This window comes from Gemmatimonadota bacterium (genome assembly GCA_009841265.1).
In the GTDB taxonomy this organism is placed as follows: Bacteria; JAAXHH01; JAAXHH01; order JAAXHH01; family JAAXHH01; genus JAAXHH01.
The window spans coordinates 922,743-980,413 of record VXMB01000009.1 but is presented as its reverse complement, the minus strand read 5'-3'; the positions used below and the strand labels follow the sequence as shown (position 1 = coordinate 980,413).

Sequence of the window (57,671 nt, the reverse complement as noted above, 5' to 3'; positions counted from 1 at the left end):
CCATAGACAACGAAGGTTGCCAGGTCCTGCCGGACTGAGCCATGGGCGCTCTCAAAGACATTCGCGTCATCGACCTGACCCGGGTGCTCGCGGGTCCCTTCACGACCATGACCCTGGGCGACCTGGGCGCCGAGATCATCAAGGTCGAGCCCTTCGGCGGGGACGAGGCGCGGGGATTCGGTCCGTTCAAAGCGGGCGTGAGCGGCTACTTCGAGAATGTCAACCGGGGCAAGCGGAGCATCGCGATCGATCTGAAGCATCCCGACGGCCGCGCACTGCTCCTCGAACTGATCGGGAAGTCGGACGTCCTGGTGGAGAATTTCAGGCCGGGCGTGATGAAGAAACTCGGTCTGGACTACGAAACGTTGCAGACACGGTTCCCCGGATTGATCTACGCGGCCTGTTCCGGGTTCGGGCAGACCGGGCCCTACGCCCGGCGCGGGGCCTACGACATGATCATCCAGGGCATGGGCGGCATCGTCAGCATTACCGGTGAACCGGACCGTCCGCCCGTCCGGGTGGGCGTGTCCATCGGGGATATTGCGGCCGCGCTCTACTCGTGCATCGGCATTCTCACGGCGCTGTTTACCCGGACGCAGACGGGGCGGGGGCAGATGGTGGACATCGGCATGATGGACTGCCAGATCGCCCTGCTCGAGAACGCCATCGCCCGGTACGACATGACAGGCAGTGTACCGGAACCGCTCGGGGCCCGTCATCCGTCCATCACGCCCTTCCAGGCCGTCGAGACGCGGGACGGCTGGATCATGATCGCGGCGGGTAACAACGTCCTCTGGAACCGACTATGCGAAGTCATGGGGCGGGAGGACCTGGCAGGCGACGATCGGTTCAGGGACAACAACCTGCGCACCGAGAACCACGGCGAGCTGCACGAGATATTGACCGGTGTGTTCAGGGAAAGTACTTCGGAAGACTGGCTGCGGCGTCTCGACTCGGCCGAGATCCCCTGCGGTCCCATACAGAACGTGAAGCAGGTCGTGGAAGATCCCCAGATTCTGGCCCGCGAAATGATCGTGAAGATCCTGCATCCCATCGCCGGCCCCTTGCGCGTGGCCGGATCGCCCCTCAAGCTGTCGGAAACCCCACCGGAAGTCACCCGCCACGCCCCCGCCCTGGGGGAACACACCGACCCGATTCTTCAGACGCTGCTCGATGCGTCGGCAGATGATTTGGTACGGTGGCGCGAGGCCGGCGTGATCAAATAAAAAGCCCTCCGGGGGACCGTCCGGCCGCCAGAGGGCTTGTTATTCATACCGTCTTATACTGCTCGTTCAAAGATACCTGCTCAGCCCAATGCCCTCAGCCCAACGCCCCGGCCACGAGGTCGCCGACTTCGCTGGTGCCGTACCCCATCCGGCCGGCGTCCATGCTCTTCATCTTGGTACTTACCACTTCGATAATGGCCCGTTCCACGGCGTCGGCGGCCTGCTCTTCGCCGAGCTGCGCCAGCATCATCTGGCAGGAGGCGATGGCCGCGATGGGATTGATGACGTTCTGGTCCGTGTATTTAGGCGCCGAACCGCCAATGGGCTCGAACATGGCGGTGCCTTCGGGATTGATGTTGCCCCCCGCGGCGATGCCCATGCCGCCCTGGATAATGGCGCCAAGGTCCGTGATGATATCGCCGAACATGTTGGTCGTGACGATAACGTCGAACCACTCGGGGTTCTTAACCATCCACATGCAGGTTGCGTCCACGTGGGCGTAGTCGGCCGTGATGCCCGGATATTCCTCGGCGACTTCGTAGAACACCCGCTCCCAGAGGTCGTGGGCGAAGGTCAGCACGTTGGTCTTGGCGCAGAGGGTCACCTTGTTCTGCTTGTTTCGTGCCTTCGCAGTTTCGAAAGCGTAGCGGACGCACCGCTCCACGCCCTTGCGGGTATTGATGGACTCCTGTACCGCAACCTCGTCCGGTGTGCCCTTCTTGTACACGCCGCCGGCGCCGACGTACAGGTCTTCGGTGTTCTCCCGGACCACGACGAAGTCCACGTCCTCGGGGCCCTTGTCCTTGAGCGGGCATTCGACGCCCGGGTACAGTTTGACCGGGCGCAGGTTGATATAGAGGTCCAGCTCGAACCGGATCGTCAGGAGGATGCCCTTTTCAAGGAGGCCGGGCGGGCAGTCCGGATGTCCGATGGCGCCGAGGTAGATGGCGTCGTAGTCGCCCAGCTCCTGCAGGCCCTCCCGGGGCAGGATCTCTCCCGTCCTCAGGTATCTCTCGCCGCCGAAATCGTATTCCGTGAGTTCATAGTCGAATGAGAACTTCTTCGAGGCCGCGTTGAGCACTTTCAGCCCCTCACGCACGACCTCCGGGCCGGTCCCGTCGCCCGGAATGACCGCGATATTGTACAAGTGTTCCTCCTGCGTATATGAAATGTGGGGTGGATTATTCGACGATCAGCCCGCCGTGCCGCGCAACGAGTTGATTGAGGGAATGCAGGTAGGCCTGGATGCTGGCTTTCACGACGTCGGTATCGGAGGCATGGCTGTTGAAGGACTGGTCGTGGAATCCGACGCTGACCTGGACGTGGTGAGCGCCTTCGCGGCCGTTCGACGAGGTCTGGATATCCTTCACGTAGGTGGGCAGCTTGGTGATCCGGTCGACGGCGTTCAGCGCGGCGAGAATCTGGTTGTCGCCCACGCCCGCCTCTTCAATCGTCTCGCCGCTGACGTGAAGGCGTACGCTCGCATCGGCCTGGCCGGAGTGCGAGGAGGTCACCCTGAAATCTTCCAGCAGGTACTGTTCGGGCACTTCCACCGGGGAGTCGGATACGATCCGGTGGAGGTCTTCGTCCGCCACTTCCTTCTGCCGGTCCGCCACGTTCAGGAAGCGCACGTGTACCTTTTCGAATTCTTCTTTCCGGGTTTCGTCGTACGTGTAGCCCAGCAGCTCGAGCCGGTGCCGCAACGCGTGCCGTCCGGATCGTGCCGTCAGCACGATGTCGCTCTTCTCGATGCCCACGTCCGACGGGCTCATGATTTCGTAGTTCTCCCGGTGCTTCAGGAAGCCGTCCTGGTGAATGCCCGAAGAATGGGCGAAGGCGTTGCTGCCCACGATGGCCTTGTTGCGCTGCACGGGCATGTGCATCAGGTCTCTCACCAGCAGGCTCGTGGAATAGATCTGGGTGGTCTCGATGTCGGTGCGCGCGTCGTAGAAATCCCCGCGCATCTTGACCGCCATGACGATCTCTTCCAGGGAGGCGTTGCCCGCCCGTTCGCCCACGCCGTTTACCGTGCATTCAACCTGGGTCGCACCCGCTTTGATGGCCGCCAGGGAATTGGCCGTCGCCATGCCCAGGTCGTTGTGGCAGTGCACGCTGACCTTGGCCTTTTCGATGTTCGGCACGGTGGCGATGAGCCGGGAGATCAGGTTGCCCCACTGTTCCGGGACGGCGTAGCCCACCGTATCGGGGATGTTCACCACGGTGGCGCCGGCGTCGATGACGGCCTCGACGGTCTCGCACAGGTAGTCGAAATCGCTCCGGGAGGCGTCCTCCGTCGAATACTCGATGTCCTCGCAAAGTTCCTTCGCGAAGAGGACGGCCTGCACGCCCATGTCCATGATCTGCTGGCGGGACTTGCGGAACTTGTGCTTCAGGTGGGTGTCGGACGTGCCCAGGACGATGTGGATCCGGGGCCTTTTCGCGGGTTTGACGGCCTCGGCCACGGCCACGATGTCCGATTCCACGGCCCTTGCGAGGGCCGTAATCACGGGGCCTTCGACCTGCTCGGCGATGTTCTTGACCGCGGCGAAGTCGCCGGGCGAGGACGCGGCGAACCCCGCTTCGATCACGTCGACGCCGAGTTCGGCAAGCTGGTGCGCGACCTGGATCTTCTCGTCCCGGTTCAGCGAGGCGCCGGGGACCTGCTCCCCGTCACGCAACGTGGTGTCGAAGATATCCACTTTTCGCATCGCCGCGTGCTCCTGTAGACTACCGAATTACGCCGACCGTATGCCGACTGGGCGTTCCGACGCCGACCGGGTGGTCGGGACGCTTTACTTCTTCTCTTCGATCCAGCTCATCATGCTGCGCAACTGCCGGCCGACTTCCACGATCTTCTTTTCCGATGCATTGCGTCTGAGCGCGTTCATGACGGGCGCGTTGGCCTGGTTCTCGAGCATCCACTCGCGGGCGAAGGCGCCGGACTGGATTTCGCCGAGAATGCGCTTCATTTCGGCGCGGGTCTCCTCGTTGACGATCCGGGGGCCGCGGGTCAGGTCGCCGAATTCGGCCGTGTTACTGACGGAATAACGCATGCCTTCGATGCCGCCTTCGTACATGAGGTCCACGATGAGCTTCAGTTCGTGCAGGCACTCGAAGTAGGCGACCTCGGGCTGGTACCCCGCCTCGACCAGCGTCTCGAAACCGGCCATGACGAGTTCGGAAGTGCCGCCGCACAGGACGGACTGTTCGCCGAAGAGATCGGTCTCTGTTTCTTCGCGGAAGGTCGTCTCGATGACACCGCCCCGGGTGCCGCCGATGCCCTTGGCATAGGCCAGGCCGATGTCCCGGGCGCGGCCCGTGTGGTCCTGGTGGACCGCCAGCAGGCAGGGCACGCCGCCGCCTTCCTCGAAGACCCGGCGCACGAGGTGGCCCGGTCCCTTGGGCGCGACCATGAAGACGTCCACGTTTTCGGGCGGGACGACCTGGTTGAAATGGATGTTGAACCCGTGGGCGAAGGCCAGGGCGTTGCCCTCCGCCAGGTTCGGCGCAACGAAGTCATTGAAAAGACGGGACTGAAGCTCGTCGTTGACCAGCATCATGATAATGTCGGCCTCGGCGGCCGCCTGCTCCACGGTACGGGGCTCGAATCCGTCCTCAACGGCCTGGTCCCACGAGCCGCCCTTCCGCAATCCCACGATGACGTCCAGTCCGGAATCGCGCAGGGAAAGGGCGTGGGCGTGTCCCTGGCTGCCGTAACCGACAACCGCGATGGTCTTGCCGACCAGTATGCCCAGGTCGGCGTCCTGATCGTAATACAGTCGAGCCATTGGTTCTCCTTCATGCCGTTCCGGCGTTCGGGCCGTTCCGGCGGTAATCTTGTCGCGTACCGTACCTGCGGCCATGCTTGGTCAGGCCAGATCGGCGGTGATCTGCTTGCGTTCCCGCTCCCAGACGGGCTGCGGGGCTTCCGGTGACGGGGTGTCCTTGCTGGTCGATTCGCGGGCCAGCGCCACCCGGCCGGTCCGGGCGATCTCCCGCACGCCGAAGGGCCGCACCATGGTGATGATGGCGTCGATCTTGTCCTCGTTGCCCGTGGCTTCCAGCATGATCGTCTTCTGGTTGATGTCGACGATCTTCGCCTTGAAGATATCGGCGATCTGCACGAGTTCCTGCCGCGTGGCCTGGCTGGCGTTCACCTTGATGAGGGCGAGTTCGCGGTTGATGAAGTTCTCCCCGGTGAGATCAACGACCCGGATCACGTCCACCAGGCGGTTCAACTGCTTGATGATCTGTTCGATGATCATCTCGTCGCCCTGCGTGACGATGGTCATGCGCGCCGTGCCGGGTTCTGCGGCTTCGCCGACGGCGATGCTGTCGATGTTGAAACCCCGGCCGCTGAACAGCCCGGAAATGCGGGCCAGGACCCCGAACCGGTTCTCGACCACCATGGATATGGTATGGCGTGCCATGGTTCAATCCTCTATTCTTCGATCATTTCGTGGGATGCCGCACCCGCGGGGATCATGGGATACACGTTGCCTTCTTCGGCGATCACCATGTCGAGCATCACGGGACGGTCCTTGACCTTGCAGGCCTCGAGCCAGGCGCCTTCCACGTCTTCATCCTTGAAGACCCGGATTCCCACGGCGCCGTAGGCTTCCGCCAGCTTCACGAAGTCCGGGTTGGAGTCACGCAGGTCCACCTCTGAATAACGTTGCGCGTAGAACAGCTCCTGCCACTGGCGCACCATGCCGAGGTAGCCGTTGTTCAGCAGCACGATCTTGATGGGCAGGCCGCAGGCCACAGCCGTGGCCATTTCCTGGATGTTCATCTGGATGCTGCCGTCGCCCGAAAATACGATGACGTCGCGGTCGGGAAAGGCGAACTGGGCGCCGATCGCCGCGGGCAGTCCGAAGCCCATGGTGCCAAGCCCGCCGGAAGTGATCATCGACCGGGGGTTCGAGAAGCCGTACCACTGGGCCGCCCACATCTGGTGCTGGCCGACGTCGGTGACCACGTAAGCCTCGCCCTTCGTGAGCTGCCCGATCCGCTCGATGGCGTACTGGGCACACAGTGGAAACTGATCCGTATCCTTCTCGACAGTCTCCCGGTCTACACCCTCCAGGCCTTCCTCGTGGAGTCCGATCGTGTTGGCGTAGGTCAGCGGGTGGTCGCGTTTCCATTCATCGATCTGCTGGAGCCACTCCTCCGTATCGGCCCGTTCCACCAGGGGAACCAACTGCTGCAGCACCTGCTTCACGTCGCCCACGATGGGAAGGTCCACCCGCACGTTCTTGTTGAGGGACGACGGATCGATGTCGATGTGGATCTTCTTCGAATTGGGCGAAAACTCCTCCAGCTTGCCGGTCACCCGGTCGTCGAAGCGGGCGCCTATGCAGACCAGCAGGTCGCACATCATCACGGCCGTGTTCGCATACCAGGTGCCGTGCATGCCGAGCATCTTGAGCGAAAGGGGATCGTTCTCCGGGTAGGCGCCGAGTCCCATCAGTGTGGTCGTCACCGGTGCGTTGAGCTTGCGGGCCAGCGTGCGGATTTCCTCCGACGCCTCGGAGATGATCGCGCCGCCGCCCACATAGATCACCGGCTTCCTGGCCGAGGTGAGCATCTCCGCCGCCTTGCGGATCTGCTTCGGATGCCCCTCGGTCCGAGGCTTGTATCCGCGGATGTCCGGCCGTTCCGGGTAAGAGAACTCCGCTTCCCCGATCTGGACGTCCTTGGGCACGTCGATCAGGACGGGTCCGGGCCGGCCGGTCGTCGCGATGTGGAACGCCTCGGCGAAAACCTGTGCGATGTCTTCGGTTTCCTTGATCAGGAAATTGTGTTTCGTGATCGGCCGGGTGATGCCCACTGTGTCCGACTCCTGGAAGGCGTCGTTCCCGATCAGGTGCACCGGTACCTGGCCCGTGATCACGATCATCGGGATCGAATCCATGTACGCGGTCGCGATGCCGGTCACCGTATTGGTGGCGCCCGGACCGGAGGAGACGAGGACCACGCCGGGCTTTCCGGTTGCCCGCGCATAGCCGTCGGCCATGTGGGTCGCACCCTGCTCGTGGCGTACGAGGATGTGCCTCAGGTCGGTGGTGCGCTGAATGACGTCATAAGTCGGGATCACCACGCCGCCGGGATACCCGAAGACGATATCGACTCCCTCTTTCTTCAGACACTCTATGACTATTTCAGCACCCGACAGTTTCATCGACCGTCTCCTTATAAAAAGAGATATCCCGCGCAGGACGTGATCTACCGTTCACGAAACCGGCTGGATTTCGTCATGTTCAAAACCCAACTTGTGCCTCGTAAAATACGCCAAGAGCGCCTGTTGTCAAGTTAAAACTCCATAGAAACCCCTTGACGAAAAGCCCCGATTCCCTTATATGTTCTAGGCTTTGCACCGGGGTCGGAATCCCTGTTGATTCGACGTTTTGACCCGGTGCGGAATAAGACGTAAAGCCAGTACGATTACACCGGATTTCAACCGGCAGTTTTGCACAACCCATATCCTGGAGGACCGGGGCAATGGCAAGAACGAGACGGCGCATCAGCCGTCGTGAGATGAAAGAAGACCGTTTCATTCTCTGGCTGTACGAGATGAGCAGCGAGATCGACAGGCACTGGAAGTCGCTCACCGCGGCCGCCGTCCTGGTGATCGCGTGCGTGGCCGGCTGGTATTACTGGACCAATAAGCAGACCGATGACCTGGTGCAGGCGGGCCAGGTATTCGCGCCGGGTCAGACGGCGATGCAGGACAGCCGCTATGAAGATGCCATTCCAATATTCGAGCGGGTCGTGACCGAATACGGCGGTACTTCAGTGGCCCTCGAGGCGACGATCGAGCTGGCCAATGCCTGTTTTCAGACCGGCGATTTCGAAAAGGCGCGCACCTACTACCAGACCTACCTGGACGAATACGGCAGTCGGGACGCGCATTTCTGGCTGGCCGCCCGCTCGGGACTGGCCGCTTGCGACGAAGAGGAAGAGAAGTACGAAGAGGCGGCCAACCAGTATCTCGCCCTGGCGGACGAAGATCCGGAGAGTTATCTCGCCCCCGGTTTTCTCCTGGATGCCGCGCGATGTTTCGGGGCCGCCGACCAGAAGGAACAGGCACGGGCCCTGTACGACCGGGTGGTTGAGAACTACGAATCGACGCCCTATGCCCGGGATGCCCGGATCGCGCTGACCGCGCTCTAGCCTTTTGAAGTCGGAAGCTCACCCGGTCCGGCTCCTGTGCTCACCCATACCGGCTCCTGTGCTCACCTTGCGTTGACCGCGCGCCAACGGAGATCGCGTGAAGGTTACCAACTTTGCCCCCGGACCCACGCCGGTTCCCGACCGGGTCGTCCGGAAGATGTCGGCACCGATCCTCACCCACCGTTCCACCGAATTCAGCGATCTGCTAAGGCAAGTCGCCTCGGGGCTGCAGCACGTTTTCCAGACCGAGAACGATGTCCTCGTGCTCACGGCCTCGGGCAGCGGCGCCATGGAGGCCGCGGTCGTCAACCTGCTTTCGCCGGGAGACCGGGTGCTGGCGATCAGCGGCGGCAAATTCGGCGGCAGGTGGGTCGAACTGTGTGCGATCTACGGCATCGACGCCGTGACGCTCGATGTGGAGTGGGGGACCGCCGCGGATCCCGACAAGGTCGACCGTATCCTGGGTGAACAGGGACCCTTTGAAGCGGTGTTGGCCACCCACAGCGAGACGTCGACGGGCGTGCTCCACGATATCGAGACCCTGGGCAGGATCGTCCGCGGTCACGGCTGCTACCTGGTCGTGGATGCCATCAGCGGCCTGGGCGCCAATGAGCTAAGGACAGACGACTGGCACGTCGACATCGCCCTCACCGGTTCGCAGAAGGCGCTCATGATCCCGCCCGGTCTGGCCTTCATCAGCGTCAGCGAGCGGGCGTGGCAGCGTATCGAAGAAAGCCGCCAGCCATCCTACTATCTGAACCTGAATCGAGCCCGGGATTCATTCACGAAGGGGCTTACGCCCTATACGCCGGCCGTGTCGCTGCTCATGGGACTGGCCGAGTCGCTGGAGATGATGAAGGAACTCGGTCTGGAGGAAATCTACCGGATTCACGAGCGAAACGCCCTGGTGACCCGCGCGGGAGTTGCGGCCCTCGGCCTGAATCTCTTCGCGCGCAGGCCGTCCAACGTGCTGACTTCGGTCGTCATGCCGCCCGGTATCGACGGCTCCGATATGCTGAAGTCGATCAAGCAGGAGTGCGGCGTGACCATCGCCAACGGGATGGATCACTACAGGGGCAAGTACATACGCATCGCCCACCTGGGCTACAACGTGGCCCCTTCGGACATGATCGTCGCCCTTTCGGCGCTCGAGCACGGCCTGAGCCAACACGGGTATGAGTTCGAGTCCGGCGCAGGCGTCTCCGCGGCGGAGCGGGTGATTCGGGAGACGGCGTGAGCGGGCAGGACGCCGGTTCGGTGAGTGGACTGGTCGCCGGGTGCTCAGTTCAGCGGGCAGGCCGCCTTCGGCAGACGCTGCGACCTTTAATCAGTTCGCGCATCTTTACTTATCCAGTTCGCGAATCTCAATGTTGCTGTCGCTGGTCTCCAGCCAGATCCTGGCGCCGCCGCCGTTGAGCATATACGTAGCGCTTATCTCTCGTTCTTCCTCGTCTTCCTCGTAGCGCTCCGCTTCGAAATCGGACCGGATCTTGTATCGCCAGGTGGCTCTGGCGTTGTTCCGTACCTCGATCATCTTTTTCCGCGTTTCGACCGACTTCTTCTGTGCTGCCTGCAAATCCCGTTGTGCTGCCTGCAAATCTCGTTGTAACTCTTGCAGGAGCCGTTGCGCCTCTTCAGCCGACAACTGTACCGCCTCGTTCATGCTTTGCGTCAGCTTTTCGATGATCTCCTGCAACTTTTCTTCGTCGATCTCCGTAACCGACTGATCCATGTTAATTGTCGGTATCTCGGGGATTTCGATGATTATCTGGTCGGCCCCACCTCCAGGAGGAGGGTTCATTTGAAACACTCCACCAAATCTCGATCTCTTATCCACGCGAATCCGCGCTTCGATGGTCGCTTTCGCTTCCGGATCCACGTAGAGTACGATGTCGCCACCGGCCGAAATAAGCGAGCTGCCCTTGGAACCCTCCGGCGTGATTTCAGCCAGGATCTCGCCACCCGCGGTTTTTGCGTCGATCGACCCCGTTACGTTCAGGAGCTCCAGTTCGCCCCCGGCGGTTTTCACCTGCAATTCCCCCTTGGCGTTACGCAGTTCAATGTCGCCGCCGGACGTAGTGATACGGGCGTCCTGCAGAAGTTCGCCAATCTCGATATCGCCTCCGGATGTCCTGATCCGGGATTCTCCGCCTACGTACTCGATGGTGATGTCCCCGCCGGAAGTCTGGGCTTCCAGTTCATTGCCTACGTGCCCGATCCGGATGTCGCCGCCGGAGGTCTGGACGTCCAGGTCGGCCGAGGCCTTCTCGACCCGGATGTCACCGCCAGACGTCTGCAGGTGAACGTCGCCGCCAACCGTGCCCACCCGGATGTCTCCGCCGGACGTGGTCAGCTCCACGTCACCGCCGATATCCCGGAGCGTTACGTCGCCGCCTGAAGTATGGCTTCTCACGTCTCCGCCCAGGTTGCCCACGACTTCGATATCGCCGCCGCCGGTGCGCAGGTCCAGGTCGAAATCCGATGGCAGATCGATCTTGAAACGCAGGCCCCTTCTACGATTCATCGACCACCCTCTGGGGTCGTAATCGACGCGCAGTATGCCCCCTTCGTAGCGTATTCTCAGATCATCCGCGCCGCTCGCCGGGACGCCTTGAACGTTCACGACCGCTTCGTTTTTGCTCCACGTGGAGATCGTGATATCGCCCGCCCGGGTGTTCAGGTCGAGCCGTCCGTCCCTTTCCACCTGGAAAGTCTCCGTCCGGTTCCCCGTAGCCCGGTTCTGATCCTCGGCGAGGGCCAGGGCTTGCTGCGCCAGGGCTTGCTGCGCAAACAACAATACGCCGAACGTACATATCCATAATTTCATGATCGAAACTCCTCGGTCGGCCGCGTCCCGTTACGGCGCGGACAGATTACTCAGCACGGTCCTTGCCTTCGTGCGGATGTAAGCGTTTTCGTCGAGAACCATCCTGGTCCTGAGTACGCTTTCCCACTGCTTGTCGAATGAGGCCGGCACCTGGTCCTGCAGCCGGTTGATCGCGTTTATTCTGAGGGCCGGGTTTTCGTCAAATACCAGCGTGTGAATCATGGCGTCCCTGATTTCCTCGTCGAAGGGATACCGGGACAGCGCGTTGAACGCCTCGCCGCGGACCCCGGCATTCGAGTCGGTTTTCAAGGCCGTGACCAGGGCGTCTCTGATCTCGAGATCCGAATGAAGGCGTTCGGATGCGCTCACGGCGTTCACCGCCCGAAGCCTGACCCCGGGGTTCTGCTCATTCAGGACGGCAAAGGTGAGTACGCGCTGTATCTCCGGATCGTCGACCGGTCCCATGATCTGTACGGGACGGACGGCTTCGAACCGGATTCCCAGCGTGCCGTCGGACATGTCCGAATCCACGAACCGGACATTGGATATGGCCACGTCGTCGTTGTTCAGCAGGTCCATCTGGCCCATACCCGCGGCCGCGAATCCGAGCGTCCGGTCGCCCTGGAAGGCCAGGTAATAACCGGCTGCCAGGCCGATACACAGCAGCAGTGCGCCTCCGAGAACCGTTCTGTATTGTGGGAAAACGCTGATCGTAAGTCCTTGCAGGCCATGCACAAAACGATTCATCCACTCTCCGGGAAACCGGTGTTCCTGACGGCCTGCAGAAATGTTGGACCACAGGTTGCCGCGGGCATCGAGCAAGTCGGTTTCTCCAGGCTTTGCCGGTGCGGCCTGCTCCATGACCACCCGGAATTGATCCAGTTGCGCCCGGTATGCCTGGCATCGATCGCACGATTCAAGATGGGCGTCCAGTCGCTGCTGATCCGCATCCGACAGTTCACCGTACTGGGCAAGTTCCAGCCATTCCTCCCACTTCGCGTGAGATCGGTCCGTATCCTTATTCATATTCGTATGTCCTCGAGTTGAATGCGCAGCCTTCGCGTGGCGTCGAAGAGGTATTTCTTCACGGTGCCTTCGGCGCATTCCATGATGCCTGCGATTTCCCTCAGTTTGAATCCTTCGTGGTGACGCAGCACGAACACGGTCCGCAGCCGGGGAGAAAGGGTGTCGACGGCGGCACGTATCCGTGAGGCGATTTCGTGGTTGATGACGGCCGCGTCCGGCCGGTCGGGGGATAAGAGGGTTACCCCGCGTTTCGTCGAGTCCGGGTCTTCTCCCAGCTCGTCTTCAATCGGTACGAAGCTTCTTTTTCCGCTTCGCGCCCGGTGTGAAAGACAGGCATTGGTGACGATCCGGTACAAGTAGGTCGAAAACCGGCTGCGAAACTCGAATTTCGGCAAGGCTTTATATACCCGCATGAAGACTTCCTGGTAAATGTCCTTGGCATCGTCCATGTCACCCACGAAGGACAGGGCCATGGACAGCACTTTCTCGTCGTATCGGTAGACCAGTTCCTCCAATGCCCTTGCGTCGCCGCCCCTTGCCTTGAGAATCAACCTGCGATCCTCCAGGTCCGCGCGATCCCTTGCCGAATCGATCTTCATGTTTTCTTCCTGATGATCCGGTGCGATTCGGCCGTCGAGTTTGAGGGCAGTTTCCACGTTGTTACCTGACGTCGAGTGCCGTATGCGGGCGCCATCTGTTGTATGAGACCGGCTATGGTCCGGATTGGTTGTATGCGAATGTGTTTTTTATTGGGTAACCGCGGTTATGCGCGGTCGAGCGTGCGCAGTCGAGCGTGCGAAGTATATTCCGTTGAACTCAGTGCGCATTCAGCCACTGCGATATACAGCTTATTATGAATATAACGTACAGGAACGAGGAAAGTCGCAGGAATTACGGATCGGGCATACGGCGGGAATGGCGGAGTAGTGCGAGGGATTTCCGGCTGGTTGGCGTCTGTCGACATGCCGTAATACGCTGCCAAGACCAGCGGCAGGCGTCCCGGCACACCGTAGGGCGAACCAAGGGCGAACCAGGACACTGAAAGACGGCCTGTCGATCCAACTGCCCGTACCGCTCAAAATAGGTGCCTCGGTACGCATCCGGAAAAACCGTTGCGCGCCGCTACAGGCGTTCAGCCGTCCTTCGTGGCGGACGTGCCGGAGGTACCCTGTTTCTCTTCGGAGGGCTCTTTGTTCTGTGCTTTCTTGAACTCGGTGATCCCCTGGCCCAGACCCTTGGCCAGTTCGGGAAGCTTCTTCGCACCGAAAAGGATCATGACGATGACAAGAATGATAATCAGTTCGGTCGTGCCGAAACTACCTAGCATGTAAATCACCTCCTCGCATTGAGAATACCCTTATTGACCCATCTTGTCAAGCGCGAATGAATAGACCCGGACCATGCCGGACCCCGGCGTCACTGTTCAGAATCCTTGCCATGTCGTCTATCCCATGTTTATATAGTTTCTGACGTTTGCAGTCGATCCGGCTGCCGGCCGCACCTGCGTTCAAGGAGGACACGGTGATCGTACGTATCGTTTACTGCGCTGATTGAAGCTACGAACAAGACGCCGCCGGGCTGGCGGTAAAACTGCTGGAGTACTACAAACACGATATCGAACAGCTGCAACTCGTGCCGTCCGGAGGAGGCAAGTTCGAAGTCACTGTGGATGATTCGCTGATCTTCTCCAAGCTGGCGAACGACCGGTTTCCGGAATACGCGGAGGTCAAGGACGCCATCGAGGCATCGATCGCGGGCTGACGCGCATTCATCCGCAACGAGGATTAAGGTTGGTATGAACATCTACGTTTCGCTGGAAGACGAGATCGCCGTGCTTCGCATCGAGGGCAGGTTGTGGGAGGAAGGGGACAGCGTCGAGCTGGACCGGATGATCGACGATACCCTTGCCCGGGGCGGCACGCGGTTCGTTGCCGATCTGACCGGCGTGCCCATCATGAACAGTTCCGGACTGGGTTCGCTGATCGCGGCCATGAAGAAAATACGATCCAGGGACGGGGAGATGGTGCTCACGGGCGTCAACGACCGCCTGGATCAACTGTTCCGGATCACCCGGCTGTATACGGTCTTCAAGACGTATGACGATGTGGACGCCGCCGTGGAAAACATGCTCGCCTGACGATCCACCTGGAGCACGAGGCCGTCATGCCGGACTACCAGCCCCTGGACCTCACCCCGAGCTACAACGCGAACCGCGGCGTTTACGACGCCATTGCAGACCCTCCGCTGGGATCGCAGACGTTTTACGGCCTGCCCTTTCAAATCGGCGACGGCACCGGAAAATCCGACTGCTTCATCGGATTCGGGTCCGAGGTGGGCTGTCCGTCCGAGCCCGTCGAGATTCCGGTCGGCCGGGCCGCGGTCAACGTGGTTTTCGCCCACGCGGTGATCCGTTCGGAGATCGAGGCGGGAGGGCCGATCGCCCTTCCCGTGGCCACGTACCGGTTCGTGTGCGACGACGGACGGGCCGAGTCCGTAACGATCCGTGAACGATTCGAGATCGGCTACATGCCCCTTCCCTGGGGGCAATATCCCTTTCTCTGCGTCCCAGACGAGAAGCCGTCGACCTACAACCGGTCGGGCGGCGACTGGAGCGATGCGGGCCGCCGGCAGACGGAGGCCGAACAGGGATGGCCGCGCGGTTACTATCTCTGGGCCTGGCGCAATCCACATCCCGATCGTGTAATCCGTTCGATTGAGATCACGCCGCAGGGCCCGCCCTTCGTCGTGGCCGCCGTTACGCTCGGCCATGTGGACGAAGATCCCATCTGTCGCTGGGCCGCCCGGGACGTCGAAATCGAACTCAGGAACCATGAAGACGCCGAAAAACCCTTCAACCTCGAAGTCGAGGTCGACCGGGGCTACGCGACCTACGCCTATCCGCTGCCCGAAGAAGTCGACCAGGCCTTCCTGACCGACACGCACCGCGGCTGGGGACAGGCGGACACCAAACGCCCCAGTCCCGCCCACGTGGGCGTGGCCGGCACCCCGTCGGCCACCGTGACCGTAAAACAGGACGGGAAGGCGGTCGGTTCGGCCAACTGGGGCGAGCTGGAAGCCAAAGAGGTCGTCGAGACCTCCTCGGTCCGGTTCGAGGTCATCGATACGGGCCGGAACTGGGTACACACCACGGTGCTGGATGACGAGACGGGCAAGCCGGTCCCGTGCCGCGTCCATTTCCGGTCGGCCCGCGGCGTGCCCTACGCGCCGCACGGCCACCATGCCCACGTGAACTCGAACCTGGATACCTGGCACGTGGACGTAGGCGGCGACGTGCGCCTGGGCCAGATGTCCTACGCCTACATCGACGGCAAATGCCAGGGCTGGCTACCCCGGGGCGAGGTGCACGTGGACGTGGCACGGGGGTTCGAGTACGAGCCGATTCGCGAGCGCGTTCACATCGAGCCCGGGCAGCGCGAACTGACGCTGCGGCTCAAACGGTGGTCCGATCTGAACGCGGAACGGTACTTCAGCGGCGACACCCATGTGCATTTCCTCTCCACCCAGGGCGCGCAGCTCGAAGCCCAGGGGGAAGACCTGAACGTGGTCAACCTGCTGCTCTCCCAGTGGGGAGGCCTTTTCACGAACACCGAGGAATTTACGGGATCGGCGAACGTGGCGCACGACGGAGACACGATCGTGTATGCCTCGCAGGAGAACCGGCAGCACATCCTGGGCCACCTGTCGCTCCTGGGTCTCAAAGAACCGGTCATGCCCTGGTGTTCGGACGGACCCGGCGAGGCGGAACTGGGAGGCAACCTGGAAACGACCCTGTCGTACTGGGCCGACGCCTGCCACGCCCAGGGCGGGACGGTCGTGATCCCCCATATCCCCAATCCCAACTGCGAACCGGCGGTCCTGATCGCCACGGAACGCGCCGACGCCGTGGAGATGCTGGTGCACAGCGAGTACAACCACCTCGAGTATTACCGGTACCTGAATTGCGGGTACAAGCTGCCCCTCGCGGGCGGAACGGACAAGATGTCCAGCGATGTGCCGGTGGGGATCTACCGGACCTACGCCTACATCCCGCCGGACGAGCCCTTTACCTACGACAACTGGTGCAAGGCGCTGCGCGGCGGGAACACCTTCCTGAGCGCCGGACCCATCATCCGTTTGACAGTGAACGGCCAGGCCATCGGCGACACGGTGAATCTGCCCGGCAACGGCGGGACGGTGGAAATCGAGGCGTCGGCGGATTCGACGTTGCCGATCCATACGCTGGAAATTGTGCAGCAGGGCCGGGTGGTCGCCTCTGCGGAAGAACACAAGGGCACCCGCCGGCTGTCGCTCAAGACCAGTCTGAAAATCGAAGGGCACACCTGGCTGGCGGCGCGGTGCGCCGGGCCGAACTACACCAGCATTCCGCACCACGACGGCTGGCGCCGGGGCATCATGGCCCATACGTCGCCGGTTTATGTGGCCTGCGGCGGCCCCTACTGGCTGTTCGACCTGGAAAACGCCCAGTACATGCTGAGCCTGATCGAGGGCGGCCTGTCCTACATCAAGCGCCGCAGCTGGCAGCACAAGCCGGGCACGACCACCCACCATCACGGTGGCGACGACCATGAGGCCTTCCTCGAAGCGCCCTACGTACAGGCGCGTGAAGCCATCCACCGGCGCATGCACGAGCTGAACATCCCGCACTGAGCGTACATTATGCAAGGACCTCGCGTCGACCGGGTCATATTCTGGGTCGCGTTGCCGCTGATCGCAGGCGTGTCGGTACCCCTCGTGCTGTTCCCCGTCGAAGGAGAAGCCCTGCTGAGCGCGGCCTTCGGCTGGCTGACCCGGGTCCTGGGATGGGCCTACCTCTGGTTCACCATCGCTGCCTTCGCGCTCCTCGTCTACTATGCCCTCGGCAAGTACGGAAACGTGCGGTTCGGCGGACCCGACGCCAAACCGGAGTTCTCCCTGATCAGCTGGATCGCCATGATCTTCTGCGCCGGCATCGGCGCCAGTGTACTCTACTGGGGCACCATCGAGTGGGCGTATTACTACATGAACCCGCCCTTCGGTCTCGAACCCCGGTCCGCCGAGGCCACGGAGTGGGCGGCGACCTACGGACTCTTCCACTGGGGATTCACGGCGTGGGCGATCTACTGCATCCCCACCCTGCCCCTCGCCTACCTTTTCTGGAACCGGCGGCGTCCGGTCCTGCGCATGTCGGCGGCCTGCGAAGGCGTGATCGGCGCGGAGGCGGCCCGGAGACTTCCGGGCAAGTTCATCGACATGCTGTTCATGTTCGGCCTGCTCGGCGGAGTCGGGACCTCCATCGGGCTCAGCACGCCCATGATTTCGGCGGGACTGTCGGAGATGCTGGGCGTCGCCAGGGGATACTGGCTGGACGCCTCGGTGGTGATTACGCTGGGAGTGATCTTCGGCGTGAGCGTCTACACCGGGTTGCAGCGCGGAATCCGCATGCTGAGCCGATTCAACCTCTGGCTCACCATCGGCCTGCTCGCCTTCGTCTTCCTGGCGGGGCCGACGCTGTTCATCATCGACACGATTACCAACAGCATCGGCCTGCTGGTGCAGAACTTCGTCAAGATGAGCCTGTACCTGGATCCGGTTGGAAAGTGGGGTTCGCTCATATCGGCAACGGAGGAAGGGAGTCCGGTCCCACAGGCTACCTTCCCGGAGCAGTGGACCGTTTTCTACTGGGCGTGGTGGATCGCCTTCGCGCCGTTCATGGGGCTGTTCGTCGCCCGCATCTCCCGGGGCCGTACGATCCGCGAGCTGATCGGCGCCGAGATCATCGGCGGCGCGATGGGTTGCTGGCTGTTCTTCGCGGTCCTCGGCAATACGAGCCTGTTCTTCCAGCTGGAGGGCTCGCAGGACCTCACCGGCCTGGTTGCCCGCAACATGACGCCGGAAGCGATCATTGCCACGGTGGTCGCCGTGGGTGACCGGGTGATTCCCTTTGCCATACCGCTTCTGCTGGTGTTCGTGACCCTGGCGATCATCTTCGCCGCCACCACACTGGATTCCGCTTCCTACATCCTGGCGTCGGTGGCGACCCGTGAACAGGCCGAAGTGCGGGAACCCGCGCGCTGGCACCGCTGTTTCTGGGCGGTCGTGCTCAGTTCCGTGGCGCTGTCGCTGATGTTCGTGGGGGGGACGGAAAGCCTGCGGGCGGTCCAGTCGGCTTCTCTGATCGTCGCGCTTCCGCTCATCGCCGTGCTGGTCCTGATGACCCTGTCCTTCATCCGGTGGCTTAAGCAGGATCACGGCTCCTGAACGAAAAATGGGCGAGCCTGTGACGGCCCGCCCACCTGACTTCTGACGATTTGAATTCCGCGAAAGATCGAGCTCCCGCGCACGACGTTGCACGCCTACCTGAAACTGTACGTCACACCCAGCTTGATCCGCCTGCCCTTGGGATCATGAGTCAGCGCGTCGAAGGCCAGTTCCTGGTTCACGTAGGGCGGCGCCGCGCCGGTCAGGTTGAACAACGACAGCGTGGCGACCACGCCGGTATCGGGAATCCGCCACTGGAAGTTCATGTCGAAAGTCAGGAACGGATCGATCTGGGTCCAGTCTTCGCCCGAGGGCCCTGTATCGAACCAATAGTCTCCATTCTCGTACGAAGAGATGTAATGAGTCCTGGCGATGGCGCTGTAGTCGCTCCAGTGGTATCCGACGGTCGCGTTCAGCCGCAGCGGAGGTAATGGCGGCGCCAGGGGATTGGTCAGGTTGAGAAATCCGACGGCCTCGTTTTCGGCGACAATCTCCACGCCGTTGTGCATGAGCGGCTCTATGGTATAGTCCAGGGTATAACTGCCGTCCAGATGGGCGTCGACTGCGCCACTGCCTACCACATGGCGTCCACCGATATGCCAGTCGATTCCGGAAGTCTTGAGCCCGGGCCAGTTGATGTGGTTGATCCTGATCCGTTCCATGTCGCCCGGGGCGCAGCTTCCGTCGTTCCGGTTGCCGGGACAGTAGATCCGGTCCTGCACCGCGGCACGGGTCGACGGGTCCACATAGGCCGCGGCCAGCGCGGAGTGGGGAATGACGCCGATGGGATTGTTGAAATCGAAATTCCAGTAGTCCACCGTCACTTCGAAACCGGTATCGTTTTCGATGATGACGCCCAGGTTGTAGGTGAGCGCTTCTTCAGGTTCAAGATCTTCGACGCCGCGGTTTTCGATGGCCTTCCAGGCGCCCGTCGGTCCGACGTAATCCGTGTAGATGACGACATCCGTGTTCAGGTCATCAACCGACGGCGTTCGGAAAGTAGTCTGCACCGTCCCTCGCAGGGCCAGGAAATCATTGACCTGCGCCCGCAGTGAGATCTTCGGGTCCAGGCTGTTCGCGAATCCGTAGTCCTCGAAATGCAATGCGGCCTGACTGTCCAGCCAGTCGTTGGGCTTAAGCGCCAGTTCGGCGAAAACGGCGTGGGTCGTCTGGTTGGCTTCATAGGGATGGATCCCGGACGTAAAGGTGAAAGAACCGGTCTGGATTGCGCAGCTTCTGTCCCCCGGTATGCGGCAGGGATTCTGAGAGAGGTCGCCGGGCGCATTGGGTACGGCGGAGACATCGACACGGCGCAGCTGATACCCCGTGGCGTAGCTGGCGACGCCTTCCTTGATCACGCCGTTCAGTATGGCTTCCATCGACAGCAGGCTGGCCTCGCTGGTCGTGGCGACCCTTTCGTTGATCCAGTCGATCAGCTCTGCGCTGTGCGCCAGGTCTGCCCGGTAATTCGGATTGGCGCTGTCGGTGTAAGGAGCGTCGGGTTGCGCCGAAAACTGGATACCGTTGCTGAATGGGTTGAAGTAGGAGCAATTCCCGGTTCCGGGAGTGACGCCGCTGGGGATCGGCCCGAGGGCGAGGCCGGAGGGCGCGCTCGGGTCCGGTATGACCCCGACACCGCAGTTCGGTCCGCCGAACCCGCGGAAAGCCAGGAATTTCCGATACGCGTATTCCGCTGGCTGGCGCACCGTGCCTTTTGTGTCGGAATACGAAATACCCAGGTCGTAGCTCAAACTGGACTCGCCGATCGGACCCGTGAGGGAGCCTGCCAGGCGGCGGGTGCGCGACTCCCTGCTCTGGACGCGTCCTGGACCGGCGTTTCCTACCAGGCGGCCGAAGAAGTACCAGGGCTGGTCGCCGGTCAGGTCCAGCGTGACCCCGTCTGAATTCGTATAGGTTGGGTTCTGCTCAACGAAGGCAACGCGTCCGGGATGGTCCGCGCCCACCTGCTGTACGCCGTCGTAAAAGGCGATGGGAGGAAAGGAAGGCGTGGTTTCCCATTCGGGTACCCGGGCGTCGTGGTAGAGCGCTTCCAGGTGATAGTCCGTCTCGCCGAACGAGCCGTTCAATTCGGCGAATCCCCGGGTGTGTTGGAGTTTTTCAATGATGCTGTCCCAGGGCTGATAGCGGAACCGGCACGTGCTGGCGCCTACCTGGTACCCGCCCAGACCTGTACAACCTGGATCCACGAATCGAGGCTCCCCGGACAGGATGCTTTCATCCGTCTGCAGTCCGTCGGGTATGATGAACGCGCCGGGATTGCCGTACCAGGACCAGCCCCATCCGTAGTTCGGAAAGGGACGCAGCGCCCAGTCCCGCTCTTCGGCGCGCAGGTTGCCGCGGCGCTTGTGTTCCAGGGAGATTACCAGGTTGGAATCGCCGACTTTACCGCCCCAGATCCCGCCCAGCATGGCGTCTCCGGCCGCGTCGAAATGGTCGTAGGACACATCCAGTTCAAACCCCTCGAAACTGCCGCGCGTGATGAAGTTTGCGACGCCTGCGATCGCATCCGATCCGTAGACGGCCCCTGCGCCTTCCTTGAGGATATCCATCCGTTCGATGGAGATGGACGGGAAGGCGTTCACGTCGACGAACCGGCCCCCCACGAGCCGGCCGGGCACGTAGGTCTGCCGCCGGCCGTTGATCAGCACCAGGCTGCGCGAGGCGCCGAGGCCGCGGAGGTTGATGTTCGCCACGGTCTCCGGGATATCTCCCGACTGCGCGTTGTACCAGCTGTTGGCCTCGCCGATGACGCCACTGCTCGCACTCAGGTTCTTGAAAAGGTCGACCATGGACGGCGATCCCTGTTCGGCCAGCGACGCACGGTCGATGCGGGCAACGGCTTAGGGGAGTTCGATCGGGGATTCCCGGACCGCCGTTCCGGTAACGACAATCGCTTCCGCCTCCAGCACGGGCAGCAGGAAGAGGGAATCCGGCAACGCGTCTTCCTGTTGATCGGCAAGCGCGGCGGAGCCGGGCATCCCGGCCACGCAGAGCCAGCCAAACACCATCAGGGCGAACGAACGTCTGTTCGATGTGTACATGAGAGGCCGCCTATATCTATGAGTTTTTTGTGAATTTTGGTATTTCAAGCGTACGGGAATTGGGCAGAAAGTATATGTAAAAAACTCCGTTATGTCAAGGTATTTACGGATTTATACATACGTTTACGAAATATCACAATACACGGAGTAAATACTTAAATCCGTTAATGGTCCGGTCAACCTCGCCTTCTCAGATGCAGGCACCAGAACAAGGGCGGCAGAGCGTACACGTCGCTGCGCCCCTCCACGTACCGCGTCTGCTGGTCGGCCGGCGAATCGTTGCGGACGACCTCCCATTCGCCACCGTCTTCGAAGTCAGACTCTATGCTGGCCGGGTCGAATGACGTGATCATGGGTTCCCCCAGCTTCCCTACATAGTTCTTCATACTCAGGGCCCGGGGACGTTCGTCCTCCGGAATGCTGTTCGTCTCGGCGAGGTAGTCGAAGACGATCTCCGAACCGGGGCAGGTTATCCCGGCCACTTTATTCAGTGTGTCCTGAATCGCGTCCCGGGTCAGGTAGTACGTCACGCCCAGCCAGTTGAAGAAGGAACGTTTCTCAGGGTCGAATCCATGGTCGGTCAGCCGGTCTGAGAGATCGTCTTTTTCGAAGTCGATGGGGATCAGCCGCAGACTGTCCGGCAACGCCAGCCCGGCGGCCGCGGCCCGTTCCCGTTTCAGGGCGATGGTGGAAGCGAGATCGATTTCGTAGATGGTCACGTCGAGCCGGGGATGACGCAGGGCGAAGGTATCGTAACCGGACCCGAGTATGACGTACTGGCCCACACCGTCTTCGATCGCCGACTGCAGGCAGTCCTCGGTAAAGCGGGCCCTGGTCAGCGGCTGGGTGGTGATCGGCATGAGCCTTCGCAGCACGATTTTGGATACGAAGGCGTCGATCAACCTGTATCCGATGATCCGTTTCCACCGTTTGCTCAGGAACTGGAACGCGAAGGGATCGCGAAAGATGTAGGGCGGGTTGTGCCGGAGGAGGTGCCGGGCGCGGCTTACCGCCACGAGTTCGGCGGTCCGGCTTCCGTGGGTCTGGACCAGGCCCGGGTGCTGATCAGCCATGTCAGGTATCAGTCCGCCCGGTTCAGGTTCCGAAAGCCTCGATGGCGCCTTCCAGTGTATCGTGGACGGCGAAAACGGTCGTCAACTTGGTCATCTGCAGGAGGCTGCTGACGCTGCGCGTCACGCTTGCGAGCTTCAGATCGCCTCCCACCTTCTGCATGCGGGTATAAGCGCGAATGAGCAGTCCCAGCCCCGAACTGTCGATCCAGTACACTTTGCTCAGATCGAAGATGATCTTCCTGGAACCCTGGTCGGCCAGCCGGTTGATGCGTTCGCTCAGGGCGTCGGTGTCCCTTCCCTCGGCCATGCGGCCGCTCAGTTCCAGCACCGTGACGTCCCCGTGTTTGATTTCTCTGACTTTCACAAATTCCTGCCTCTCTCAAGCGGAACCATCTTTACAATACGCTGGCGCTATCGCACGCGAATCAAACGGCTTCAGGAATGATAGACCTAAGTGTGGCGGGGTACTGACACTGATAGGGCGATCCGCAGGCCAGGACCGGAAAGCCGACCGACCGCGGATGCGCTTTCTTCTTCCGGATGCCATCCCGGGGAATGAATCCGGACTTTGTCTTGCTGAAATTCGACTTGAATAATATACTGGCTTTGATGATCTGTCAAGACGATTTTACCGGTGTTTCCAATAAACAGGACGCCGGAACGGGACGCCAACCGAAGTGCTTCAAATGAAGTCCGACAGACGGCCGTACATCCTGCTGAATTACGCCTTGAGCCTGGACGGCAAGTTATCCACGGAGCAACGCGATCCGGTTCGCTTCACGAGCAGAATCGACCGCGGGTTGATGGACGAGATCCGGGCGGACGCCGATGCCGTGCTCATCGGCGCCGGCACGCTCCGCGCGGAAGATCCGCCGGTCAGGATCAAGTCCGCCCGGCGGAGGGATGAACGCAGGCGCTTGGGTAAATCGCCTCATCCGGTCTCGGTGATCCTGTCCCGGTCCATGCGGTTGCCACGCGAAGGAAGATTCTGGAAAGACGACCAGGTCGAACGAATCATCGCGACGACGGAGCAGGCGAAGGACGAACAGGTGCTGCTGTTTCAGGATCTGGCCGAAGTGATCCGGGTGGGCCGGACTACCGTGGATCTCAATGAATTCTGCCGGATGCTGTCCGGCCGCGGCATCGACCGGTTACTCGTCGAAGGCGGAGGCGAGGTCAACATGGCCTTCTGGGAGGCCGGACTGGTGGACGAGGTGTACCTGACCCTCTGTCCCGTCGTGATCGGCGGAAGCACCGCCCCGACGGCGGCGGACGGCCAGGGCTTCGCCAGCGACCGTTTCCGCAGGCTCAGGCTGATCGAGTCCAGGCGGGTCGGCCAGGAGTTGTTCCTGAGATACCGGGCGGTGCGGTCGAAACCGTAGCCCGCGTGGTATTCGGCTGGTCCAAATTACTTAAGCGCGTGCACCTTGATCCGGACGGACCCGTCCTGCACGGTCATGGTGGACTCGGCCAGGTTCAGCGGGACATTGACAGGGCCGCCCTCAGCGCTTTCGGGTTCCAGCGTCACGTCCAGCCTTGAAGGTTTGAGTCCTTCCCAGGTCCCCCAGTAGATGTCGATGAAGAGGCCGATGCCGAGGGTGAGCAGGATGTCGGCGACGATCACCGAGGGCAGCTTGACCTTCTGCAGGACGATCCACTTCGTCTCGTAGCCCGGCTTGGTGATCTCCACCAGGTGGGACTCGTTTCGGGGAAGTTCGATCGTGAACGGGTTCGTGTCCCGGTCGATGCGGTCCGGGATCTTGATCCGGGCGTCCGCTGGGGTCACGTTGATCTCCACTTTCTGGGTGTCGCCCAGAAACACCCGTCCACATCCGGCGGTAAAGACGAGCAGAAGGCATAACGTCAAGCGCCGCATTGATTTCCTCCAATTTTCCTGAGTCCGTATATCATTTCGTCATATGTGTGTTGAAGCACATCACGTCCAGCTCGTGTAGGGCGGCAGCGGCCAGTTCGCTTTCCCGCCAATGGCCAGCGCCTGTTTCCGTTCGTCGGCAGTCAACGGGGGGACGCCGTCCGCTCCCGCGTTTTCTTCCAGCTGCGCCCGGTTTTTGGCGCCGGGTATAACCGAGGTCACGCCTGACGTGTCCAGCACGAACCTGAGCGCCGCCTGCACCATGGTGCGCTTTCCGCCTTCCACAAGGAAGGAAAGCTCCGACAGTTTCTTCAGCGCGGACCGTATCCGGGGGTTGTCGAAACGCTCGTGCCGGCGGTCCTGTGGATCGAGCCCGGACAATGAGTCGTAATACTTACCGGTCAGCGCACCCTGGGCGAGCGGCACGCGGATGAGCGTCCCCAGGTTATGTACTTCCGCGAACTTCAGCCCCGGCTGTCCCACCGGATTAACGATGCTGTAGCCGATCTGGGCCATCGAAAGATCGCCCAGCGCCATCAGAGCCCTCATGACCTCCGTCTCGTAGGTCGAGATGCCGAAGCACCGTATCTTGCCTGCTTCGACCAGCCGTGTCAACGCCTCCACGATCGCCGGCATGCCGGCCTCGTCCGGTTCGCCGTGTAACTGGTAGATGTCGATATAGTCGGTCCGCAGTCTTTCCAGGCTTCCTTCGCAGTTCTTCGCGATGTACCGCTGTAACGGCTCCTCCGGGTCGTCGGACCGAGGCGCGACCTTGGTGGCGACCACGTAGAGGTCCCGCCTGCCCCGGAGCGCCCGGCCGATGATCCTTTCGCTATGGCCGGCGCCGTACCCGTTGGCGGTGTCGAGCAGGTTGATGCCGAGGGATTCCGCGTGTTGTATGGTGGCGATGGACTCCTCGTCGTCGATACCCGACCAGTTCGCTCCGCCGGCCATCCCGGCCATGGGCCAGCAGCCCAGGCCGACGGACGAGACCTCGATCCCGGTTTTTCCCAGTACGCGGTACTCCACTCAGCTAACGTCCCTTCGGCGACAAAGTTTCAATATCGGCCGAGCGTCCTCGCCGCTCAGCGCGGAGACAGCGTGAGACGGTGCCCCGTGAGTGCTTCCACAGCCTCCCTGCTGAACGCCAACTGGAGATAGTCGTCGTTCCCCCAGGTCTCCAGCAGGCTGCCGTAGTAGGGACTTCCGGGCTGGCCCGACTGGCCCGGCGTGATGATGAAGACCGACCGGTCCCAGTCTTCCGTATCCAGGATGTGCCGGAAGCTCACCGACGTGGCGGCGATGGTGCCGAACCCGCCTGACCGTTCCACGGCGGGCAGGGAGTAGGCATCGGACAGGAGATGGGTGAAGGGGCTCTTCTGCAGGCGCCCGTAGCGCCACTCGCCCCAGTCCTCGCCCAGTTCCGACATTAGCCGGTCCACGGTCTTGCGCAGGCCGGCTTCCACGAGCGGCCGGCGTTCGTCGTCCGGTGTCTCCCGGTCGTAGGCGGCGGCTTCGGCCTCGCCCCTCCAGCGGTACCAGACCGCCGCGCCGGCGCTGTCGCGGTATAGGACGCCGTTCCAGTCGGCTACGAGCGCACGGGCCCGTTCGACTTCCGCATCGTCCGACGTCCAGCCCCGAAACGAGGGAATATCCGCCTCGGCCCTCAGCGAATAGGCGTCCAGTTGGATGCGCTTGTGGTCGTCAATGGTGTACTTGCGGTTCGGTTCCAACAGCTGCTTCATGCGCTCGATCCGGGAGTACTCGACCCCTCTCGAGGAGTGGAACATGACCGGCCGTCCAGTATAGTCCGGTGGGTGCGAGTCGTTATTGGCCGTCCCGACCCAGCCGCGCTGGGGATTGTACTCCCGGGGCAGATCTTCCCGGAACCCCTGCCACTCGTACCGCCCGTCGCCGGGAACCGGCAGCCGGCCGTTCCAGCCTTCGCGGTCCGGTGTGAGGGCCGATACCTGGAAGGCGATGTTGCCCTCCACGTCGCCGAAGACCAGGTTATGCGTCGGTACCTTCCAGAACATAGCCCGCTCGAAAAAGTCCTCGGCGCTCTCGGCCTGGGCCATGCGGAAGCATCCCAGGTACGGCGCGGTGCCCGGCTCGTGGGTGATGGAACGCACGGCATAGACCACCCCGTTCTCCGGATCTTCATAAAACACGGGACCGTGGCGGCTGTACTTCAGCACGACTTCCCGGGGCTCTTCGCCCTTCACCGGGATCTCCTCCGTGATGACGCGCAGAGGTTCCCATCCGCCCTGCCACCGGACCATGTCGGGCTGCTCGGAGTGGAGCTCCTCCACGTACACGTCGTTCACGTCGACCCCCGCGAAGGTGTATCCCCACGCGACCCGGTCGTTGTGTCCGGCGGTCACGCCCACGAAGGGCGGCTCGCTGGCCCCGATTACGTTCCAGCCCGGGGCGTTCAGATGGGAATAGTACCGTAGCGAGGGGTTCTCGAGGCGGCGGTGGGGGTCGTTGACCACCATGACCTGGCCCGTGATGGACAGGGCGCCGCTCACGGCCCAGTTGTTACTGCCTATCTCGAGCAGTTGCTCTTCTGTGGGCGCCTCTGCCTGGCGGTCCGGGGGTACCAGGCCCGTATACGGTTCCACGAGTTCGAGTTGCGGCAGGCGGCCGGGTACCAGGGGATCGCCTTCCCCTTTCCGCATTGCGGCTACGATATCCTCGTGGACGATATTTACGTCCAGGCCCTCTGGCACCACGAGATCATCCCAGGGGAGGGGTGCCGCGCGGCGATTGGCCTCCTCGACGCCTAGTTCCGCCACGGACCGGGCCAGCTGGATCTCGTCCCCGGCGTCGTTGCCCGCGCTCGGGAAGAAGAGACCGGTCCAGCGCCGCACCACCGTCTCCTTCGTCCACCGGCCGGGCTGGATGCCCGTCAGCTTGAACTCCACCGGCAGATTGTCAGCGTGCGTGTCGATATAGGCGTTTACGCCGTTCGCATAGGCCGTGAAGATGCGTTCGCCCTCAGCGTGGTAGCTGGTCCACTCCCGGTCGTCGAAGGGACCGCGGTACATCATGAGCCGCGTCCGGGCGTCGTAATCGAAGGCCTCCGGGCCGAAGATCTCCGCGAGGCGGCCTTCCCGCCACCGGCGCCAGAGCTCCATCTGCCACAGCCGGTCCTGGGCCATCACGTAACCCTGGGCGAAGAAGAGGTCATCCGTGTTCTGTGCGTAGATGTGAGGAATGCCGTGCCGGTCCCTGATCACCTCGACGGGCTCCTGCAGTCCATCCAGGGTCAGTTCCCCTTCGATCTGGGAGATGGACCCGCGGGCCAGGGACATGAGCTGTTCGTCTGAATCCACGGTGTCCACCTCCTCGCCGCAGCCCATAGCCAACAGGGGAGTGACAACGAGCGCTACAATGAAATGCATGTAATGGGTATACGGCATAAAGGGCTCCTCCTGCTTACTCGCCGCCGAGTTGCTCAGTGCGTAACTTCATTCCATTAGCATCCTATCATGCGGTCGCCCGGATGTCAAGAAACCGAAGGCCGGCTCAGTCCCGCAACTCCGCCCGGATGCGGTCGGCCAGCTTCATCGTCTCGACGGCTTCGTCCAGGCCCGCCGCAGGCAGCCCAACGGGCCGGTCTTCCTTGATGCAATCGACCAGGAAGCGGGCCTGTTCGGCGGTGCCGCCGGACTCCACTTCGTCGAATACCTCGGTCTTGCCGTCGCGTTGTACCACGGCTTTCCTGACGCCTTCCAGGTAGGCCGAGCAGTCCCGGCCGTGGATTTCGTAGCGCTCCAGCCGGGCATCCGTCGTGAAATTGGCCGTGAGCTGGGTTACGCACCCGTTCTCGAAGCGGATGAGTGCGGCGTACACGTCGACGAAGGGCGAATTCGCCCGGCGGGCGACGGCGTGCAGCTCGGCGATGGGGGAACTGCCGGCCAGGGACCGCGTCAGGTCGATGGCATGGATCGGCGTCTCGTAGATGAAGTTGTCCAGCAGGTGGTCCGGGAAGCCCCGCCTGTGCAAACCGGTCATGCTCTTGTGGAACTCCGCCACGATCTGGGTGATGGGCCCCCGCTCCTCGATAAGGCCGCGCGCCTTGCAGATCAGCGAATGGAAACGGCGGTTCCACCCGACCAGCACCTTCGCGCCGGACGCGTTGGCGGCGTCGCGAAGTCCTTCGGTTTCCGCGCCGGACAGCCCGGGCGGCTTCTCCAGCAACGTGTGGACCCCGGCCTGGATCACCGGCAGCGCGCACCGGCCGTTCAGGTGGGCCGGCGTCGCGATGACCGCCAGGTCCAGTTCCTCTTTCGACAGCATGTCCCCTATATCTTCGTACTTGCGCGGAACGGAGTTCTCGTCGGCCGCCCGGTTGCGCAGTTCCTCCACGGGATCGCACACGGCCACGAACCGCAGGTCGTCGAAGTCCTTCATCGTCTCGAGGTGGCCTCGGCCCCTGCCGCCGCATCCGATCAGGGCGGCATTGAGGACAGTTTTGGGCATTTCTTGTACTCCTGGTAGGCTGCGAGGGGCAGTAATGAAGTGCAAAGATAACTGACGCCGCGGCATTGCGGTGAACTACTTGACGCTTGCAATGTATGGTCATTTCTTTTGCAAGTAAACACACCAATTCGAAGCCAAGTCGTCGCATGCCAGATCTCGAGTTTTTCAAGCAGAACGGATACGTCAACCTCGGCCAGGTATTTACCGGCGAGGAACTGAGTCGATTCATCGACCTGTACGACCGTGACAAGTCGGAGTCGGGCTGCTTCTGGCATCCCATTTCCAATCACGGCCACCAGACCCTCAACTGCGATCCGCTGATCTCCTCTCCGGAAATCGACGGCCTGATCCGCCATCCCGCCCTGATCGGCCCGATAGAGACCATCTTCGAAGGGCCCAGTTGGCTCGGAGAAGCGTGCCTGCGGCACATGGTCCCGCGTGACAGCAATCCGGAGGAGATCTGGCACCGGGACCGTCCGCATGCGACGGACCGGCCCTATAGGTGCGGTTATTTGCAGATGATGCTCTACCTGACCGATGTCCACGAAGGTACGCACTGCTTCTCCATATCGCCGGAACCCTTCGACGGGCCGGTACTCGAGACCCCGGAACAGCTCGCCCGGCGCGGCAAGGTCCACCTGCATGGTCCGGCAGGCACGGTCATCCTGTTCAACCTGTCGGTGCTCCACGCCGCGACGGTACGGATCACTCCGCACGAGCGCAAGACCGTTCAGATTTACTACGGCCATCGCGGCGGCCCCGTGCTTAGCGATTGTACCGTGATTCCCACCAGGCTCTGGCGGGACCATCCGGATCCTGAGGTACGGGCATTCTACGGGATGATGACCGGTCGTACGCAGAAATATGCCGAGGCCTTCGGTTGAATGCTTAAAAGAACATAAGGAGATCGAATGTCGAACAACCGCCCGCAAGTACTCATCGCCTGCGACGAGCGGGTGCGCAACGGTTACCTGCCGCCGGCGGAACTGGCCCGCCTCGAGGCGTTTGCCGACTGGGCGTGGTTCCACAGCGAGGGCGGTGGGATTTACGATACCAGCACGGACCCCGAGACAACGGCGCGGTTGGCGAAGGAGATGGACGGCGTGGACGCCCTCGTCGTCTGCCACGGCGCGCCGAGGATCGACGCCGCGATCCTGGATGCCGCTCCCCGGCTGCGATTCGTCGGTGAACTGGAAGGCGACCGGTTTGCCGCGCGCCTGGACCTGGAAACATTGTGGGCGCGCGACATCCGCACCGTGGATACGACCAACGGATCCACCTATCCCGTGGCCGAATGGGCTCTGGCTCTGACGCTGATCTCCATGCGTAATGCCGGCGCACTTTTCCGCCGAATCGTGGCGGGCAATACGCAGGATCGAGGTCTCATTCAGCCCATGGCGGGCATCCTCACCGGCAAGCGGGTCGGACTCATTGGCGGCGGACACATGGGACGGCGGTTGATGAAGCTGCTGCGCCCCTTCGAGGTCGAGCTTTGGGTGCACGATCCCTACCTGCCGCAGGAACTCCCCGAAGCGCTGGGCTTCCTGCAGACGTCGCTGGAAAACGTGCTTTCGCAGTGTGACGCGATCATCTGCGTGGCGCCCCTCACCCCCCATACACGGGGCATGATCGGACGGCGTGAGCTGGAACTCATTCCATCGGGCGCGGTGTTCGTGAACGTTTCGCGCGGGGCCATCGTCGATTCCGCGGCCCTGATCGAACGCCTCAAGCGCGGGGACATCGCCGCGGGGCTGGACGTTTTCGACCCGGAGCCCATCCCCGAGGACAGCGAAATCATCGGACTGCCGAACGTTTTTCTCACGCCGCACTTCTCTGGTCGCACGGGAGAGGACTATCCGCACTTCTTCCACTACATGGTCGATGAGCTGGAGCGATTCTTTTCCGGCCATCAGACCTGGTTCAACCTGACCCCCCGCTCGAAGTCCAACCGCGAAGGGAACCGATGAAACGCCCCAACCTGCTCTACATTTTCACCGACCAGCAGCGCGCGGATACGCTGGAATGCTATGGAAACCACCAGATCGAAACCCCCGCGCTCAACGCGCTGGCGTCGGAGAGCTTCGTATTCGAAAACGCCTACGTGAGCCAGCCCGTATGCAGCCCGGCCCGGGCTACGATGCTCACTGGACTTTGGCCGCACACAGCGGGCGTTCCGTCCTGCAATGTGCCTTTGGACGCCGACATACCGACCATTGCCGAAATGCTGCCCGAGGGATACGACACGGCCTTCATGGGGAAATGGCACCTGGGGGACGAGATCTTCCCGCAGCACGGCTTCAAGACCTGGGTGGGCACGGAGGATCAATATCGCCGCAGCTACTCGGAAACGGACCGGCTGGCCGAAGTCAGCGACTATCACCACTTCCTGGCCGATAAGGGATACACGCCGGATATCGAGCTTTTGGGACAAAAGGTATTCTCGCGACACTACGCGGCCTCCCTGCCCGAGGAATGCACCAAGGCGTGGTACCTGGGCGAGCGCGCGGCGGACTACATTCGCCGGCGCGGCGACGACCCCTTCGCTCTCTGCGTCAGCTACCTCGAGCCCCATCCACCCCACACCGGTCCGTTGAACGACTACTACGATCCGGACAGCCTGCCCACCGGACCGGCGTTCATGCGGCAGCCACCCGACGACGCGCCGCTGCTCGTCCGATTGATGGCCGCCTTCTACATGCAGTCGGAGAACTACGGGCTGGATCTTCGTAACGAGCCGGGATGGCGGGCGTTGTTAGCCCGCTACTGGGGCAACATCTCCCTGGTGGACCGTTCGGTGGGAAGGATCCTGAAGGCCCTGGACGAGAGCGGAAAGGCCGATGATACCATCGTCGTATTCACGTCCGACCACGGCGAGTTGATGGGCGATCACGGCATCCTGGGCAAGACGCTCATGTACGAGGAGTCCATCAAGGTGCCCATGGTGCTGCGCGCGCCCATGGTGGATCAGCCTCCTCGCCGCGTCGGCGGCCGGTTCAGCCACATCGACCTGGTCCCCACGCTGATGGAGTTGCTTGGCCTCGAGCGGCCGGATCGGTTGCAGGGTCGGAGCCGGGTACCGGTATTGCAAGGGCACGAGAATCTGGACGGCGACGACGTGTTCGTTGAGTGGAGCGGCGCCGACGGCCACGCTCCCGCCGGATTCGGCGAAGCGGAACCGAACCGGAGCATGGTCCACCAGCATCGGACCATCGTGGCCGCGGATGGCTGGAAGCTCAATCTGTATGGGAAGGGACAGGGGGAATTGTACGATCTGAATAGCGATCCTCATGAGTTGGAGAATCTGTATCACCGGAGCGGGCAGGCCGGACGGATTGCGGATCTGTCGGAGCGGATCCGGGCCTGGCAGGAGGAGACGGGGGACGTACCATGAAAACCGGAAAAGTCGCTGTATATACCCAGCCGCAGGCACCGATGGAGATTCGTGAGTATCCCGTACCATCGGTTACAGCGGACGATATGCTCGTAAGGATCCGCATGGCAAATATCTGCGGATCCGATCTGCACATCTGGCGTGGACACGGCCCCAGGATTGAGACCGGTATCCCCCAGGTCCTCGGGCATGAGATGATCGGCACCATCGATGCCATGGGGCGCAACGTCGCCTCGGACAGTGCCGGTAAGACGCTGGCCGAAGGGGACCGCATCGTCTACTCCTATTTCAAACCGTGCCAGCAGTGCTGGACGTGCCTCAACGGCAAGCCGGGATGCCCCGATCGCTACAGAGACTGGATCGGCGTCTCAAGCGACCAACCACCGCACTTCCACGGCGCGTACGGGGAATACTACTACATGAAACGCGGTCACTGGGTCTTCAAGGTACCCGACGATCTCCCGGACGCGATCGTGTCCCCGATCAACTGCGCCCTGTCGGAAGTCATCTATGGCCTCAACCAGATCGGCGTCACCCTGGGCGACACGGTGGTCATTCAGGGGGCGGGCGGCCTTGGGCTCTATGCGACGGCCGTAGCGCGGGAGATGGGGGCGGGCAGGATCATCGTGCTGGACCGGCTTCCGGCGCGCCTCGCGCTCGCCCGGGAATTCGGCGCCGACGACTCACTCAACATCGATGAAATGGACATGAAAGCACGCATTGAGTTCGTGCTGGACCACACGGGCGGGGTCGGCGCCGACCTGGTCGCCGAATTCGTGGGATCGCCCCGCGTGCTCGCCGAAGGCATCGACATGCTCCGGTGGGGCGGCCGCTACCTCTGGATCGGCAACATAAACCTTGGGTTCCCTACGGAGATCGATCCGGGCAACATCGTCCGGTGCAGCAAGGCGATTCGCGGCGTGATCGTGTACGAACCCTGGGTGATCCCGCGCGCCCTCGAGTTTCTTAGTCGCACACGGGACAAGTACCCCTTCCACAAGATCATCTCCGATACCTTCTCATTCACTGATATCAACGAGGCATTCACCTATGCGGGCGCGGGTTCCGCGATCCGGGTCGGCCTGGAATTCGACGCCGAATAACGTTTATAATCCAAGCTGATTAGACAGCTATCCCCGTCGGCGGATTGGACGGTAAGCGCTTTACCTGAACATGCTCGATCTGTCATCGAATGGGACGGATGACTACATTATGGACGACCATCTTCGACTAGGCCATCTACATGTATGAAGACAGATCGCAGACAAATTGAACAGTAGATTTCGATAATCTATGGCGGAAGCATAGATAGGGTGCGGTTGCATCTTAAATGTCAACTTACATGATTCTTAATTACTGTCTTCGTACTCTGTAGTCATCCAAAACAGCAGAAATGCGTGATAACACCTCATCAAATCCTTCGAAACTCACTACATCGGCATTTGGTATAATCACTTCTCTAGCGAAAGTGGTTTTACCGTAGGTGTCTTCCGAACCGTTTTTCTTTGCTGGATCGAACTTTCTACCGTCGAGTTCTATATCTAGCGTGTCTTGATCAAAACAGTCTTCAATGCAAGATTCTGACCGGTTGTTTGTTAATGGAGTTTTGACCAGATATAGGTTTGCATGTAAATGGTAAAACGGTTTTTCTTTTTTATGAGATATCTCTAGTCCGTATTGGTTTTTCACAGTATTAAATACTTCTTTTGCCCCTTTGTCATTATCGATCAATACTACAACCGGATTGGTCAGAAGAGTGTATTTGAATCTATCTAAGTCTTTTCGATAGTTCTTTATGAGGGAGTTGAGTTTACTCACTCCCCCATCTAACTGTAGGACTTCACCCGTATTTCCTGAGTGTTTGATAAAGCTCATTTTATATTGGAATCTACCATTGGTGAACTCGCCAAGTTGAGGTTGGTAAGCCTTAATTTTCTTTATCGCTAGTTTCAGGTAGATTGGATCAGTTACTCCTTCCGTAACAATAGCAGGTTTAACTGAAACATTGAAATAACGATATATCAAGAACGAACGATATAGTTTACGAATTGCATACAATCCTGTCGTTTTCGCGTCCCATGTTCTCTGTGTAGAACGTTCGAATGCTACTGCTGACTGTTGTTTGATATGGTATATGTGACTTAAGATACCTTCGATTTTGTTTAGGTTTTCGGACTGACTTTCTACGTCAAAGGTGTAGTAACTTCCTGAAGTGAATAGCTGATGACAAATAGCTCGTGCTCTTCTGTAATACTCCGATCGTATGTTTACTTTTTTGTTGACTGTTAATCCGGTTGTAGTTTGTCTGGAACACTTCCACTGCATTCGAGTTTTACTTTTGTTTATATCGAAACCAGAATCTTCTATCTCCTTGGTAAGTTTCTTACCTAATTGCCACTTTGACAGATCGCCATCGGACTGTTTCGCTAAATCAACTGGGAAGTTTGTAAGGTTAGTCGAAAACGTGATGTCGTCTGCATACCGGGAATACAGACAATTATACTTCCTTGCCAATTTTACTAGTCTCACATCGAGCATATGACCAATGAGGTTAGTTATAATTGGAGAACACGGACTTCCCTGAGGTAACTCGTTCTGATGACATGCGATCTGTGCGATAATTGTCGCCACTTTTTGGTGTAGTTTAAAACGGCTATCCTTTATAAAGAAACCACGGACACGACCGAAATTGAACGAAGGAAAAAAGTCTTCCAAATCTAGGTTTAATACATATCGTCTGCTGTTGTGGATCGACGCGTTAGTGAAGATCGAGCGAGATCGTAAAAAACCGTGTGATAGAAGTCTTTTTGGAGGTTCGCCGTATATTTCACCGGTGCATTTATATAGGCAATCAGCTAGCCTACGCTGAATCATCTTTAGTCGAGGTTCGGGTGCGTTAATCGTTCGCATACCCCCGCTTTGTTTTGGAATCTCAAAGGTGTGGTATCTATGTTCTGCTGGCAGAACGTAAATCAGGAAGGATATAGTCTTAGGTTGCACTCCAAAAATACGTGCGATATCCTTAAGTGAAGTTGCTTCTCGTAATCGCTCCAGATTTTCCATTTATGTGTCGTTTTCTCGCTAATTAACAGAGTTAGTCGTGACTAAATGTGATACTATTAAGACCTTTCAGTGGGCCCTTAACACATGAATTTGCCACTTAATGATATTGACCAGGTATGTGTAGTTAGGTATCTGACAAATGATAATGGCTTACAGGCACTCCTACGCGAACTGCCGATCCGATCAATGCAACAGACAGACATTGAATCGCAGAAAGGAAAAGCGGCGTACTCACATCCCACCGTTTCGTCTTGTATCGCGATGCGCGATAGCATTCTGCCTGTAAGCCGAGTTTAAAATGGCAGTAAAGAACCATGAAGTCAACTAGTGGAACATAACGGGCGATTGGTTATTTGAAGTAATTGATTGTTGTCGTGGTGTTTGCACATTCGAGTCTTTGGCTAATCAGTAAGGATTGGTAGCTATCACCTTTGAATCAGTGTCCGGTATAAACAGATCGGGGCAACTATCTATGTCTCTGAAAACCAATAATCAAAAAACTCTAATGCTATAGGTCCACCCCATGTCCATGACCGACGAAGAACGCTTCCGATTCGACCTGACCGGATTTCTGGTCCGGCCGGCCATTCTCACCGCGGATGAGGTCAAGGACATCCGCGAGCAGATCTACCTGATCAAGCACGACCCCGAATCGCTTCCGCCGGAACATCGCGACGTGCCGGGCGGGCCGTCGAGCGTGCTTATCGACCACCCCGCGGTTGTGGACGTGATCGAGGAGATCATCAGCAAGGATTTCCGTTTGGAGAACTGTTCCTGCGTGTGGCGCAACAAGGGGGAAGCGCACGGGGAACTGCACGGGGGTGGCCCCAGACAGATCGATCCCATCTTCGGCTACCGGGTGCAGCGCGATCAGATCTACGCGGGCATGGTCCGGGTGATCTTCGAGTTTACGGATATACGCATGGAAGACCAGAGCACGCACTTCGTGGTGGGGAGCCACAAGGCCAACTTCCCCATGCATCCCGATCACATGTCCCTTGAGGAGGGCAAGCGGAGCCAGTTTCTAATGACCTATGCCTGTCCCGCGGGGAGCGCCGTGTTCTTCACCGAGAACACCTGTCACGCCGGTCCCGTGTGGAACCGGGACGAACCCCGGGTCACCGTCCTCAACGCCTATTCCCACCTGGCTACGCACTGGCACCGGCTCAAAACCCCGCCGGAAGTCATCGCAGGCCTTCCCCGCGAAAAGCAGGTCTACTTCCGCGAGCCGTGGATTGCCGATTTCAGGACGAATCCGGCCACGAGGAACACGGCGGAGCGATTCATCGGCAATGACGAGCCGCCTGTCAACGCCGATACGAAGCCCTAGGACTGATACGCTTTTTTATTGACAGATTGATCTACAATAGATTCGTTGGTATGTAATGTGGACCAATTAGAAAACCGATTATGTTGAGATAACCAATGTCGCCACCGAAGTATTTGGTGAGCTAACTTGATGCCTTGGCCCCTTTGATTGTAACCATCAGCGTATCGTAGGGGCGTTTTGTATTTGATAAGAAAGGGTTTTTGATGTCTGAAGATAAGAGCGATGTTCCTGAGACCTTTGAAATCTTCTATGTAGAGTCAAATTTCCTACGGACAGTCCAAGCCGACGGAGCCACAGGTAGTTTCTCACCTCAGGGCAGATTCATGATTGTGTTTTATTCGGAACACCCACCATTACCAGATCATATAATACATAAAGTAAATGATGATGGTAGTGTGGGTGAAGTAATAGACGTAAAAGGGAGATTTGGGGTAAAAAGAGAGAAAGAGGTGGTGGTATCTATGGACCCCAAACATGCTGAACAATTAGCAAACTGGATTAAAGCGTATCTTGAAACCTTGGAGGAAGGCAATGCAAACCCTGAATCCTCGTAAAGTTGTCATTTTTGGTACTCAACGATTTAGCCATAGGACAAGACCATTCGAGGAGATTAGTGAATATCCGTCTTGGTACCGGCAGCTCCCTTACTCGCAAAGTCAGATTGAGGATCAACGACTTGGAGACACGTATTATGGTACCAGTAAGACAGATGATATTTACTTTCCGGCAATTGACTTACCAGGTTCAAATGAGATGATTGCTGAATCACGTTTTTCAAGCCCTGATCAACCGGTAGTTTATATATCAGGTTCCTACCCATTACCCTCTGTTCATTCTAGTCCTTCTTGGCAGTCGGAAGCGCAAGACTCTGATGAATTAGTACAGCTGAAAGAAGACTTGAAAACTGTGATAGATGAGGCCACACGTGAAGGAATCGACTCGCCTTCCAGCTTAGCAATCGAGAATGCCGAGTTTATGATAGACAGGATGTACCGAATTTCGCCTGACGAGTTTATGATCGAGTTGTTACCGGACAGTGGTATTGCTGTAACCAGGACCGGTCCGTTTGGTTGTTCGTTAATGGTTGTTTGTGATTCGGATGGAGAAATCCTGGTTTCTTTAAGTCTTGATGGGGAATATCAACGTACAACTTGTTCGAGCATAGAGTTTTTTGATGTGTGTTTTATAAAAAACGCGTTGAGGTTATTGACAGAAAGGGAGAGCATTGACGCCAACTCCGATGCCCAGCCAAATAGGTGAGGATGAAGGTTTGTTAAGGCGGTCTTACTATAACAGCAATTTTAGGAAGAAATCAGACGGGAGCGTTAAGGTACAAAACAAGCTATTCTGGCCTGATACTAGAGAATCCGATCAGCTTGCTTTATCTGTCGACCGACTGACTGACGAAAACGAGGCTTTTCTTAGAGAAATTGCGGAGATTGAAGGAAATAACCGTGAGGGTAGCTTTAAGGGATGGGCTCTGATTAAGGCTAGAGATGCCGCCGCCGGAAACAGATCGTTAGAATACCGACCTGAATGTGACAACATCTTCCATACCCATATAGTTCTGCCTTGCGAGAAGACCGATAGGAACTGCATTCGGATTCAAGCTCAAGAGTTGGCCTCAAAAGCATCTCCTTACAAGATAGAGGGGCTATAGTGATTTGTGACGGTGCAGTGTATGTCCTGATACGCCTGGTGTTATTTTAGGACTCCGGGTGTTTAGTTTTGTAGTACACTCAAATTCCTACAAATGGAAGATTTACAGACACAAACTTCCCGCGTTCCAAGACTTTCCTAACTGAGAGAACAGCCCGCCATGGATTTCTAAAACGTACCAATGAAGTCGTTTCAGCTAGATTGCGAGACCCTACCAACTAACCATACCAGATCGACAGAACTATTTACTTAGGGCCGTACAATCGAACCATCCGCCCTGCGGTCCTCCGCGGCGTACCGGGGCGTCGCCGCTTCACCCTCATTTACCAGCCTAGCAGCCGCATCCTCGTCGATGTCGAGTCCAAGGCCTGGGTTGTCGTTGGTGTAGAGATGCCCATCCCTTAGCTCGCAGGCGCCGGGGAACGCCGCGTATTCCTCTTCGCTGAAGGCGTTCTCTTCCTGGATTCCGAAGCTCCAGCTGGACAGGTCGAGGTGAACGGCCGCGGCCTGGTTGACCGGGTCGTTGTCGCCACCCTCCTGCCAGGCGGTGTTGATGCCGAAGGATTCGCAGAGGCTCGCGATCTTGCGGCACGGCGTGATGCCGCCCGCCTTGGATACCCGCACGCGGACATAGTCGATGAGGCGCTCGGTAATGAGGGGCGTCCATTCGTGGGGATTCACGAAGAGTTCGCCCATGGCCTGGGGCGTCGTGCACTGTTCCCGGATGAGGCGGTACCACTGCACCTGTTCGGGCGAAAGGACGTCCTCGAGGAAGAAGAGCCGGTAGGGTTCGAGGCGCTTGGACAGAGCCACGGCCGACTGCGGCCGGAGATGTTCGTGCACGTCGTGGGTCAGCTTGGGGCCGAAGCCAAGTTTCGAGCGCAGGTACTCGAACATGTTCGGAATGGCCTCGATGTAGGCCTCGTCGTCGAAGACCTGGTCGGCGGGCCAGGCGTTCGTGGGCCGGGGCGCCACTTCCGACGGGATGAATCCGCCACCGCCGTAGCCGCCTAATTGGCAGCGGACCACGGGAAAGCCTTCGTCCAGGTAGCCCTGAATGGCTTCCAGCAGGGCTTCCGGCGTGCCGCCTCCCGCGTGGGCATAGCAGGGCACGGCGCTCCGGCAGGCGCCGCCGAGGAGCTGGTAGACGGGCATGCCTGCTTCCTTGCCCTTGATGTCCCACAGGGCCATATCGATCCCGGAAAGGGCCGTGTTGGTGATGGCGCCGTTACGCCAGTAGCCGCTCGTGTAGAACGTCTGCCAGATATCCTCGATGCGGCTGACATCCCGTCCGATGAGCTTCGGGGCCAGCATGGACTCGACGGCCTCGATAACGGCGCGCTGGTGGTAGTGATCGCTTGCGGACCCGATGCCGTACAATCCGGGCTGGTTCGTGGTGATCTTTACGATGCCCCAGGTGCCGTTCGAACGCGTCCGGATGCACTTCACGCCGGTGATCGTGGTCAAGGTCCGCTCCTTTGTTTGCGGAGTCTGCTCTGTGGCCGCAGCGCTTATTCGGCCGTTACCCGCTCGCCGTCCACAAGAAAGGGCTCCGCGTTGCTCCAGTTCCGCGTGCCGTCTTCGGTAAGGATCGGTTCAGCGGAATACTGGGTCAGATACACGCGGCGCCAGCCGTCAGAGGTATTCGGGCTGCTGCGGTGGAAGGACACGCTGGAGAATACGGCGATGCTCCCGGCCGGCGCGACCACGGGCACGCCGGGATCGTCGCCGAAGTAGCCGATCTTGTCGTTGGTCTCGTCCACGATGCGGTGATCCTGGCGGCGTCTCGTGCCCGCGCGAGAGAAGGGCAGGATGTAGACCGTGCCGTTCTCGTCGGAGACGTCGTCGAGGGCGGCCCAGCAGCTCATGTAGGGCCGGTGGTCGAACCCCACGTAGCCCGAGTCCTGGTGCCAGCCGAACTTCATGCCGACCTCGGGACCCTTGACCACGAACTGCTCGTGGAAGAGATAGGCGGTATCGCCCAGGGTGCTTCTGCAGATCTCGGCCATGATCTCGCTGAATATGTAAGGCCGAAGGCTGGGATTGTCGCGGTGCCGGTTCGAGATGAAGTAACGGCTGCCCTTGTGGGTGATGCCCCGGGATTTCTCCGCTTCCCTGGCCATCTCGGCCTCCATCTCGACCCTCAACCGGTCGCACTCGCAGCGTATGTATTCCAGCTGTTCATCGTCCAGGGCGGACTCGAGAATGAAGTACCCTTCTTCCTGGTACTGCTGCTTCTGCGCATCGGTGATCTCGACGGGCTTTGCTCTGGTTACCGACATTTATCCCCGTCCTATGTAGGGCATGGTGGTGGCCATGACCGTGATGAACTGTACGTTGGCGTCGAGGGGCAGTCCGGCCATAAAAACCACGGCGTCGGCCACGTTCTTCACGTGCATCCTGGCCTCGGCCAGCAGGTCGCCGGTGGGCTGCAGGATGCCCTCCTGCATGCGCTGGGTCATCTCCGTGGCCGCGTTGCCGATGTCGATCTGCCCGCAGGCGATGTTGTACTTCCGACCATCGAGGGAAGTCGAACGCGTCAAGCCGGTTACGGCGTGCTTGGTGGCAGTGTACGGCGCCGAGTTCGGTCGGGGCACATGGGCGGAGACCGATCCGTTGTTGATGATCCGGCCGCCCTGCGGATCCTGGTCCTTCATGATCCTGAAAGCCTCCTTCGTGCAGAGGAAGGAACCCGTCAGGTTGACGTCCACCACGGTCTGCCACTGATCGGCCATCAGCTCTTCGAGGAGCACGGCGGGCGCCCCGGTTCCGGCGTTGTTGAACAGCAGGTCCAGGCGGCCGTGGGCCGCCTTCGTTTCCGCGAAGAGGCGCTCGACCTGCGAGGCGATCCCCACGTCCGTCGGCACGACCAGCAACCGGTCCGCGGCATCGCCGGCATCGGCCACGGTCGACTCCAGGGCATCTTCTCGCCGGCCCGCTAAGACCACACTGTAACCCGCGTCCAGCAACGCCAGGGAACAGGCCTTACCGATACCGGAACCCGCGCCGGTGACGACGGCGACTTTGGTGGATTTACTCATGCTGTGCTCCTATCTCGATTGTAGATACTTTGTATATACGCCATTCGATTACAGGTCCTACGGAGGTAGATTCGTCTCCTGTCGATACGACACTGCAACTAACCATTCCGGGACGGTATCTGCAATCCTTTTTCACGAATAAGGATCCGCGGCGTCGCGCAACGCGTCTCCCAGGAAGTTGAAGGCGATGACGACGACCAGTACCGGCGCGGCGGGGAAGAGCAGCCAGGGGTGGTTCAGCAGCACCGTCACGCGCTGCGCCTCTTCGAGCAGCACGCCCCAGCTGGTCATGGGCGGCCGGATGCCGAGGCCCAGGAAGCTCAGGGCCGTTTCGCCCAGGATCATCCCCGGGATGGCCAGCGTGGCCACCACGATGATGTGGCTGTAGCAGCCGGGCAGCAGGTGGCGCGAAATGATGTACCAGTGTCCCGCGCCGGCCGATCGCGCCGCCGTGGTGTAGTCCTGTTCCCGGAACACGAGGACCTTGCCCCGTACTTCGCGGGCCAGGCCGCCCCAGCTGATTATGGACAGGATGATCGTGATGCCCAGGTAGGTCTCGATGCTCGTCCATCCGGCCGGCAGCGCCGCGCCCAGGGCCATCCAGAGGGGGATCGGCGGAAAAGAGGCCAGGATCTCGACGACTCGCTGAAGGGCGTGGTCGATCCAGCCGCCGAAGTAACCGGACAACGTGCCGAGGACCGATCCGAGGATCAGGCTGAGGAACACGCCGATGATCCCCACCGTGAGCGATACACGGCCGCCGTGGATCATGCGGGAGAGCAGGTCGCGGCCCATGCGGTCCGTGCCCAGGAGGTACATGGGGCCCTCGGAATGGATCAGCCGGAAATCCCCGTCGCCGTCCCGCGACAGGAACCGGACAGGATATTGCCGGGACGGGTCCGTTTCGTACTCCAGTTCCAGCGTCACCGGATTCTGCGTGGAAGTCAGGCCGTTCACGTAGAACCCGCCGGACCAGTCGAAATGCAGGTCCTGGGGCGGCAGGTACCGGACCTGGATCCGGATTTCGTTGTGGTCGTAGGGGGAAAAAGTGCCGGCAAACAGGGCCGCGAAGTAGAACATCGCCAGCACCACCCCCGCCGCGATGCCCATCCGGTTCTTCCGGAACCTGCGCCAGATCAGCGTCCGGTAGCTGAGATAGCCCGAATCCTGGACGGTTGCCGCCTGGTCGACCGTGGTCATGGATTCGCTCCGGTTAGTCATACCGTATCCTCGGATCCGCCCAGGCCAGCGCGATGTCGGCCAGGATGTTGCCGATGATCAGGAGCAGGCTGAACATCATCAGGAGAGTGCCGGCCAGGTAGATGTCCTCGGCGACCAGGGCCCGGAGCAGCAGCGGCCCCACGGTCGGCAGACCCAGGACGATCGCCACGATGGTGGCCCCGGAGAGGATGTTCGGCAGGCTCATACCCAGGATCGTGATCAGCGGGTTGATGGCGATGCGCGCCGCGTGCTTGATGACGACGACGGACTCCTTGAGGCCCTTGGCGCGGGCCGTCTGGACGAAGGGCTGGCCGAGGACGTCCAGCAGGTTGCCGCGCATGATGCGCATCAGGCCGGCCGTGCCGTTGATGCCCACCACGATGACCGGGATCCAGAGGTGCTTCAAAAAGTCGACGAGCTTGTCCCAGGTCCAGGGCGCGCCTTCGTACTCGCTCGAGAAGAGGCCGAACAGGGGTATCCGGTAGATCTCGAAGACGAAGACCAGGAGGGCGAGGGCCAGCAGGAATCCCGGCATGGACATGCCGATGAAGCTGATGAAGGACAGCACGTTGTCGGACAGGCGGTACTGGTGGGTAGCCGAGTAGATGCCGATGGGGATGGCCACGGCGTAGGTGAACAGCAGGGCGCCCAGGGCGATGAGCACGGTGAAGGCGAGCCGGTCCCAGATCAGCTGGTTGACTTCCTGCTCGTATTCGAAGGATTCGCCGAAATCCCCCACGACGAACCCCGAGATCCAGCCCACGTACTGCCGCCACATGGGCCGGTCCAGGCCGTAGCGCTCGCGCAACTCGTCGATGCGCGCGATCGAGCTGCTGTCGCCGTACATCTCCTCCAGTTCCTGGATCTTGCGGTCCAGGAAGTCGCCCTCGGGCAGCTGGATGATGACGAAGCCGATCATCGAGATGGCCAGGAGGGTCGGGATGGCCAGGAGACAGCGCTTGATAACGTAGTTGATCATTCGATATAGAACTGCTCGGGAAAACTCGTCGCCGGACCGGCGATCGCCCAGGGGCCGAGAATACCGCTGTCGGGTACGTTATGGAAGTTGTTCTTCACGATGACGGGCTTGGGTGTGCGGGCCACGGTGCCCAGGTGGAAGGGCCCGTGCTCGATATGAATCCGCACGGCGTCCTGCACCAGGCGGTGCCGGGTTTCCTCGTCCCGCTCGTGCTTGATCTGGTCGTAGATGTCGAGCAGTTCGACCATGATACCCGTCGGCGCTTCGCCCCTTTCCCCGCCTGATTCGTACCACTTGCCCACCTGGGGATGCCAGTACTTCCCCATCGTCGGGAATACCCAGTCGGGGTAGGTGAACAGGTCCATTTCGGCCTCGCCGTGGAGATGGACAGTGAACTCGCCGAGGTCGCGGCGCAGCTTGAGTTCGGCTCCGGGCGGCGTGTATACGATGACCTCCAGCCCCAGTGCCCGCCAGCCCTCGGCTACGATCAGGGCCACGTCGTTTTCGTGGGCGATGTGCGCCGCGGCCGGCGCATCCAGCACGAGGCTGAGCCGCCGGCCGTCGGGACGGAGCCGGTATCCCTCGGCGTCGCGGCGGGTGAGTCCCATCTCGTCCAGCAGCCTGTTCGCCTTCGGAATGTCGTAGTCCGCGTCGGTGGCCTTCCACAGATCGAACAATCGCGCACCCTCCGGATCCAGGAAATGCCAGCCCTCCTCGCTCACGGTGGCGGCCTGGGGTTGCGCGAGGCCCTTGAAGGCGACGGCGTTGCATTTCTCGCGGTCGATGGCCGCGGCGAGCGCCTTGCGGAACCGCTGGTCGCGGATCAGGCCGCGGAGGACCGGGTCGTTGTCCGACCAGTTCAGGTTGATCGCCGGATCCGCTCCGGAAGCGCTCTCCCATAGCTTGACCCGGTACTCCCCTTTATCCCGTCCTTCCATGAAAAGGGAAAAGTCCCGGAGTTCCATATCGCGGAACTGGCAGTCCACCTCGCCGGCCAGCACCCGCAGGACGCGGATCTGGGCCTCGGGGACCAGGGTCGTGACCACCTGGTCGATGTAGGGGAGCTGGCGACCGTCGTCGTCCACGACGTAGTAGTACGGGTTCCGCTCCAGGATCACCCGGAAGCCGCCCTTTTCGATGCGGGAGATGGTCCACGGCCAGAGGGAAGGCTGGTCCGGGTTGCGCTGGGGCAGCCTGCGCTTCTCATAGAGGACGAAATCGTCCACCTCGTCGTTGTGGTCCGGGTGGAACTGCTTCATGTAGTGTTCCGGCACGTTGTACTCTTCGCTCCACCAGAATCCGGTCGCCAGCCACAGAGGCACCAGCCAGTTGGGTCCCGCGAACTTCATGACGATGGTGTAGTCGTCCGGCGTTTCGACCCCCATGGGCTTTCCGTCCACGAGGCACCACACGGGCGGCGGGTACCGGTGGCGGTCGTCGAGGCACAGGTCGTACCACGCGCGGAAGGACGCCGAGGTATAAGGATGGCCGTCGGACCACCGGACACCCTCGCGCAGCTTGAGCGTCAGTTCGGTGCCGTCCTCGTTGAACGCCCACGATTCCGCCAGGCCCGGCTCGAGGCCCGTGGTCAGCCGGTTCCACCGGATCAGCGGGGCGTATCCGGCGATCATCTTCCAGGAGCCGAGATCGGTGTTGTTGTGGAACTTGCGCCAGGTCCCGCCGTAGACCCCGGGGCCGTCGTACCCCTCATAGTCGTGATTGGCTACGAGCGGGTTGGCCGGGATCCGCTCGTGGAGGGGAGGCAGGGTGCCCGCCGCCACCCGGGCGGCCAGTTCGGGTGCTTCCAGCGACGTCCGGGCCTCCTGGGCGGCAACCTTCGGGTCCGGTGTGGACCCGGTAATCGGCGAATCTGGTGTGGACCCGGCAACCTTCGGGTCCGGTGCAGACCCGCCGCCGGAACAGGACGGCAGCCCGGCGAGGGCCGGCAGCAGCAGGCAAATCAGCAGGTTTTTCTTAACTTTTTTCATCCAGGACTCCGAATTTATCCACTCGCCCGGTCAAATACCCTGGAGAGACAACGTGTCGCTGTAGTGGCACGCCGCCTTGACGCCTCCGGGATAGGTCTTGAGTTCCGGTTCCGCTTCCCGGCACAGGTCCGTAGCATGCCGGCACCGAGGATGAAAATGACAACCCTTCGGCGGCGACGCGGGATCGGGCACGTCGCCGGTCAGGGCGATGCGCGTCCGTTTCTTCTGTACCGCGGGATCGGCCACCGGGACGGCGGAGATCAGGGCCTCCGTGTAGGGGTGCAGCGGATGGTGGTAGACCTGCTCGGCAGGACCCGTTTCCACGATCCGGCCGAGGTACATGATCGCCACCCGGTCGCTGATGTGCTGCAGCACGCTCAGGTCGTGGGTGATGAAGATATAGGACAGGCCCATGCGATCCTTGAGCGAGGCCAGCAGGTTCAGGATCTGGGACTGCACGGATACGTCCAGGGCCGACACGGGCTCGTCCGCGATGATCAGCTCGGGCCGGAGGGACAGCGCCCGTGCGATGCCGATGCGCTGGCGCTGGCCCCCGCTGAAGGCATGGGGATAGCGGCGCATGTCTGCCGCGTTCAGCCCCACGTCGGCCAGCAGGCCGGCCACGCGGTCCTCCAGTTCGGTCCCGCGGGCCAGCCCGTTCACCCGGAGCGGTTCGCCCACGATGTCGCTCACCGTCATCCGGGGGTTGAGGGACGAGTTCGGATCCTGGAACACCATCTGCATGCGGTGCAGGTAAGGACGCATTTCGCGCCGGTCCAGGGGACTGAGGTTCACCCGCTCCGCGCCGAAGAAGATATCGCCGTCCGTCGGCGGGATCGTCTTCAGCACGCACCGTCCCAGCGTGGTCTTGCCGCAGCCGCTCTCGCCCGCCAGGCCGAGGGTCTCGCCGGCGCCGCACTGGATATCCACGCCGTCCACCGCCCGGACGTCGCCCCGCCTGCGCCGCCAGAGTCCTTTTCGGATCGGGAAATGCTTCTTCAGGTTCCGGACGTCGAGTATGGTTTCCATATCAGGCATCCCGCATCAGGAATCCAGCGCGACCTGGTCCGCGTGCCAGCAGCGAACGCTGTGTCCCGGTTCGGTTTCTTCCACGGGGGGCATCGAGGTGCACTGCTCCGTGGCATAACGGCATCGGGGCGCGAAAGCGCAACCCTCCGGCAGGTTGAGCGGAGACGGTACCGTGCCCGGGATCGTGGACAGCTTCGTCGACTTCTCCCTGTTGATCCGAGGCGCCGATTCGAGCAACCCCCAGGTGTAGGGGTGGGCGGGTTGGTAGAAAATACGCTCCGGCGATCCGGTTTCGACGACCTGCCCCGCGTACATGATCATGATTTCGTCGGCCATGTCGGCAATGACGCCCAGGTCGTGGGTGATCATCACGATGGCCATGTTCAGGTTGTCTTTCAGTTCCTTGAGCAGATCGAGGATCTGCGCCTGGATGGTCACGTCCAGCGCCGTGGTGGGCTCGTCGGCGATCAGGAGTTCGGGACCGCACGACAGGGCCATGGCGATCATGGCGCGCTGCCGCATGCCGCCGGATAGCTCGTGAGGATACTCGTCCACCCGTTGCAGGGGGCCGGGGATGCCGACTTCGGACAGGGCCTCCACCGCGCGGGCACGGGCGGCCTGGCGGTCCATGCCGTGGTGCAGGCGCAGCGCCTCTCCGATCTGACTGCCCACGGTGTATACAGGGTTGAGGGCGGTCATGGGCTCCTGGAAGATCATGGAGATCCTGCGGCCCCGGATCCGGCGCATGGCGTCGCCCCCCGGTTCGAGTTCGTGTATGTCGACGGTCGCCCCGTTTCCCCTTTCATGATAGGTGATCTTTCCTTCCACGTACCCGGGTTTCGGAACCAGCCGCATGAGGGAGAGGCCCATCATGCTTTTTCCGCACCCGCTTTCACCCACCACGCCAAGGGTTCTGCCCCGCCTGATCCGGAACGAGACGTCACGCACGGCCCGGACGGGACCGTCGTCTGTGGGGATCACGGCTGATAGGTGTGAAACATCAAGGAGAAGGTCTTGCATACAGGGTCATTTTAACGGCCTCTTCGAAGGTCTGTCAAGGTGATACCGCCTACTGCCACAACCGGAATATCGAAGAGAGGTGGCCGCCGGAATATTGAAGAGACGTGGCCGATGGATTGTAAGCAATAAAACTGTGTACACTCATTTAACGCGATCGTATTTACTATAGTCGTAACTTAACTATAGCTGTATTTACCCAGGTTAACCGAAGGAGTCGAATATGCACGCGTCAGAGACGGCCATGAAAGCCTGGTCTCGCCGGGGCTTCATGAAAGGCGCTTTGGCGGCCGGAACGGCCGGCATCGCCCTGTCCATGTCGGACCGAATGGCCATGGCCACGCAGTTGATCACGGGCGGAAGGCCCAGCATCGAAGCCATCAGGGGTGTGGGTGTGCAGCCGGGTCTCGTACGCATGAGCCTGAATGAGAACCCGTTGGGACCGTCGCCCCGGGCCATCGAGGCCATGGCGAACCGGATGTTCGGCGTCAACCGCTACGGTACGGACCTGAGCGATCTGATGCAGGCCCTGTCGACCTTCGACGGAGTGGAACTGCCCGAGCCGGACAATTCCATGCGGCGCTCGTTTTTCAGGCCGCCTCCCGGTCCCTTCATGTTGACTCCGGGATCCAGTCTCATCCTGGACCTGCTCTGCCTGGCCTATCTCAGTCGCAACGGCGGCGAAGTCATCGAAGCGGAATATGGATACGGGTCCATTTCCCGTTCCGCCAGTGATTACAACGACATGTTCGGCGTCGACGTCAACATCATCCGTGCGCCGATGACGCCGGAATACAAGCACGACCTCGATGGAATGGCCGCCCTGGCCTCCGACAGGACGTCGCTGGTCGTCATCACCAATCCGAACAACCCCACGGGAACGCTGCTGCAACCCGACGAAATCGAAGCCTTCATCAACAAGCTACCGGCTACCGCCATCGTGGTCATCGACGAGGCTTACTTGCACTTCGTGGAGCAGGATCCGATTCCCTCGGCGGTACCGCTGGCGGTCAAGTACGACAACGTAGCCGTGGTAAGGACCTTTTCTAAGGCCTTTGCGCTGGCGGCCGTGAGGCTGGGGTACTGCGTCGCCTCGCAGAAGATCCAGGATGAATTGCGGAAGTACTACCAGGAGTCGCCGAACGCCCTGGCCACCGTGGCCGGCGCCGCCGCGGTACGCGACCTGGAGCACCTGCAGAAGTCTCGCGAGGCGGTCTGGGATTTCAAGAAGCGGTGTTACGCCACTTTCGACGAGATGGGGATCGAATACCTGCCGTCCCAGGGCACCTTCGTGATGGCCGATCTGAAGCGCCCGGCCATGCAGGTGGTCCGGGAAATGCGCGCGAGAAACGTCTGGATCAGTTCCCGGCGGCAACGGGAGTTCCGTACCTGGATCAGAGTCTCCGCGGGTACGGAAGCCGAGACCGAGGTCTTCCTCCAGACCCTCAAGGACGTGCTGGCCAAGTCCAGCTAAGTCCTTCAGGTTTCTGACCGTTAATTACAAAAGCCCGGCGGGGCGATCTCCGCCGGGCTTTTACTTGCCGAAGTATTCAGGTCAACAGGCTCGTTCTATACCAGGTTTCGGTACTCCGCCCTCAACCAGTCTCTTTCTCGCGACATAACTTCCAGGTCTCCCCGACGAAAATAGGTACTCCAGGGTTCGACGCCTGATCTCCCCAACGTCGATATCCTTGAAATCTCCGTTTCCTGGAGGTCGTGGAGGGCATGAATCACGCCATCCGGGCTGAACTCACCGTAAGCCTCGCACAACACATGCAGTCGTTTCCGTAATTCAGGCGATTCCTCGAAACCGGCTTTCGGCCAGAAATCGTCGCCACGCAGTGGAACAAGATGCCAGGCGATCTGTGCGACATCCGTAATCGTCTCGCCAGGTTCGGCTAAATCCCAATCGATAACTCCTCGCAGCACGTCATCCAACCAGATGGTATTCCAGGGCCCAAGATCACCGTGTCGTACGATTAACCCGGGTTGCCATCGCAGATCCGGAACACACCATCCCGTTTCGTCTGTAGGGATGTAATCCTTTATTACAACATGGTAGGATTTCAGGAATCCAGCTAACTGAATCAGGCCGCTGTCCGTCCGCAGTACTTCCGGCCACGGCCTGGTTCCGGGTTCCCCTTCAATCCAGGAGAGAGTTTCATATTCGTGGTCTACCCCGAGCAATCGGGGAACGCCCTTAAAACCTGTATTTTCAAGATACCTCAGCAGGCCGTGTACCGCGGGTGTCCATCGATTGACGGGACGGCGTAGCGTATCGCCGATGCGTTCGACGACGTGCAAGGCCCCGCGATATGATTTCCTGGATAAAGCCATTTTCGCTCAATAAGAAATCGGGGACGTGAGATGCACCTCTCGCCCCCGAATTGCTATCTTCTTCCTGCCTGTAGTACTTCCGGCTTAACGCCCTTAAGTTAACGCCTCTTCGACGTTTCCACGGTTTCATCGAGATCGGGTGCCGTTACCGGCTCCTCGTCCGACTTTTCCGACCCGTCCGAGCCGTCTACCGCTGCGACGCCGTTGCCATCCGTGGACGGCGTTTCAGCTGTCGCTTCTTCCGCCGATGACTTCTCCGTATCGCCCTCGCCGTCGTCTTGCGCGACTTCCTTATGCGCCTCCTCTGCGGCGCTCTCGCCGTCCTCTTGCGCGACATCCTTCGATCCGGAATCGCCATCATCCTTCGATCCAGCGTTGTCATCCTTCTTCGGTGGCAGGGTCTTGCCTTCGATGAGCGCGGCCACCTCGTCCCGGGAGAGTGTATCCCGTTCCAGGAGGGCCTTGGCTACGACGTGTAGCTGGGGTTCGTACTCCTTGAGCAGCTTTTCCACACGTTCTCCCGCCTCGGTCACGAAACGCTGGATCTCCTGGTCGATGCGATGGGCGGTGGTCTCGCTGTAGTTGGGCTGGTGGGCGATGTCCCGGCCGAGGAAGACCTCGTGCTCCTTCTCGCCCAGCGCCGTGGCGCCGAGTTCTTCGCTCATCCCCCAGTCGCATACCATGTGTCGGCTGATGCGGGTGACCTGTTCGATGTCGCTTTGTGCGCCGGAGGTCACTTCGCCGAAGACGATCTGTTCTGCCGCCCGGCCGCCCAGGGCCGCGGCCATCGTGCCCAGGCAGTAGGAACGGGACTGTAGGTAGCGTTCCTCCGGCAGGGGGATGGTCACGCCGAGGCCTCTGCCCTGGGGCAGGATCGTCACCTTGTGCAGGGGATCGATTTCGGGGATGAGTTCGAAGGCGAGGGCGTGTCCGGCCTCGTGGTAGGCCACGATCTCACGCTCCTTGTCGCTGATGACAAGCTGGCGCTTCGATCCCATCATGATCTTTTCTTTGGCTTCTTCGAAGTCTTCGCTGGTTACGGAGGCGCGATCGTACCGCGCCGCGATGAGCGCTGCCTCGTTCACCATATTGGCCAGGTCCGCGCCGACCATGCCGGGCACGCCCTTGGCGAGCACATCCAACTTGACCGAGTCGTCGAGAGGGATCTTGCGGCTCTTTACGTGGATCTCGAGGATCTTCTCCCGTCCCACGACGTCGGGCCGGTCGACGACGATGTGCCGGTCGAAGCGGCCGGGCCGGAGCAGCGCGGGATCGAGCACGTCCGGACGGTTCGTCGCGCCGATCACGATGATGGAGTCCGTTTTCTCGAAACCGTCCAGCCCCACCAGCAACTGGTTCAGGGTCTGTTCCCGCTCGTCATGCCCGCCGCCGAGTCCGGCACCCCGGTGTCGTCCGATGGCGTCGATTTCATCGATGAAAATGATACACGGTGCGTTCTGGCGTGCCTGGTCGAAAAGGTCCCGCACGCGGGAGGCGCCCACGCCGACGAACATCTCCACGAAGTCCGATCCGCTCATGCTGAAGAAGGGCACGCCCGCCTCACCAGCGACAGCTTTGGCGAGCAGGGTCTTCCCCGTGCCCGGCGGCCCCAGCAGCAGGGCGCCTTTCGGTATCCGGCCGCCCAGGGCGTGGAACTTGTCCGGGTTCTTCAGGAACTCCACGATCTCCTGCAGGTCGCGCTTGGCCTCGAGCACGCCGGCCACGTCGGCGAAGGTGATGGAGGGCCGGTCTTCCACGATCATCTTGGCCCGGCTCTTGCCAAAGGAGAACATGCCGCGCTGGCCCGACTGCATCTGGCGCAGGATGAAGATCCAGAACCCGATGAGCAGCAGCCACGGCAGGGCGGCGATGAGGTAGCCCACCCAGTTGGTGGCTTCCGGTTCGGCCGTAACCATGACGTTTTTGGCCATGAGATCGGCCACCAGCTCCGGATCGTCGAAGGGGATGTATACCTTGAACTCGCGCAGGCTCTGGTTCGCGCCTTCGACCACGGTCGACGAGTTCTGGCGCAGCGTGCCCGTAATCAGCTTCTCGGTGATGGTGACCTGCTCGATGTTGTCGGCTTCGAGGAACTGCTGGAACTGCGTGTAGGACACCGTTACCGCGTTGTCGCCACGCCTGGGCAGGAACTGCGCGGCCATCAGGAAGAACAGGAAGAGCACGAGCCAGATCAGGATCGAACGGTTCTTCCTCGTCTTGTCGGGCGGTGGCTGCCGGTCGTTTCTGGGCTGGTGCTGTCGGTCGTCCGGGGGCGGGTGCGGATTCCGGTCCTGCGGTGGTTGGGACATGTCTTGTAGAAGACCTCGGTTCGTTCGGGGGTTGGATGGAGTTCTCAGAAACCGGTGCAAATCGGCGCGGCGACGATCAGATGTCGAAGATCCAGGCCGCCTTCTGCAGGCCATTGCGACCAGTCCCTGAACATGCTCCGCAGCTTGCTTCGCGCTTCCGATAGCCTGCGTTTCACGGTGCCCACGGGGACGTTCATCCGCGTGCTGACCTCGTCACAGGAGTAACCGGTGAAATAGTACATGGCGACGGTCCGGCCGAGTGCGTGCGACAGGGTCGCTACGGCTTTCCGCACGCTGCGGCGCTTTGCCCGGTCCAGGTGCTCGTCGCCCGGCCAGGTGCTTTCGGCGCCTTCCTCCGGCTGGATCTCCGACCAGGCCGTTTCCCGGTGGTGCCGGTCACCCGCGTGCGCGAGGCACCGGTTGCGCGCAATGGCGCGCAGCCACTGCGGAAACCGCTCCGGATCGCGCAGGGACGACAGCCGCTGGTAAACGGAAAGCCAGATATCCTGTACGATATCCTGCCTGTCCTGGCGGTTCCTGACCATGGATCCCACGATACGCCTGATCTCGCGGTCATACCGCGTCACCAGTTTTTCGAAGTCGTCCGGACTGTCGTTCAGCACGCTTTCGATGATGAGTCCGTCCGCCGTGTGCGCCATTTCGTGTATCCTGCGTCAGGGTCCAGTTGCGCGTGAAGTGCGCGAGGCACCGTCTACTATACTAAGAGGCCCCGGAGCGAGAATCGGTTCGGTTTTTTTTCGCACCTTTCCAACCCACCGGTAATATACCCGATACACGCTACATCGTCAAGCGGCCCCGGCGGCCTGTTCGTTGACGGATACCACGCGTATTTCGCGGGTCAGACCGATCAATCCGACGAGATTGGGAAACATCATGCAGGCGACCATGATATCGCCAAGGTCCCAGATCAGCCGGGCTTCATAAACGGCCCCGAAGAAGGCGGCCGCGCACCAGGTGATCCGGATACCCAGCACCACGCCCCGGGAGTCCGTCACGAACCGAAGACCCTGCTCGGCATAGTAGGACCAGGTGACCATGGTCGTGAACCCGAACATCAGGGAGCAGAGCGCGACGATGGCGCCGCCGAAGGGGATGGTGGTGTTGAGTGCGGAAGCCACGAGGGCGGTGCTGATTTCGCCGTTGTGCCACACGCCGGCGATGACGACGGTCACCGCGGTCATGGAGCAGACGACGATCGTGTCGATGAAGACGCCGATCATCGAGATGTACCCCTGGCGAACCGGGTTGCTCGTCTGCGCTGCACTGTGGGCGATTCCGGCGCTTCCCAGACCCGCCTCGCTGGAGATGACACCCCGTCGGATACCGTACTGAATCGTCCGGGACACCGTGGCCCCGGCGAATCCCCCGATGGCCGCGACAGGAGTGAAGGCGCTTTCCACGATCAGCCAGAGCGTTGCCGGCAGCGCACTGAAATGGGTGATCACGACGTAGATTACGCTGGCGGCGTAGACGATCACCATCGTCGGCACGAGCCTTTCCGCGACCAGGCCGATACGCTTGATCCCGCCGATCACGACCACGGCCAGGATGCCGGCCAGCAGGGCGCCGGTGATCCACTTGGCCACGTGGAACTGGGTATCCAGCACCAGGGCGATGGAGTTCGCCTGGCCGATGTTCCCGCCGCCCAGGCCGCCCAGCGTGGCGCAGAGGGCGAAGACCACGCCGATGGTGGGCAGGTTCAGCCCCTCCTTCAGATAGGACATGGGGCCGCCGAGCATGAGGCCGTCCCGCGTCTTTCCCCGGTACCGCAGGGCCAGCACGGTCTCCGCGTACTTCGTCGCCATGCCCAGGGGCGCCATGGCTGCCATCCAGAAGGCCGCGCCCGGACCGCCCACCGCGATGGCCGTCGCCACCCCCGCGATGTTTCCGTTGCCGATGGTGGCCGCCATGGCGGTGGTCAACGCCTGGAAGGGCGAGATGTCGCCCGATTCCTGCTCGCCCTTGTCCCTGCGCAGGGCGCCCCGCATGACCAGGCCGACGGCCGTGCCGAACTTTCGGAACTGGACCCCTCTGCTGGCCACGGTAAGCATGAGACCCAGGACGGCGAGCACGCCGATCGTCCAGGGTCCCCACATGAAATCGGATATCGCGCGCAGGACGGCATCCATGGCGTACCTCTTTCGCTGATAACGGGGTGTGGATGTAATGTTTAATTCGCTGAAACGGGATGTGGATTAATCTACGGTGCTTCGCGCGTTAAACAAGACCAAAGACCACCGGCCGCGCTGTTCGAAAACGGCCGCGCTGTTCGAATCCCTGTTTTGGTTGTCACTCGTGACGGCCCGGTTTATCTTGGATGCTCGCATACATCAGGGTTGAATTGGAGTCGTCATGGCCGACCGCGTCTACGGCGTGCTGCTGGTCAGTTTCAGCAAACACAGCCACCAGAGCAGTTTCGTCCCCGCCTTCGTGGACCATCCCCGGATCCGCATCGTCGGGGTGGCGGACGACGCGGACATCGACCCCTATCTCAAGCCACAGAACCGGACCTGGGCCGAACAGTTGGGCGTGCCCTATCTGGAAGGGATCGAGACGGCCGTCCAGGGGGACGAGGTCGATGTCGTGAGCATCGGTCACGAGATCGAACGCCGTGCCGAAATCGCCAGGCTGGCTGCTCGGGCCGGCAAGCACCTGTGGATCGACAAGTACATCGGCGCCAACATGCGGGAATGCCGCGACGTGGTCGACGCCGTAGAAGGCTCAGGCGTCACATCTATCCTTCCCAGTTACGTTTACAACGATTTCGTCAACCAGAGCAAAAGGATGATTGACGCGGGGATCCTGGGCGAATTGACGGCGATGCACGTCGATATCCTCTTCGGCAAGGGGATCCCGCGGTCCATTTCGAATGCACAGCGAAAACCCGGTTTCCTGCCGCCGGGCAGGTGGAAATTTCCGGACATCAAACGGGAATTGCTGACGGTCGGCGCCTATGCCGTTGCCCTGGTGCAGCAGTGCTTCGACCCCATTGTCGAGGTATACGGCCAGGGCGGTGCCTACTTCTTCCCGGAACATGCCGCACATGGCGCGGACGACTTCGGCACGCTGTCCCTCGTGGACCGGTCGGGCCGGGTAGCCACCCTGTCCGCCGGGCGCAACGGCATCGCCTCCCATGGCGCCGGTGGACCGAACCTGGCCTACCTGTTCGGCACGAAGGGAACGGGCCGGATCGACGGGAAACGCCCCGGCATCGATACCTACCTGAGAAACCGCATCGTGGACGGCGACTACAATGTCGACAAAGACGATCCCATGCAGTGGCACAGCGGCCCGCCCACCATGCTGACCTCCACGGGAACTGAATTCAGCCGCGCCGCCCTGGATGACCTGGTACACGCACTGGACACCGGCGCGCGTCCGCGCTTCACCGTCCGGGACGCCCGGGACCACATGGAAATGTTGCTCGCGGGCTACGAATCCATCGTGCGGAAACGGCCGGTACGTCTGCCCCTGTGCGGCGGGGAGGTGGCGTGAAAGACATCGATGGACTGGTCATAGGCAGTCCGAGGGAATTCGACTTTTACCGGGAGGACCTGGAGGCGCAGGACGGCGTGGTGTTTGCCCGGCCGAACGCCCTCGAAACATACCTGCCCCGGCATGCCTTTTTCCTTACACCCTACCGGGGCATGGCCGCGGATGCGGCACGCCTGGTAGAAAAGGGTGTCGACGTGCGGACGGCTGGTCCGTTGCCGGTCCGGACGCGCCGTCCGGATATACCTATCACGGATATACACCGGTCCGACGCCGGATTCCGGGCGATGTTTGAAACGAGCCGTCACGCCGATTTCGGGGAACCGGTATACCTTCGTCTGATCTCTTCGCCGGAAGGTGGGACGTGGCAGAAGTGGTGGTGCGTCTTCCAGTCGTGCCGCAAGGCCGCGGCGCTGCTGGATTCCCCCCTGCGCCGCGTATATGTAGCCGCGGCGGGAACCGCACCTCGTCTGCACGTAAGCATCACGCTGAAGACGGACCGTCATTCCACCGGTCATCTGCTGGTGGCGCCGAATGGGCCCCGGCTGCAGGACGACCTGTTGTTGGTGGGTACGGGCGGTACGCTTGCGGAAGATCCCCTGCTCAATCAACCCGGCATGTACGGGAAATCGGACTATCGCATGTTGACGAGGCCGCCCCGGCGGTGTCTGGCCGACCTGTGGGGGAATGAGGCCCTGATCACCTTGACCGCCGATGAACGCAGTTTCTACCATGACCTGCTCCGTGCGATCGGCGACTCGTCGCAGTCACAGAGTGGTATCTGCCTGGAATACCCCGCGGCATGACTGATCCGGGACTGTGACTGATTCGGGCATGTGGTTGGGTGGACCGGTGCGTTTCAAGGATAAAACGTTACCATGACCGTCATTTCCCCATCTGCCGCCGGCGTCGAGTCGGAAGAGACCGGCCCGGCGTCTCTGACCTTCCTGCGGCGCATGCTGAAGCACCGCATGGTCTGCGCCGGCGGCGGACTGGTCCTGTTCCTGGCGGCCCTGGCACTGGCTGCCCCGGTCCTGACCGGGCTGGGTTATCTACAGGACCCTATGCTGCAGTTGGCCGACGGCCTCAACGCCGACGGGTTGCCCATCCCGCCCGGCGACCGGTTTCTCCTAGGTACGGACCAGCTCGGACGGGACGTGCTGGCCCGCCTGGTACACGGTACCCGCATCTCCCTGCTTGTCGGCATCGTGGCCATGCTCATCGCTGTTTGCGTCGGGGTGACCGTGGGCATGCTCGCGGGATTCCACGGCGGCTGGGTGAATACCTTGCTCATGCGCGGAACCGATGTCATGCTGGCCATACCCGGGCTGCTTCTGGCCATCGCCTTCGCCGGACTGATGGATGGACGCGTGATCCGTATCCACATCGAATCCCTGGACTGGCACGTGCTGGACATCACGCTGAAACGGGGCCTGGTCAGCGTGTTCCTCGTCATCGGGCTCGTCAGCTGGACCTGGATCGCCCGGACCATACGAAGCCAGGTACTGATCCTGAAGACCCGGGAGTTTGTCACGTCATCACGGGCTATCGGCTGTTCCGATATCCGCATCATGGTGCGGCATCTCCTGCCCAACATCCTTCCCCTGACCATCGTGCTCGGTTCCCTGGCGACGGCGAACACGGTTCTGCTCGACGCCGGTCTGAGTTATCTCGGGGTTGGTGTTCCGCCGCCCGCGCCGTCGTGGGGTACCATGATTGCCGAGGGACAGCCGTACTTCATCGTCTCTCCGCACCTCACCGTGGCGCCGGGCCTGTTCATAGTCGCGG

Annotated in this window: 50 protein-coding genes (2 of these 50 cut by a window edge); 20 read left to right on the top strand and 30 right to left on the bottom strand. The window is 60.8% G+C overall.

Annotation, left to right across the window (positions count from 1 at the left end; genetic code table 11):
* On the top strand, positions 1–38 hold the 3' portion of the coding sequence (locus F4X08_09130) for a homoserine kinase (protein ID MYD25961.1). The gene continues 883 nt to the left of window position 1, outside the view; 38 of the gene's 921 nt are visible here — the last part of the coding sequence; its start codon lies off the left edge, out of view; it ends in the stop codon at positions 36–38.
* A 3-nt stretch (positions 39–41) separates the two neighbouring features.
* The gene (locus F4X08_09125; GenBank protein MYD25960.1) at positions 42–1,226 is read left to right on the top strand and encodes a CoA transferase; all 1,185 of its coding nucleotides are present in this window, start codon (positions 42–44) and stop codon (positions 1,224–1,226) included.
* Between the two features lie 94 nt (positions 1,227–1,320).
* Here F4X08_09125 and F4X08_09120 read toward each other — a convergent pair whose 3' ends face one another.
* The 5 genes from F4X08_09120 to ilvB all read right to left on the bottom strand — a co-directional run bounded on the left by F4X08_09120 (position 1,321) and on the right by ilvB (position 7,407).
* The gene (locus tag F4X08_09120) at positions 1,321–2,373 is read right to left on the bottom strand and encodes a 3-isopropylmalate dehydrogenase (protein MYD25959.1); all 1,053 of its coding nucleotides are present in this window, start codon (positions 2,371–2,373) and stop codon (positions 1,321–1,323) included.
* A 34-nt stretch (positions 2,374–2,407) separates the two neighbouring features.
* Positions 2,408–3,934: a 2-isopropylmalate synthase gene (locus tag F4X08_09115; protein MYD25958.1), complete on the bottom strand. Its 1,527-nt coding sequence runs from the start codon at positions 3,932–3,934 to the stop codon at positions 2,408–2,410.
* Positions 3,935–4,018: 84 nt separating this feature from the next.
* Positions 4,019–5,014: a ketol-acid reductoisomerase gene (gene ilvC, locus F4X08_09110; protein ID MYD25957.1), complete on the bottom strand. Its 996-nt coding sequence runs from the start codon at positions 5,012–5,014 to the stop codon at positions 4,019–4,021.
* Between the two features lie 81 nt (positions 5,015–5,095).
* Entirely contained in the window at positions 5,096–5,656 is a 561-nt protein-coding gene (gene ilvN, locus F4X08_09105; GenBank protein ID MYD25956.1) for an acetolactate synthase small subunit, read from the bottom strand.
* Between the two features lie 11 nt (positions 5,657–5,667).
* A complete protein-coding gene (gene ilvB, locus F4X08_09100) occupies positions 5,668–7,407 on the bottom strand; it encodes a biosynthetic-type acetolactate synthase large subunit (GenBank protein MYD25955.1) in 1,740 nt (579 codons plus the stop codon).
* 320 nt (positions 7,408–7,727) lie between these two features.
* Between ilvB and F4X08_09095 the strand changes: the two genes are divergently transcribed.
* The gene (locus F4X08_09095; protein MYD25954.1) at positions 7,728–8,399 is read left to right on the top strand and encodes a tetratricopeptide repeat protein; all 672 of its coding nucleotides are present in this window, start codon (positions 7,728–7,730) and stop codon (positions 8,397–8,399) included.
* A gap of 97 nt (positions 8,400–8,496) precedes the next feature.
* A complete protein-coding gene (locus F4X08_09090; protein ID MYD25953.1) occupies positions 8,497–9,636 on the top strand; it encodes an alanine--glyoxylate aminotransferase family protein in 1,140 nt (379 codons plus the stop codon).
* Between the two features lie 105 nt (positions 9,637–9,741).
* Here F4X08_09090 and F4X08_09085 read toward each other — a convergent pair whose 3' ends face one another.
* The 4 genes from F4X08_09085 to F4X08_09070 all read right to left on the bottom strand — a co-directional run bounded on the left by F4X08_09085 (position 9,742) and on the right by F4X08_09070 (position 13,579).
* Entirely contained in the window at positions 9,742–11,226 is a 1,485-nt protein-coding gene (locus F4X08_09085) for a DUF4097 family beta strand repeat protein (protein ID MYD25952.1), read from the bottom strand.
* A 30-nt stretch (positions 11,227–11,256) separates the two neighbouring features.
* Complete coding sequence (locus F4X08_09080; protein ID MYD25951.1) at positions 11,257–12,330, bottom strand: hypothetical protein; 1,074 nt, start codon at positions 12,328–12,330, stop codon at positions 11,257–11,259.
* Entirely contained in the window at positions 12,249–12,851 is a 603-nt protein-coding gene (locus F4X08_09075) for an RNA polymerase sigma factor (GenBank protein ID MYD25950.1), read from the bottom strand. The genes F4X08_09080 and F4X08_09075 overlap by 82 nt, the downstream gene beginning before the upstream one ends.
* A gap of 533 nt (positions 12,852–13,384) precedes the next feature.
* Positions 13,385–13,579: a twin-arginine translocase TatA/TatE family subunit gene (locus F4X08_09070; GenBank protein MYD25949.1), complete on the bottom strand. Its 195-nt coding sequence runs from the start codon at positions 13,577–13,579 to the stop codon at positions 13,385–13,387.
* 251 nt (positions 13,580–13,830) lie between these two features.
* Between F4X08_09070 and F4X08_09065 the strand changes: the two genes are divergently transcribed.
* The 4 genes from F4X08_09065 to F4X08_09050 are packed head-to-tail and all read left to right on the top strand — an operon-like array spanning position 13,831 to position 18,510.
* Positions 13,831–14,013 (top strand): SelT/SelW/SelH family protein, encoded by a 183-nt coding sequence (locus F4X08_09065; GenBank protein MYD25948.1) that lies wholly within the window; start codon positions 13,831–13,833, stop codon positions 14,011–14,013.
* 34 nt (positions 14,014–14,047) lie between these two features.
* Positions 14,048–14,389, top strand: coding sequence for an STAS domain-containing protein (locus tag F4X08_09060; protein ID MYD25947.1), 342 nt, complete (start codon positions 14,048–14,050; stop codon positions 14,387–14,389).
* A gap of 26 nt (positions 14,390–14,415) precedes the next feature.
* Positions 14,416–16,920 carry a hypothetical protein gene (locus tag F4X08_09055; protein MYD25946.1) on the top strand — a complete coding sequence of 835 codons (2,505 nt, stop codon included), beginning with the start codon at positions 14,416–14,418 and terminating at the stop codon, positions 16,918–16,920.
* Between the two features lie 9 nt (positions 16,921–16,929).
* Complete coding sequence (locus F4X08_09050) at positions 16,930–18,510, top strand: BCCT family transporter (protein MYD25945.1); 1,581 nt, start codon at positions 16,930–16,932, stop codon at positions 18,508–18,510.
* Between the two features lie 95 nt (positions 18,511–18,605).
* Here F4X08_09050 and F4X08_09045 read toward each other — a convergent pair whose 3' ends face one another.
* From F4X08_09045 to F4X08_09030, 4 genes are all read right to left on the bottom strand, one after another.
* Entirely contained in the window at positions 18,606–21,320 is a 2,715-nt protein-coding gene (locus F4X08_09045; protein MYD25944.1) for a TonB-dependent receptor plug domain-containing protein, read from the bottom strand.
* Between the two features lie 51 nt (positions 21,321–21,371).
* A complete protein-coding gene (locus F4X08_09040; GenBank protein MYD25943.1) occupies positions 21,372–21,572 on the bottom strand; it encodes a hypothetical protein in 201 nt (66 codons plus the stop codon).
* 176 nt (positions 21,573–21,748) lie between these two features.
* On the bottom strand, positions 21,749–22,645 hold the full coding sequence (locus F4X08_09035) for a class I SAM-dependent methyltransferase (GenBank protein MYD25942.1): 897 nt from the start codon (positions 22,643–22,645) through the stop codon (positions 21,749–21,751).
* Between the two features lie 22 nt (positions 22,646–22,667).
* Complete coding sequence (locus F4X08_09030) at positions 22,668–23,009, bottom strand: STAS domain-containing protein (protein MYD25941.1); 342 nt, start codon at positions 23,007–23,009, stop codon at positions 22,668–22,670.
* A 322-nt stretch (positions 23,010–23,331) separates the two neighbouring features.
* On the opposite strand from F4X08_09030, the gene F4X08_09025 reads away from it, so the two are divergent.
* Entirely contained in the window at positions 23,332–24,027 is a 696-nt protein-coding gene (locus F4X08_09025) for a hypothetical protein (protein MYD25940.1), read from the top strand.
* A gap of 26 nt (positions 24,028–24,053) precedes the next feature.
* On the opposite strand, the gene F4X08_09020 is transcribed toward F4X08_09025, so the two are convergent.
* The 4 genes from F4X08_09020 to F4X08_09005 all read right to left on the bottom strand — a co-directional run bounded on the left by F4X08_09020 (position 24,054) and on the right by F4X08_09005 (position 29,072).
* The gene (locus F4X08_09020) at positions 24,054–24,512 is read right to left on the bottom strand and encodes a hypothetical protein (GenBank protein MYD25939.1); all 459 of its coding nucleotides are present in this window, start codon (positions 24,510–24,512) and stop codon (positions 24,054–24,056) included.
* Positions 24,513–24,581: 69 nt separating this feature from the next.
* Positions 24,582–25,547, bottom strand: a complete 966-nt coding sequence (locus F4X08_09015) for an aldo/keto reductase (GenBank protein ID MYD25938.1) — start codon at positions 25,545–25,547, stop codon at positions 24,582–24,584.
* 56 nt (positions 25,548–25,603) lie between these two features.
* Positions 25,604–27,943, bottom strand: a complete 2,340-nt coding sequence (locus tag F4X08_09010) for a penicillin acylase family protein (protein ID MYD25937.1) — start codon at positions 27,941–27,943, stop codon at positions 25,604–25,606.
* 106 nt (positions 27,944–28,049) lie between these two features.
* Complete coding sequence (locus F4X08_09005) at positions 28,050–29,072, bottom strand: Gfo/Idh/MocA family oxidoreductase (protein MYD25936.1); 1,023 nt, start codon at positions 29,070–29,072, stop codon at positions 28,050–28,052.
* A 29-nt stretch (positions 29,073–29,101) separates the two neighbouring features.
* On the opposite strand from F4X08_09005, the gene F4X08_09000 reads away from it, so the two are divergent.
* Genes F4X08_09000 through F4X08_08985 form a run of 4 tightly spaced genes read left to right on the top strand, consistent with a single transcriptional unit; the run spans position 29,102 to position 33,500 of the window.
* On the top strand, positions 29,102–29,890 hold the full coding sequence (locus tag F4X08_09000; protein MYD25935.1) for a phytanoyl-CoA dioxygenase family protein: 789 nt from the start codon (positions 29,102–29,104) through the stop codon (positions 29,888–29,890).
* A gap of 27 nt (positions 29,891–29,917) precedes the next feature.
* Positions 29,918–30,973, top strand: coding sequence for a hydroxyacid dehydrogenase (locus F4X08_08995; protein MYD25934.1), 1,056 nt, complete (start codon positions 29,918–29,920; stop codon positions 30,971–30,973).
* Positions 30,970–32,397, top strand: a complete 1,428-nt coding sequence (locus F4X08_08990) for a sulfatase-like hydrolase/transferase (protein MYD25933.1) — start codon at positions 30,970–30,972, stop codon at positions 32,395–32,397. Before F4X08_08995 ends, F4X08_08990 begins: the two co-directional genes overlap by 4 nt.
* On the top strand, positions 32,394–33,500 hold the full coding sequence (locus tag F4X08_08985; GenBank protein MYD25932.1) for a zinc-binding dehydrogenase: 1,107 nt from the start codon (positions 32,394–32,396) through the stop codon (positions 33,498–33,500). The genes F4X08_08990 and F4X08_08985 overlap by 4 nt, the downstream gene beginning before the upstream one ends.
* A 250-nt stretch (positions 33,501–33,750) precedes the next feature.
* On the opposite strand, the gene F4X08_08980 is transcribed toward F4X08_08985, so the two are convergent.
* Positions 33,751–35,460: an RNA-directed DNA polymerase gene (locus F4X08_08980; GenBank protein MYD25931.1), complete on the bottom strand. Its 1,710-nt coding sequence runs from the start codon at positions 35,458–35,460 to the stop codon at positions 33,751–33,753.
* Positions 35,461–35,983: 523 nt separating this feature from the next.
* On the opposite strand from F4X08_08980, the gene F4X08_08975 reads away from it, so the two are divergent.
* From F4X08_08975 to F4X08_08965, 3 genes are all read left to right on the top strand, one after another.
* Positions 35,984–36,790, top strand: coding sequence for a hypothetical protein (locus tag F4X08_08975; protein ID MYD25930.1), 807 nt, complete (start codon positions 35,984–35,986; stop codon positions 36,788–36,790).
* A gap of 203 nt (positions 36,791–36,993) precedes the next feature.
* The gene (locus F4X08_08970) at positions 36,994–37,344 is read left to right on the top strand and encodes a hypothetical protein (protein MYD25929.1); all 351 of its coding nucleotides are present in this window, start codon (positions 36,994–36,996) and stop codon (positions 37,342–37,344) included.
* Positions 37,322–38,050: a hypothetical protein gene (locus tag F4X08_08965; GenBank protein ID MYD25928.1), complete on the top strand. Its 729-nt coding sequence runs from the start codon at positions 37,322–37,324 to the stop codon at positions 38,048–38,050. The genes F4X08_08970 and F4X08_08965 overlap by 23 nt, the downstream gene beginning before the upstream one ends.
* 648 nt (positions 38,051–38,698) lie before the next feature.
* On the opposite strand, the gene F4X08_08960 is transcribed toward F4X08_08965, so the two are convergent.
* The 8 genes from F4X08_08960 to F4X08_08925 form a co-directional block, all read right to left on the bottom strand.
* The gene (locus F4X08_08960) at positions 38,699–39,916 is read right to left on the bottom strand and encodes a mandelate racemase (protein ID MYD25927.1); all 1,218 of its coding nucleotides are present in this window, start codon (positions 39,914–39,916) and stop codon (positions 38,699–38,701) included.
* Between the two features lie 44 nt (positions 39,917–39,960).
* A complete protein-coding gene (locus F4X08_08955) occupies positions 39,961–40,731 on the bottom strand; it encodes a phytanoyl-CoA dioxygenase family protein (GenBank protein MYD25926.1) in 771 nt (256 codons plus the stop codon).
* Positions 40,732–41,490, bottom strand: a complete 759-nt coding sequence (locus F4X08_08950) for an SDR family oxidoreductase (GenBank protein MYD25925.1) — start codon at positions 41,488–41,490, stop codon at positions 40,732–40,734.
* Between the two features lie 132 nt (positions 41,491–41,622).
* Positions 41,623–42,690, bottom strand: coding sequence for an ABC transporter permease (locus F4X08_08945; protein ID MYD25924.1), 1,068 nt, complete (start codon positions 42,688–42,690; stop codon positions 41,623–41,625).
* Positions 42,691–42,703: 13 nt separating this feature from the next.
* Positions 42,704–43,690 (bottom strand): ABC transporter permease, encoded by a 987-nt coding sequence (locus F4X08_08940; protein ID MYD25923.1) that lies wholly within the window; start codon positions 43,688–43,690, stop codon positions 42,704–42,706.
* Entirely contained in the window at positions 43,687–45,678 is a 1,992-nt protein-coding gene (locus F4X08_08935; GenBank protein ID MYD25922.1) for an ABC transporter substrate-binding protein, read from the bottom strand. Before F4X08_08935 ends, F4X08_08940 begins: the two co-directional genes overlap by 4 nt.
* A gap of 30 nt (positions 45,679–45,708) precedes the next feature.
* Entirely contained in the window at positions 45,709–46,716 is a 1,008-nt protein-coding gene (locus F4X08_08930; GenBank protein ID MYD25921.1) for an ABC transporter ATP-binding protein, read from the bottom strand.
* A 6-nt stretch (positions 46,717–46,722) separates the two neighbouring features.
* The gene (locus tag F4X08_08925) at positions 46,723–47,727 is read right to left on the bottom strand and encodes an ABC transporter ATP-binding protein (protein MYD25920.1); all 1,005 of its coding nucleotides are present in this window, start codon (positions 47,725–47,727) and stop codon (positions 46,723–46,725) included.
* A gap of 220 nt (positions 47,728–47,947) precedes the next feature.
* Between F4X08_08925 and F4X08_08920 the strand changes: the two genes are divergently transcribed.
* On the top strand, positions 47,948–49,198 hold the full coding sequence (locus tag F4X08_08920) for an aminotransferase class I/II-fold pyridoxal phosphate-dependent enzyme (GenBank protein ID MYD25919.1): 1,251 nt from the start codon (positions 47,948–47,950) through the stop codon (positions 49,196–49,198).
* Positions 49,199–49,293: 95 nt separating this feature from the next.
* On the opposite strand, the gene F4X08_08915 is transcribed toward F4X08_08920, so the two are convergent.
* The 4 genes from F4X08_08915 to F4X08_08900 form a co-directional block, all read right to left on the bottom strand.
* Positions 49,294–50,061 carry a phosphotransferase gene (locus F4X08_08915; protein ID MYD25918.1) on the bottom strand — a complete coding sequence of 256 codons (768 nt, stop codon included), beginning with the start codon at positions 50,059–50,061 and terminating at the stop codon, positions 49,294–49,296.
* A 98-nt stretch (positions 50,062–50,159) separates the two neighbouring features.
* Positions 50,160–52,484: an ATP-dependent zinc metalloprotease FtsH gene (hflB, locus tag F4X08_08910; protein ID MYD25917.1), complete on the bottom strand. Its 2,325-nt coding sequence runs from the start codon at positions 52,482–52,484 to the stop codon at positions 50,160–50,162.
* On the bottom strand, positions 52,415–53,029 hold the full coding sequence (locus F4X08_08905) for a sigma-70 family RNA polymerase sigma factor (protein MYD25916.1): 615 nt from the start codon (positions 53,027–53,029) through the stop codon (positions 52,415–52,417). Before F4X08_08905 ends, hflB begins: the two co-directional genes overlap by 70 nt.
* 147 nt (positions 53,030–53,176) lie before the next feature.
* Positions 53,177–54,520, bottom strand: a complete 1,344-nt coding sequence (locus F4X08_08900; GenBank protein ID MYD25915.1) for a sodium:alanine symporter family protein — start codon at positions 54,518–54,520, stop codon at positions 53,177–53,179.
* 223 nt (positions 54,521–54,743) lie between these two features.
* Here F4X08_08900 and F4X08_08895 point away from each other — a divergent pair, with 223 nt between their 5' ends.
* From F4X08_08895 to F4X08_08885, 3 genes are all read left to right on the top strand, one after another.
* Positions 54,744–55,886, top strand: a complete 1,143-nt coding sequence (locus F4X08_08895) for a Gfo/Idh/MocA family oxidoreductase (GenBank protein ID MYD25914.1) — start codon at positions 54,744–54,746, stop codon at positions 55,884–55,886.
* Positions 55,883–56,689 (top strand): hypothetical protein, encoded by an 807-nt coding sequence (locus F4X08_08890; protein MYD25913.1) that lies wholly within the window; start codon positions 55,883–55,885, stop codon positions 56,687–56,689. The genes F4X08_08895 and F4X08_08890 overlap by 4 nt, the downstream gene beginning before the upstream one ends.
* 72 nt (positions 56,690–56,761) lie before the next feature.
* On the top strand, positions 56,762–57,671 hold the 5' portion of the coding sequence (locus F4X08_08885; protein MYD25912.1) for an ABC transporter permease. The gene runs 80 nt beyond the window's last position; 910 of the gene's 990 nt are visible here — the first part of the coding sequence; it begins with the start codon at positions 56,762–56,764; its stop codon lies beyond the right edge, outside the window.

Bases quoted from the DNA above. Each gene is read 5' to 3' on its own strand.
- F4X08_08980 (MYD25931.1), bottom strand. From the start codon at position 35,460: ATGGAAAATCTGGAGCGATTACGAGAAGCAACTTCACTTAAGGATATC.
- F4X08_09080 (MYD25951.1), bottom strand. From the start codon at position 12,330: ATGCGCCGAAGGCACCGTGAAGAAATACCTCTTCGACGCCACGCGAAG.
- F4X08_09075 (MYD25950.1), bottom strand. From the start codon at position 12,851: ATGAAGATCGATTCGGCAAGGGATCGCGCGGACCTGGAGGATCGCAGG.
- F4X08_08925 (MYD25920.1), bottom strand. From the start codon at position 47,727: ATGCAAGACCTTCTCCTTGATGTTTCACACCTATCAGCCGTGATCCCC.
- F4X08_09055 (MYD25946.1), top strand. From the start codon at position 14,416: ATGCCGGACTACCAGCCCCTGGACCTCACCCCGAGCTACAACGCGAAC.
- F4X08_09095 (MYD25954.1), top strand. From the start codon at position 7,728: ATGGCAAGAACGAGACGGCGCATCAGCCGTCGTGAGATGAAAGAAGAC.
- F4X08_09060 (MYD25947.1), top strand. From the start codon at position 14,048: ATGAACATCTACGTTTCGCTGGAAGACGAGATCGCCGTGCTTCGCATC.
- F4X08_09005 (MYD25936.1), bottom strand. From the start codon at position 29,072: ATGCCGCGGCGTCAGTTATCTTTGCACTTCATTACTGCCCCTCGCAGC.
- F4X08_08975 (MYD25930.1), top strand. From the start codon at position 35,984: ATGTCCATGACCGACGAAGAACGCTTCCGATTCGACCTGACCGGATTT.
- F4X08_09040 (MYD25943.1), bottom strand. From the start codon at position 21,572: ATGTACACATCGAACAGACGTTCGTTCGCCCTGATGGTGTTTGGCTGG.
- F4X08_08935 (MYD25922.1), bottom strand. From the start codon at position 45,678: ATGAAAAAAGTTAAGAAAAACCTGCTGATTTGCCTGCTGCTGCCGGCC.
- F4X08_08965 (MYD25928.1), top strand. From the start codon at position 37,322: ATGCAAACCCTGAATCCTCGTAAAGTTGTCATTTTTGGTACTCAACGA.
- ilvN (MYD25956.1), bottom strand. From the start codon at position 5,656: ATGGCACGCCATACCATATCCATGGTGGTCGAGAACCGGTTCGGGGTC.
- F4X08_09010 (MYD25937.1), bottom strand. From the start codon at position 27,943: ATGCCGTATACCCATTACATGCATTTCATTGTAGCGCTCGTTGTCACT.
- F4X08_09070 (MYD25949.1), bottom strand. From the start codon at position 13,579: ATGCTAGGTAGTTTCGGCACGACCGAACTGATTATCATTCTTGTCATC.
- F4X08_09025 (MYD25940.1), top strand. From the start codon at position 23,332: ATGAAGTCCGACAGACGGCCGTACATCCTGCTGAATTACGCCTTGAGC.
- F4X08_09045 (MYD25944.1), bottom strand. From the start codon at position 21,320: ATGGTCGACCTTTTCAAGAACCTGAGTGCGAGCAGTGGCGTCATCGGC.
- F4X08_08970 (MYD25929.1), top strand. From the start codon at position 36,994: ATGTCTGAAGATAAGAGCGATGTTCCTGAGACCTTTGAAATCTTCTAT.
- F4X08_08995 (MYD25934.1), top strand. From the start codon at position 29,918: ATGTCGAACAACCGCCCGCAAGTACTCATCGCCTGCGACGAGCGGGTG.
- F4X08_08915 (MYD25918.1), bottom strand. From the start codon at position 50,061: ATGGCTTTATCCAGGAAATCATATCGCGGGGCCTTGCACGTCGTCGAA.
- F4X08_08900 (MYD25915.1), bottom strand. From the start codon at position 54,520: ATGGATGCCGTCCTGCGCGCGATATCCGATTTCATGTGGGGACCCTGG.
- F4X08_09050 (MYD25945.1), top strand. From the start codon at position 16,930: ATGCAAGGACCTCGCGTCGACCGGGTCATATTCTGGGTCGCGTTGCCG.
- F4X08_09125 (MYD25960.1), top strand. From the start codon at position 42: ATGGGCGCTCTCAAAGACATTCGCGTCATCGACCTGACCCGGGTGCTC.
- F4X08_08950 (MYD25925.1), bottom strand. From the start codon at position 41,490: ATGAGTAAATCCACCAAAGTCGCCGTCGTCACCGGCGCGGGTTCCGGT.
- F4X08_08895 (MYD25914.1), top strand. From the start codon at position 54,744: ATGGCCGACCGCGTCTACGGCGTGCTGCTGGTCAGTTTCAGCAAACAC.
- F4X08_08940 (MYD25923.1), bottom strand. From the start codon at position 43,690: ATGATCAACTACGTTATCAAGCGCTGTCTCCTGGCCATCCCGACCCTC.
- F4X08_08945 (MYD25924.1), bottom strand. From the start codon at position 42,690: ATGACCACGGTCGACCAGGCGGCAACCGTCCAGGATTCGGGCTATCTC.
- F4X08_08930 (MYD25921.1), bottom strand. From the start codon at position 46,716: ATGCCTGATATGGAAACCATACTCGACGTCCGGAACCTGAAGAAGCAT.
- F4X08_09035 (MYD25942.1), bottom strand. From the start codon at position 22,645: ATGGCTGATCAGCACCCGGGCCTGGTCCAGACCCACGGAAGCCGGACC.
- F4X08_08905 (MYD25916.1), bottom strand. From the start codon at position 53,029: ATGGCGCACACGGCGGACGGACTCATCATCGAAAGCGTGCTGAACGAC.
- F4X08_09085 (MYD25952.1), bottom strand. From the start codon at position 11,226: ATGAAATTATGGATATGTACGTTCGGCGTATTGTTGTTTGCGCAGCAA.
- ilvB (MYD25955.1), bottom strand. From the start codon at position 7,407: ATGAAACTGTCGGGTGCTGAAATAGTCATAGAGTGTCTGAAGAAAGAG.
- F4X08_08990 (MYD25933.1), top strand. From the start codon at position 30,970: ATGAAACGCCCCAACCTGCTCTACATTTTCACCGACCAGCAGCGCGCG.
- F4X08_08955 (MYD25926.1), bottom strand. From the start codon at position 40,731: ATGTCGGTAACCAGAGCAAAGCCCGTCGAGATCACCGATGCGCAGAAG.
- F4X08_09000 (MYD25935.1), top strand. From the start codon at position 29,102: ATGGTCATTTCTTTTGCAAGTAAACACACCAATTCGAAGCCAAGTCGT.
- F4X08_09115 (MYD25958.1), bottom strand. From the start codon at position 3,934: ATGCGAAAAGTGGATATCTTCGACACCACGTTGCGTGACGGGGAGCAG.
- hflB (MYD25917.1), bottom strand. From the start codon at position 52,484: ATGGCCTGCAGAAGGCGGCCTGGATCTTCGACATCTGATCGTCGCCGC.
- F4X08_08920 (MYD25919.1), top strand. From the start codon at position 47,948: ATGCACGCGTCAGAGACGGCCATGAAAGCCTGGTCTCGCCGGGGCTTC.
- ilvC (MYD25957.1), bottom strand. From the start codon at position 5,014: ATGGCTCGACTGTATTACGATCAGGACGCCGACCTGGGCATACTGGTC.
- F4X08_08985 (MYD25932.1), top strand. From the start codon at position 32,394: ATGAAAACCGGAAAAGTCGCTGTATATACCCAGCCGCAGGCACCGATG.